The organism is Bifidobacterium cuniculi, from assembly GCF_000741575.1.
GTDB lineage: Bacteria > Actinomycetota > Actinomycetes > Actinomycetales > Bifidobacteriaceae > Bifidobacterium > Bifidobacterium cuniculi.
The window spans coordinates 1-57,671 of sequence record NZ_JGYV01000017.1; the positions used below are offsets into that span (position 1 = coordinate 1).

Annotated in this window: 48 protein-coding genes and 3 riboswitches (1 of these 51 running past the window's edge); of the genes, 24 read left to right on the forward strand and 24 right to left on the reverse strand. The window is 65.2% G+C overall.

Features of this window, described 5'->3' with window-relative positions; genetic code table 11:
• The first annotated feature begins 83 nt into the window (after positions 1-83).
• Both BCUN_RS08145 and pnuC read left to right on the forward strand, forming a co-directional pair.
• On the forward strand, positions 84-821 hold the full coding sequence (locus BCUN_RS08145; RefSeq protein WP_033518454.1) for a deoxynucleoside kinase: 738 nt from the start codon (positions 84-86) through the stop codon (positions 819-821).
• 38 nt (positions 822-859) lie between these two features.
• Positions 860-1,651: a nicotinamide riboside transporter PnuC gene (gene pnuC / locus BCUN_RS08150; RefSeq protein ID WP_033518456.1), complete on the forward strand. Its 792-nt coding sequence runs from the start codon at positions 860-862 to the stop codon at positions 1,649-1,651.
• A 51-nt stretch (positions 1,652-1,702) separates the two neighbouring features.
• On the opposite strand, the gene tenA is transcribed toward pnuC, so the two are convergent.
• The 3 genes from tenA to BCUN_RS08165 all read right to left on the reverse strand — a co-directional run bounded on the left by tenA (position 1,703) and on the right by BCUN_RS08165 (position 5,635).
• Positions 1,703-2,425 (reverse strand): thiaminase II, encoded by a 723-nt coding sequence (gene tenA / locus BCUN_RS08155; RefSeq protein WP_033518457.1) that lies wholly within the window; start codon positions 2,423-2,425, stop codon positions 1,703-1,705.
• A riboswitch (TPP riboswitch) is annotated at positions 2,418-2,520 on the reverse strand. (Overlaps the previous gene by 8 nt.)
• A 287-nt stretch (positions 2,521-2,807) precedes the next feature.
• The gene (locus tag BCUN_RS08160; RefSeq protein ID WP_034258586.1) at positions 2,808-5,048 is read right to left on the reverse strand and encodes an energy-coupling factor transporter ATPase; all 2,241 of its coding nucleotides are present in this window, start codon (positions 5,046-5,048) and stop codon (positions 2,808-2,810) included.
• Positions 5,045-5,635, reverse strand: a complete 591-nt coding sequence (locus BCUN_RS08165; RefSeq protein ID WP_033516711.1) for an ECF transporter S component — start codon at positions 5,633-5,635, stop codon at positions 5,045-5,047. Before BCUN_RS08165 ends, BCUN_RS08160 begins: the two co-directional genes overlap by 4 nt.
• A 6-nt stretch (positions 5,636-5,641) precedes the next feature.
• Positions 5,642-5,773, reverse strand: a riboswitch (FMN riboswitch).
• A 261-nt stretch (positions 5,774-6,034) separates the two neighbouring features.
• Between BCUN_RS08165 and ppgK the strand changes: the two genes are divergently transcribed.
• Positions 6,035-6,805, forward strand: coding sequence for a polyphosphate--glucose phosphotransferase (gene ppgK / locus BCUN_RS08170; protein WP_033516710.1), 771 nt, complete (start codon positions 6,035-6,037; stop codon positions 6,803-6,805).
• A 46-nt stretch (positions 6,806-6,851) separates the two neighbouring features.
• The gene (locus BCUN_RS08175) at positions 6,852-8,015 is read left to right on the forward strand and encodes a pyridoxal phosphate-dependent aminotransferase (RefSeq protein ID WP_033516709.1); all 1,164 of its coding nucleotides are present in this window, start codon (positions 6,852-6,854) and stop codon (positions 8,013-8,015) included.
• Here BCUN_RS08175 and BCUN_RS11940 read toward each other — a convergent pair.
• Together BCUN_RS11940 and BCUN_RS12575 are read right to left on the reverse strand one after the other, a co-directional pair.
• Complete coding sequence (locus tag BCUN_RS11940) at positions 7,916-8,800, reverse strand: ATP-binding cassette domain-containing protein (protein ID WP_052122925.1); 885 nt, start codon at positions 8,798-8,800, stop codon at positions 7,916-7,918. The genes BCUN_RS08175 and BCUN_RS11940 overlap by 100 nt on opposite strands.
• 35 nt (positions 8,801-8,835) lie before the next feature.
• On the reverse strand, positions 8,836-10,917 hold the full coding sequence (locus tag BCUN_RS12575; RefSeq protein ID WP_051920954.1) for an uS11 family ribosomal protein: 2,082 nt from the start codon (positions 10,915-10,917) through the stop codon (positions 8,836-8,838).
• A gap of 75 nt (positions 10,918-10,992) precedes the next feature.
• Between BCUN_RS12575 and BCUN_RS08190 the strand changes: the two genes are divergently transcribed.
• Positions 10,993-14,070, forward strand: coding sequence for a tetratricopeptide repeat protein (locus tag BCUN_RS08190; RefSeq protein WP_152598136.1), 3,078 nt, complete (start codon positions 10,993-10,995; stop codon positions 14,068-14,070).
• Positions 14,071-14,092: 22 nt separating this feature from the next.
• Positions 14,093-16,684, forward strand: a complete 2,592-nt coding sequence (gene ligA / locus BCUN_RS08195) for an NAD-dependent DNA ligase LigA (RefSeq protein WP_033516708.1) — start codon at positions 14,093-14,095, stop codon at positions 16,682-16,684.
• A 285-nt stretch (positions 16,685-16,969) separates the two neighbouring features.
• Here ligA and BCUN_RS08200 read toward each other — a convergent pair whose 3' ends face one another.
• Positions 16,970-18,043 carry an Mrp/NBP35 family ATP-binding protein gene (locus BCUN_RS08200; RefSeq protein WP_420796473.1) on the reverse strand — a complete coding sequence of 358 codons (1,074 nt, stop codon included), beginning with the start codon at positions 18,041-18,043 and terminating at the stop codon, positions 16,970-16,972.
• Between the two features lie 153 nt (positions 18,044-18,196).
• Between BCUN_RS08200 and BCUN_RS12400 the strand changes: the two genes are divergently transcribed.
• Complete coding sequence (locus BCUN_RS12400) at positions 18,197-18,397, forward strand: hypothetical protein (RefSeq protein WP_152598135.1); 201 nt, start codon at positions 18,197-18,199, stop codon at positions 18,395-18,397.
• Positions 18,398-18,476: 79 nt separating this feature from the next.
• The gene (locus BCUN_RS08205) at positions 18,477-19,781 is read left to right on the forward strand and encodes a tyrosine-type recombinase/integrase (protein WP_033516706.1); all 1,305 of its coding nucleotides are present in this window, start codon (positions 18,477-18,479) and stop codon (positions 19,779-19,781) included.
• On the opposite strand, the gene BCUN_RS12405 is transcribed toward BCUN_RS08205, so the two are convergent.
• Together BCUN_RS12405 and BCUN_RS08215 are read right to left on the reverse strand one after the other, a co-directional pair.
• Entirely contained in the window at positions 19,778-20,032 is a 255-nt protein-coding gene (locus BCUN_RS12405) for a helix-turn-helix domain-containing protein (RefSeq protein ID WP_202961095.1), read from the reverse strand. The two genes, BCUN_RS08205 and BCUN_RS12405, sit on opposite strands and share 4 nt — an antisense overlap.
• A gap of 41 nt (positions 20,033-20,073) precedes the next feature.
• Positions 20,074-20,571: a helix-turn-helix domain-containing protein gene (locus tag BCUN_RS08215; RefSeq protein ID WP_051920957.1), complete on the reverse strand. Its 498-nt coding sequence runs from the start codon at positions 20,569-20,571 to the stop codon at positions 20,074-20,076.
• A gap of 68 nt (positions 20,572-20,639) precedes the next feature.
• Here BCUN_RS08215 and BCUN_RS08220 point away from each other — a divergent pair, with 68 nt between their 5' ends.
• Both BCUN_RS08220 and BCUN_RS08225 read left to right on the forward strand, forming a co-directional pair.
• Positions 20,640-20,825 carry a helix-turn-helix domain-containing protein gene (locus BCUN_RS08220; protein WP_033516703.1) on the forward strand — a complete coding sequence of 62 codons (186 nt, stop codon included), beginning with the start codon at positions 20,640-20,642 and terminating at the stop codon, positions 20,823-20,825.
• A 24-nt stretch (positions 20,826-20,849) separates the two neighbouring features.
• Positions 20,850-22,136 carry a tyrosine-type recombinase/integrase gene (locus tag BCUN_RS08225; RefSeq protein ID WP_033516702.1) on the forward strand — a complete coding sequence of 429 codons (1,287 nt, stop codon included), beginning with the start codon at positions 20,850-20,852 and terminating at the stop codon, positions 22,134-22,136.
• A gap of 606 nt (positions 22,137-22,742) precedes the next feature.
• Here BCUN_RS08225 and BCUN_RS08230 read toward each other — a convergent pair.
• The 3 genes from BCUN_RS08230 to BCUN_RS08240 form a co-directional block, all read right to left on the reverse strand.
• Positions 22,743-25,268, reverse strand: coding sequence for a DUF5906 domain-containing protein (locus tag BCUN_RS08230; protein WP_152598133.1), 2,526 nt, complete (start codon positions 25,266-25,268; stop codon positions 22,743-22,745).
• A 52-nt stretch (positions 25,269-25,320) separates the two neighbouring features.
• Positions 25,321-25,545 carry a hypothetical protein gene (locus BCUN_RS08235; protein WP_129866187.1) on the reverse strand — a complete coding sequence of 75 codons (225 nt, stop codon included), beginning with the start codon at positions 25,543-25,545 and terminating at the stop codon, positions 25,321-25,323.
• A 795-nt stretch (positions 25,546-26,340) separates the two neighbouring features.
• Positions 26,341-27,522 (reverse strand): protein kinase family protein, encoded by a 1,182-nt coding sequence (locus tag BCUN_RS08240; RefSeq protein WP_051920958.1) that lies wholly within the window; start codon positions 27,520-27,522, stop codon positions 26,341-26,343.
• Positions 27,523-27,674: 152 nt separating this feature from the next.
• On the opposite strand from BCUN_RS08240, the gene BCUN_RS08245 reads away from it, so the two are divergent.
• From BCUN_RS08245 to BCUN_RS12810, 4 genes are all read left to right on the forward strand, one after another.
• Entirely contained in the window at positions 27,675-30,071 is a 2,397-nt protein-coding gene (locus BCUN_RS08245) for a site-specific DNA-methyltransferase (protein ID WP_202961096.1), read from the forward strand.
• Positions 30,072-30,084: 13 nt separating this feature from the next.
• Entirely contained in the window at positions 30,085-32,919 is a 2,835-nt protein-coding gene (locus BCUN_RS11550) for a DEAD/DEAH box helicase family protein (RefSeq protein WP_051920960.1), read from the forward strand.
• 104 nt (positions 32,920-33,023) lie between these two features.
• Positions 33,024-33,413, forward strand: a complete 390-nt coding sequence (locus BCUN_RS13055) for a YPYG domain-containing protein (protein ID WP_476559207.1) — start codon at positions 33,024-33,026, stop codon at positions 33,411-33,413.
• A 60-nt stretch (positions 33,414-33,473) separates the two neighbouring features.
• Complete coding sequence (locus BCUN_RS12810; protein ID WP_238552359.1) at positions 33,474-33,731, forward strand: helix-turn-helix domain-containing protein; 258 nt, start codon at positions 33,474-33,476, stop codon at positions 33,729-33,731.
• A gap of 144 nt (positions 33,732-33,875) precedes the next feature.
• Here BCUN_RS12810 and glnA read toward each other — a convergent pair whose 3' ends face one another.
• From glnA to BCUN_RS08275, 4 genes are all read right to left on the reverse strand, one after another.
• A complete protein-coding gene (glnA, locus tag BCUN_RS08260; RefSeq protein ID WP_033516717.1) occupies positions 33,876-35,312 on the reverse strand; it encodes a type I glutamate--ammonia ligase in 1,437 nt (478 codons plus the stop codon).
• A 268-nt stretch (positions 35,313-35,580) separates the two neighbouring features.
• A complete protein-coding gene (locus tag BCUN_RS08265; protein WP_033516735.1) occupies positions 35,581-36,369 on the reverse strand; it encodes a DUF4191 domain-containing protein in 789 nt (262 codons plus the stop codon).
• An 81-nt stretch (positions 36,370-36,450) separates the two neighbouring features.
• Positions 36,451-37,926 carry a dihydrolipoyl dehydrogenase family protein gene (locus tag BCUN_RS08270; protein ID WP_033516737.1) on the reverse strand — a complete coding sequence of 492 codons (1,476 nt, stop codon included), beginning with the start codon at positions 37,924-37,926 and terminating at the stop codon, positions 36,451-36,453.
• A gap of 98 nt (positions 37,927-38,024) precedes the next feature.
• The gene (locus tag BCUN_RS08275; RefSeq protein WP_033516718.1) at positions 38,025-38,630 is read right to left on the reverse strand and encodes a DUF3043 domain-containing protein; all 606 of its coding nucleotides are present in this window, start codon (positions 38,628-38,630) and stop codon (positions 38,025-38,027) included.
• 91 nt (positions 38,631-38,721) lie between these two features.
• On the opposite strand from BCUN_RS08275, the gene BCUN_RS08280 reads away from it, so the two are divergent.
• A complete protein-coding gene (locus tag BCUN_RS08280; protein ID WP_033516719.1) occupies positions 38,722-40,089 on the forward strand; it encodes a dipeptidase in 1,368 nt (455 codons plus the stop codon).
• A 330-nt stretch (positions 40,090-40,419) separates the two neighbouring features.
• Entirely contained in the window at positions 40,420-41,580 is a 1,161-nt protein-coding gene (locus BCUN_RS08285; RefSeq protein WP_033516720.1) for a sensor histidine kinase, read from the forward strand.
• On the opposite strand, the gene BCUN_RS08290 is transcribed toward BCUN_RS08285, so the two are convergent.
• The 3 genes from BCUN_RS08290 to BCUN_RS08300 all read right to left on the reverse strand — a co-directional run bounded on the left by BCUN_RS08290 (position 41,581) and on the right by BCUN_RS08300 (position 43,531).
• A complete protein-coding gene (locus BCUN_RS08290; protein WP_033516722.1) occupies positions 41,581-42,228 on the reverse strand; it encodes a response regulator transcription factor in 648 nt (215 codons plus the stop codon).
• 103 nt (positions 42,229-42,331) lie between these two features.
• Complete coding sequence (locus tag BCUN_RS08295) at positions 42,332-42,898, reverse strand: hypothetical protein (RefSeq protein ID WP_033516723.1); 567 nt, start codon at positions 42,896-42,898, stop codon at positions 42,332-42,334.
• Positions 42,899-43,192: 294 nt separating this feature from the next.
• A complete protein-coding gene (locus tag BCUN_RS08300) occupies positions 43,193-43,531 on the reverse strand; it encodes a hypothetical protein (RefSeq protein ID WP_033516725.1) in 339 nt (112 codons plus the stop codon).
• Between the two features lie 236 nt (positions 43,532-43,767).
• Between BCUN_RS08300 and BCUN_RS08305 the strand changes: the two genes are divergently transcribed.
• From BCUN_RS08305 to BCUN_RS08325, 5 genes are all read left to right on the forward strand, one after another.
• Positions 43,768-44,859 (forward strand): peptidoglycan-binding domain-containing protein, encoded by a 1,092-nt coding sequence (locus BCUN_RS08305; protein ID WP_152598138.1) that lies wholly within the window; start codon positions 43,768-43,770, stop codon positions 44,857-44,859.
• A gap of 10 nt (positions 44,860-44,869) precedes the next feature.
• Positions 44,870-45,544: an ATP-binding cassette domain-containing protein gene (locus BCUN_RS08310; protein ID WP_081895636.1), complete on the forward strand. Its 675-nt coding sequence runs from the start codon at positions 44,870-44,872 to the stop codon at positions 45,542-45,544.
• Entirely contained in the window at positions 45,541-46,626 is a 1,086-nt protein-coding gene (locus BCUN_RS08315; protein WP_033516728.1) for a hypothetical protein, read from the forward strand. Before BCUN_RS08310 ends, BCUN_RS08315 begins: the two co-directional genes overlap by 4 nt.
• A gap of 32 nt (positions 46,627-46,658) precedes the next feature.
• Positions 46,659-46,770: riboswitch (TPP riboswitch) on the forward strand.
• Positions 46,771-46,819: 49 nt separating this feature from the next.
• On the forward strand, positions 46,820-47,440 hold the full coding sequence (locus BCUN_RS08320; protein WP_034258593.1) for an ECF transporter S component: 621 nt from the start codon (positions 46,820-46,822) through the stop codon (positions 47,438-47,440).
• On the forward strand, positions 47,440-49,980 hold the full coding sequence (locus BCUN_RS08325) for an ATP-binding cassette domain-containing protein (RefSeq protein ID WP_033516220.1): 2,541 nt from the start codon (positions 47,440-47,442) through the stop codon (positions 49,978-49,980). The genes BCUN_RS08320 and BCUN_RS08325 overlap by 1 nt, the downstream gene beginning before the upstream one ends.
• 136 nt (positions 49,981-50,116) lie before the next feature.
• Here BCUN_RS08325 and BCUN_RS08330 read toward each other — a convergent pair whose 3' ends face one another.
• The 6 genes from BCUN_RS08330 to BCUN_RS08355 form a co-directional block, all read right to left on the reverse strand.
• Positions 50,117-50,308, reverse strand: coding sequence for a hypothetical protein (locus BCUN_RS08330; protein ID WP_033516221.1), 192 nt, complete (start codon positions 50,306-50,308; stop codon positions 50,117-50,119).
• Between the two features lie 151 nt (positions 50,309-50,459).
• Complete coding sequence (locus tag BCUN_RS08335) at positions 50,460-51,281, reverse strand: DUF4037 domain-containing protein (RefSeq protein ID WP_033516222.1); 822 nt, start codon at positions 51,279-51,281, stop codon at positions 50,460-50,462.
• Between the two features lie 107 nt (positions 51,282-51,388).
• Positions 51,389-52,000: an alpha/beta hydrolase gene (locus BCUN_RS08340; protein ID WP_033516223.1), complete on the reverse strand. Its 612-nt coding sequence runs from the start codon at positions 51,998-52,000 to the stop codon at positions 51,389-51,391.
• 13 nt (positions 52,001-52,013) lie between these two features.
• A complete protein-coding gene (locus tag BCUN_RS08345; RefSeq protein WP_051920961.1) occupies positions 52,014-52,607 on the reverse strand; it encodes a uracil-DNA glycosylase family protein in 594 nt (197 codons plus the stop codon).
• 92 nt (positions 52,608-52,699) lie between these two features.
• Entirely contained in the window at positions 52,700-53,416 is a 717-nt protein-coding gene (locus tag BCUN_RS08350; protein ID WP_081895637.1) for an ABC transporter ATP-binding protein, read from the reverse strand.
• A gap of 27 nt (positions 53,417-53,443) precedes the next feature.
• A complete protein-coding gene (locus BCUN_RS08355; RefSeq protein ID WP_033516224.1) occupies positions 53,444-55,108 on the reverse strand; it encodes an ABC transporter permease in 1,665 nt (554 codons plus the stop codon).
• 216 nt (positions 55,109-55,324) lie between these two features.
• Between BCUN_RS08355 and BCUN_RS08360 the strand changes: the two genes are divergently transcribed.
• From BCUN_RS08360 to pheT, 3 genes are all read left to right on the forward strand, one after another.
• A complete protein-coding gene (locus BCUN_RS08360) occupies positions 55,325-56,194 on the forward strand; it encodes a TrmH family RNA methyltransferase (protein ID WP_033516244.1) in 870 nt (289 codons plus the stop codon).
• 66 nt (positions 56,195-56,260) lie between these two features.
• The gene (gene pheS, locus BCUN_RS08365; RefSeq protein WP_033516225.1) at positions 56,261-57,328 is read left to right on the forward strand and encodes a phenylalanine--tRNA ligase subunit alpha; all 1,068 of its coding nucleotides are present in this window, start codon (positions 56,261-56,263) and stop codon (positions 57,326-57,328) included.
• Between the two features lie 9 nt (positions 57,329-57,337).
• Positions 57,338-57,671, forward strand: the 5' end (the start) of a protein-coding gene (pheT, locus tag BCUN_RS08370; RefSeq protein WP_193345982.1) for a phenylalanine--tRNA ligase subunit beta. It continues 2,273 nt past the right edge of the window; only the first 334 of its 2,607 coding nucleotides appear in the window; it begins with the start codon at positions 57,338-57,340; its stop codon lies off the right edge, out of view.

Sequence of the window (57,671 nt, forward strand, 5' to 3'; positions counted from 1 at the left end):
ATCTCAGCGTCCCCGGCAGCGGGGCGGGGCCCCTTGCCATACGGATGCATGTCCGCGAACCAACCATCCAAGAAAGCAGAGCAGTGATTTACATACAAGCGCCCATCGGCGTGGGCAAGACCGCCTTGACGAACTATCTTTCCGAGGACCTCCAGACCACCGGCTTCTACGAGAAGGTGGACGAGATGCCCATGCTCAAGGAATTCTATTCCGATGGCGCCAAGAGCCGCGACGACAAGAGCTTCGCCCTGCAGATCGCTTTCCTCAACTACCGGTACCGTCAGCTGCGGCAGGCCATCCACCTGCAGGCGACCCAGGGCGAACGCAACACGGTGTTCGACTCCAGCCTGCTTTCGGATAGCCTGATGGCCTTCAACCTGTACAAGCGCGGCGAGTTCCCGGAGGCGATGTACAACCTGTACATCGACCTCAACCGCAACATGGTGGACAACGTGGCCGGACACCCCTTCAACGGTGCGCCGGACCTGATCGTGTACCTCGATGCGCCTTTCGAACTCATGCTGGAGCGCATCGCCATGCGCGGCCGTGCGATGGAGACCTCCGACCCGGGCCTGACGGACTACTACCGCTCCGTGTGGGAGACCTACAAGGCGTGGTACGACTCGTATTCGCGCTCCGTGGTCATGCGCATCGACGCAGGCCGCTACGATTTCGTCCACGACGAGACGGACCGCATGGCCGTGCTGGATGCCATCGAGGACAAGCTGGAGGCCCTGGGCTGCCTGACCGAGTCCGAACGCGAGGACATCCGCCGGCGCCGTGCCGCGAAGGCGGCCGCCACGGTGGACGACAACGACTGACGCCAGGCAAGGAACGAGGGGAGCATACAGGCAAGGCTATGACTGGCACGGACACGACAGGCACACAGGCGGACACAGGGTACCGACGCAACTATTTCCGATGGCTCTGGCAGCAACTGCATGGATGGCCCATCCAGAACTACATGCTCTGGTTCTTCGCCTTCGGCTTCCAGCTGGGCCTGCTGGTATCCCAGCCCTTCACCTGGGTGTCCGTCGTCACCTTCTTCGCGACCATCGTGGGGACGCTGTGCGTGCTGGCGATCAATGCGACCAAGGCCGTCAACGGATGGTTGGGCATCATCTCCTCGGCTGGCTTCATCGCGATTGCCATCGCCGCGAAGAACTACCTTGCCGTGTTCGAGCAGGTCGCCTACATCCTCACCCTGGACCTGCCGATCCTCCTGGCCGTCAAGTCCTGGAACGACGACACGAAGAACCACTTGCGCACCTTCACGCCCAGGCTGTGGGCGGTGGCCATCGCGGGCACCGCCGTCGTGTGGGTGCTGTCGGCCTGGGGCATCGGCGCCTGGACGGACGACCCGCGCCCCTGGATCGACGGCTTCTCCTTCTCCATCAGCCTGACGGCGGGCATCATGTGCTTCCTGCGCTACAACAACCAGTTCTACTGGTGGCTTGCCAGCGCCGTGGCGCAGCTGGTGCTGTGGGCCGTCACCTTCGCCCAGGGCGACGCATCGATCGCCATGGCCATCAACTCGCTCATCTACCTGATCAACGACGTGCTCGCCTTCACCACCAGCGCCTGGTTCGACCGCGGCCGCCGGAAGATGGGTCTCAAGCCCCTGTCCGAACTGGACGAGGCGCGCGGCTGACCTCTCTTCCTGGAAATCTCACGGAAAATGAGAGATTTCCAGGAAGAGAGGTCAGGCATCCCAGCCGGGACGCCATCCCATCTGCAGGTCGTAGGCGCTGGCCCAGAACATGTACTCGTTCTGCACGCCGCGCACGAAGAGCTCCACCAGGTCCTGGCGCTTGCGTTCGTCCGCTTGTGCGGCCATGGTTTCGATGTGGTCGATCAGCCACACGGAGGACTGCCAGAACCCATCGTCCCGGTAGGTGTCGATCCATTCGCGGTAGGGGTTGTCCGGCATGGTGTCGGCGAAGTCGCGTGCCAGACGTTGCCCGTAGTCCGCATACACCCAGGCGCACGGCAGCACCGCCACGAGGATGTCCAGCAGGTCGCCGCCGTACGCGATGGCCAGCATGTTCGACGTGTAGGCCCGTGCGAAGGCGGATTGGCGGGCGTGTGCCAGGGTATCGGGCAGGATGCCGAAGCCGGCGAGGTATTCCTGGTGCAGGTCCTTCTCGACGTTGAAGATCGCGGCCTGCACGTTCACCATGAATCGCATGACCTCCGGGTCGTCGGTCTTCGTCATCGCCAGGGCGTGCACGCGTGCGTAGTCGTCCAGGTACAGCTCGTCCTGGGTCAGGTAGAAGGCGAAGCGTTCCCGGTCCAGGGTGCCGGCGCCCAGTTCACGCAGGAAGGGCTGGTCGTAGCCCTCCTGCCAGACGGGTTCGGCAGCCAGGCGCATGCGCCTGGCGAAGGCGGGCAGCCGGTCGATGGAAGTGGCGTCGTATGGGGCCATGGTATTCGTCTCCCTACGCTGGTGTTGGCCAACAGGTTCAAAGGGTCAGGCACATGCCTTCTCAACCCCGTGGAGGGGTTCCCCTGCGTATGTGTTCAGTGCCAGTATGGTCGGTCCATGCGACGGCCACGCATATGAAATGGGCGAGCGGCCCGAAGTGTGTTCGGAGCGCTCGCCCAATCACGACTGTCCTGGCATGGCCTGCACGGCATGGTCCTTGTGGGAACCGTGGACCCGATGCGAGGAAAGGACGCGGCGGTGCCGTGTCCCGTAGGCCATCACGGCCTACTTGTACGAACGAAAACGGTGATTGTGTCATCGTTTGTTCGCTGGTCGCTGAATGACATCATGCACGAAAACACCGCGCGAAGTGTGACCCTGCTCACATATTGAACATATGAAGCACGGCGACGGCACCCACGCTGGCAGCGACGGCCGCCAGGAACGCCCAGTCCGAAGCTCGCATGTGCAGTGGATGCCAATGCGAGCGCGGCATGCCTTCCTGGTAGCTGCGTGCGTCGAGGGCAAGCGCCAGGCCGCGGGCATGCCTGATGGTGCCGGCGAATACGGGCACGATGATGGCGCAGAAGGCACGCATGCGCCGCATGGGCGAGCCGCTTTCGATGGCGCCGCCGCGCGCTGCCTGCGCGTCGCGGATGCCCATGGCCTCGCCGGCCAGGGTGGGCACGAAGCGCAGTGCCAAGGACAGCACCAGGGCGATCTCCTGGACATGCCACCACCGTTTCAGCGGCGTCATGAGCGACTCGAACCCGTTGGTGATGGCGGTGGGCGTAGTGGTGAGCAGCACCACCGCGCCGCAGATGATCACCAGGGAGAACCGCAGCCAGTACAGCAGTGCCGTGCCGACCGCACCGTCAGTGACCTGCCAATGCCAGATCGTGCACAGCACGCGGCCCTCGTGGACCACGGCCAGGTTGAGCAGTGCGGTGCAGGCGAACAGGGCGACGAAGGCGCGCACGGCATGCCACAGCCGCGACGGCCCCACGCGGCTGGCCGCGACGAGCGCCGCGGTCACCACGGCGCCCACCGCCAGCTGCGGCCACGAGGTCATCGCGAACATGCTGAACATGAAGACCAGCACGCCGCCCATCTTCGCGCGCGGGTCGAGGCGGGCCACGGGGGAGTGCATCGGGTCGGCGGCGGAGACGGTCGACTGTGCACGCTCGGTGCCGGCCGGCGTGAACGTGAAGGTCCGGTCGGCCATCTCGCGTGCCAGTCCCAGGTCGTGCGTGATGACGACGACCGTGACGCCACGTTCACGCAGTTCGCGCATGATCCGCAGGACGCGGCCGGTGCCTTTCTCGTCCAGCGAGGCGGTGGGCTCGTCCATGACGAGCAGCCGCGGGTGGCAGGCGAGGACGCCGGCGATGGCGACCAGCCGCTGCTGGCCGCCGGAGAGTGCGAAGGGGCTGCGGTCCGCATGGTCCTCCATGCCTACGAGCGCGAGCGCCTCCCTGACCCTGTCTGCGACCGCGTCGGGGGAGAGTCCCTGGTTGATGGGGCCGAAGGCCACGTCCTGCGCCACCGTGTCCGCGAAGAGCTGGCGTTCGGGACGCTGCATGATCAGCCCGACGGTGCGCCGCAACGCCTTGCGGTCACGTCGTCCGGCATGGCCGACGTCGATGCCGTCCACCAGCACGCGGCCCGAGACGGGACGCTCCAGGCCGGCCAGCAGACGCGCGAAGGTCGTCTTGCCCGACCCGTTGGCGCCGGTCACGGCGACCGTCTCGCCCTGCCTGACCTCGCAGGACCAATCCTCGAGCACCGGCGCGTCCTGCCGGTGGTAGGCGAAGGTGACCTGTTCGAAACGGACCATCGGCTCGGCCGCGGTATCCGTGCGGGACGCTTCGGAGAGGCCGTCGGGACGGTCGGCCGCCACGGGTCGTGAACCGTCCTCCAAGGGGATGGGCGGCCTGTCCGAGACGATGCGCCCGTGGTCCAGGGTGAGGACGCGATCCGCCTTCAGGCGTTCCTCGGGATGGTGGGTCACGAGCACGATGGCGGTGCCATGCGCCTGGACGGCGTCCAGGGTGCGCATGACCTCGGCGCGGCCCTGCGGGTCGAGCATCGCGGTGGGTTCGTCCAGGATGAGCACCTGCGCGTCCATCGCCAGCATGCCGGCGATGGCGACGCGCTGCTGCTGGCCGCCGGACAGGGACGTGGGGTCGCTGGCCGCCCAGTCGGCCATGCCGACCGCGTCGAGCGCACCATGCACGCGGCCGCCAATCAGGGCGGGTGCCACGTCCAGGTTCTCCGGGCCGAAGGCCACGTCCTCGTCGGTGACCGTGGTGACCAGCTGGTCCTGCCGGTTCTGGAACACCATGCCGATATGGCGCGTGGCCCGTCGGTACGCCTCGGCATCCGCGCCGTGCGCGTCGTCGAAGACGCGCTCGCCCAGGAGGGTGACGGTCCCATGGTCGGGGGCACTCAGGCCGGCCAGGACCCGCGCCAGCGTGGACTTGCCCGACCCGTTCGCGCCGGCCAGGGCGATGCGCTCGCCGGCGCGGACCGTAAGGTCGATGCCGTCGAGCACCCAGTCAGCGCCGTCGTAGCTGTACCGCACGTCCTCGAGGGCGAGGACGGCGTCTCCCGGCGCACTCATCGGTCGAGCAGCTTCGAGACAGGCTTGTAGACCACGAAGGTGATGACGCCGTTGAGTACGAACTTGATGAGGTTGAAAGGCAGCAGGATCGGCAGAATCATGGCCGCGACCTGTGCCATGTCCATCTTGGCGTACATGGGCGTGATGAAGAGATTGGCGACCAGGGCGCACATCAGTGCGCACAGCGACCCCACGACCAATGCGACCGCGGCCTCCTTGCGGGTGCGGTGGCGATGGTAGATGAGCGCGGCGGGCACCGAAAGCGCCAGTGCCACGAGGATGGCCATGAGGGAGCCCCACGGGTTGGTGAAGACGTGCGGCAGGAAGCCCAGTACGGAGACGATGACGGCGGCGGAGGGGCCGAAGGCGAAGCCGGCGAGCAGGCAGACCACGCCCGAGGGGTCGTACTTGAGCCAGGGGGCCAGCGGGAACAGCGGGATCTCGATGAAGCTGACGGCCATGGCCGACGCGACGAAAAGCGCGTACATGGCGATGCGCTGGGTGGACCAGCGGCCGTGGTCGTTGACACCGGTCGAATGGCGATTGTCCGGACGTTCGTCACGCTCGGCGGGTCTGGTTTTGCTCATGGTGGAGCTCCGTTTCTTTCATCCGGACTGTCACCGTTGGCTCCGGACTCGGACCGGATCCACCGCCTGGGCGGGTTGCGGGCTTCGCCTGTGGGCGCCACCGCCAGTAAGGGATTTCACCTTGCCTTGAAACTTGCAGTTCCATGTATACTCGATGGCGCGGATAGGGGAAAGCCGCACCGGTGGGGACGACTGTGGGGATATTGTGTGCGAATGGCGGTATGCATGGCGTGGGGAACGCCCGATGGCGCTACAATGCAGGTGTATATTGCGTATCAATATGTGAACACTCTCCCTGCATGGAATGTTCGTTGATTGAACTAATATACGAAGGACCAGTGAGGCGGTCGCGCACTGCATGCGTGGCCGGACGATTCCCTACGGTGAGGAAGGTTGAAGATGATCGAGACGGCACAGGCGTTCGGCGTGGATATCGGTGGCTCGGGTATCAAGGCGGCCCCGGTGAACCTGGAGAAGGGCGAGTTCGCGCAACCGCGCCTGAAGATCCTGACCCCGGAGCACTCCACCCCCGAGGCGGTCGGTGACATCGTGCGCCAGCAATTGGAGCACTTCGAGGTTCCCGAGGAGGCGCCGGTGGGCATCGCCTTCCCCGCTCCCATCAAGCCCGGCCAGAAGCTGGACTACATGGCCAACCTCGACCAGTCCTGGATCGGCGTGGACGTGACGGAGGTCTTCTCCGAAGCATGCGGCCGTCCCGTGACCGTGGTCAACGACGCCGACGCGGCCGGCCTGGCCGAGCAGCAGTTCGGCGCGGCCAAGGGCCAGGAGGGCCTGGTCATCGCCACCACGCTGGGTACGGGCATCGGCACCGCCCTGATCTACGACGGCGTGCTCATCCCGAACACCGAACTCGGCCACATCCAGCTGCTCAAGGGCAAGGGCGACGCGGAGAAGTACGCCGCCTCCTCGGTGCGCGAGCAGCTCGACATGGGCTACAAGAAGTGGGCGAAGCGCCTCACCAAGTACTACAGCCTCATGGAGCTGTATTTCAGCCCCGAGCTCTTCGTGGTCGGCGGCGGCGTGAGCCGCGTCTCCGAGAAGTTCCTGCCCTACGTGGACATCAAGACCCCGATCGTGGCGGCCAAGCTGCACAACGAGGCGGGCATCATCGGTGCCGCGTACTACGCGAGCACCAAGGTGGGCGCCTGACCCATCCCCTCCACGCGGATTCGACGCACGGCACTACAATGGTGCCGTGCGTTTTTCTCATCGTGTGGGTCCCGTCGACCCCAATCCCATCGCCCGTGCCGAGCGCAAGGCGCGTCAGGACGGCACGGCGCTGCGTTCCCTCAACGACTCCAATCCCACCCACCACGGATTGGCGCCGCATGCACTGCCCGAGCCATACCAGGCCGACCCGCGCGGGCCGCGGGAGGCCCGTGCCTGCCTGGCCGCCTTCCTGGGTGAGGGCGTCGACCCCGACGACCTGGTGCTCCTGGACTCCACCTCGCAGGCGTACGCGTGGCTCATGATGCTGCTGTGCGATTCCGGCGAGGCAGTGCTGGCGCCGAAACCCGGCTATCCGCTCATCGCCTCCATCGCCCGCCTGGTCGGCGTGGACACCGTGGACTACCGGCTGGTGCACGACGGTTCCTGGACCATCGACGTGGCGCAGGTCGCGGCACTGCTCGACGCGGACACGGACGGACGCATCCGCGCCATGGTGGTCATCAACCCCAACAATCCCACCGGCTCCTATGTCAAGCCGGATGAACGCGAGGCCCTGGTGGCCTTGTGCCGGCACCACGGCATCGCACTCATCGCGGACGAGGTGTTCTTCGGCTACGACCTCGAAGCCTTCGACGGCAACCGCCGGTTCGCGGGGGAGGATGGCGTGCTCACCTTCGCCCTGGACGGCCTGTCGAAGATGCTGGCCGCCCCGCACGCCAAGGTGGGCTGGATCCGCCTGTCCGGACCTCGACAGGACGTCGAGCAGGCCAAGGTGCGGCTCGACATGATCGCCGACGACTTCCTGCCGGTGGGCGCACCGACCGTGCGGATGCTGCCGGCGATGCTCGACGAGGCTGCAGGGCGGCAGGGCCTCGTCCGCGAGCGGGTGCGCGCCAACCTGGACACCCTGCATGCCATGCTCGCCGCCGACGCCCTGGGCGTCGTGGACGTGCTGCGTGCCGAGGGAGGCTGGAACGTGCTCCTGCGTTTCCCCGCGACCATCGACGAGAACGACCTGGTCACCATGCTGGTCGAGCGGCATGGCGCCACGGGACAGCCCGGCTACTTCTTCGACATGGATTCCAACGGCTACCTGGCACTGTCGCTGCTGCCCGAAGCGGATGAGTTCAGGGGCAACGTGCGCATCGTGCTCGACGGCGTGGCGGAGGCATTGGACCCCATCCGCTGAATCTTGCTGCGGATGAGCCGGGTGTAGAAGCGCCGCGCATCCCCGCAGGCGCCGTCGAACACGACGTGTGCATCGTCCAGGACGATGGTGCGGCGTACCCGGTAGTCCTCCTGGACGGTCAGGTCCACGTTGTGCGTGGTGAAGACCACCGGCACCTGCTGGGAGAACAGCCGTGACGCCACATGCGCCGTGCCGCGTTCGTCCATGCCGCGCATGGGCTCGTCGGCAACCAGCACCACCGGGTCATGGCTCATTGCGATGGCGACGGCCAGCAGATGGCGCCGCTCCATGTCCAGGGAACCGACGGTCGTGTGGCGCACCTCGAGCAGGTCGAAGGCGTTGAGTGCGGCGCCGGTGCGCGCCGTGCGCTCGCTGAGGTTCAGGTGCCGGTCCTTGAGGTAGGCGAGGAAGCCTTCCTCGAGCGGCACGTCATCGCGGAACTCGCGGGGCAGATCCATCGCGTCGACCACCCCCACGAGCCGCTGGATGCGCCGCGCGTCGCCGCGACGGTCGGGGGAGAGCGCCGTACCGTCGGCCTGAAGCAGCACCTTGCCCTCGGTCGGCAGGAAACGTCCGCCCAGCAGCGCCACCAGCGTGCTCTTGCCGGCGCCGTTGAGCCCGATGATGGCAGTGTGTCCGTCATCGCGGTAGGCGAGGTCCAACGAGGTGGGTTCCAGGCCGTAGGTTCCGTCGCCGTACCGGTAGGCGGCACGTTCCAGGTTGATGTCCACGCGGGAGGCGCCCGCGGGGCTGCCGCGGCGCAGGAGGGAATCGAGAAGGCTCATGCCTGGCATTCTAGGCAGGGCGGTGCCCGCGCCGTTCACTCCAGGATCGTGAACCAAGAACGGATCTCGTAGTACAGGCCGGAATTCGCCTCGAAGAGGGAACTGCCGGCACCGAGCACGAAGACGGTGAGGACGGACAGGAGCAACGCCCATGCCACCGTCAGCACCACGATGCCGCGCGTCCAGTGCCAGCGTTCCATGGCAAGTGCGCACGCCACCGTCGCGCCGAGCATGAGCAGCCAGCCGAAGTCCGCCATGTAGCGCCAGCTGTAGCCGCCGACCGCAGTATCGAACACGACCAGGACCGCCGCCACCGCCAGGGCGGTCATGAGCATCGGCCACAGCTTGCCGCATCGCGCACGCAGGAACGGCACCGCCAGCACGGCCACCATGAGCGGCATGAGCCACAGCAGCCCGTACGCCGAAGGCTCCGTGAAGGACCACGACGCCAGCGGCGTCGGGCTGGCCAACAGGAAGGGGAAGGACGGCTGCCAGGTCGGCGGCAGGAAGAAGTAATAGCCCAGGGTCGGCAGCAGGTTCGCCAGCGGCGTGTGGAAACGGGTCATGTCCGTCACGGTGATCTGGTAGGCATTGCCGAAGTCGGTGATCGAGCCGAAGCGGGCATGGTTGTACCACAGGAACGGCAGCACCGTCACGACGGCAGGCGCGAGCACCGCCGCGGCACAGCGCACTGCGCCGCGGCGGTCATGGGCGCGCCACCGGCGCAGCGCATAGGGGCCGAACAGGGGAAGCACCAGGGCCGACGCCAAGGCGAAGGTCGGGCGGCATCCCAAGGTCGCCGCCATGGCGACGGAACCGCCGGCCACGTAACGCAGCCGCAGCGTGCCATCAGGCGCCCAGGCCCCCAGCCACAGCCACAGGCCGGCGGTCACCAAGGCCATCGCCGCCGCGATGGGAATCGTGTAGAAATTCGTATGGAACCACAGGTAGACGAAATCGGCGCCAATCACGTATGCCATGCACAGCACGGCCGTCGTACCCACGCTGACGCGCGGCGCGATGCGTGACAGGATGCGCGTGACCAGCAGCAGGGAGAACACCGTGGCCACGCCCATGAACAGGAATTCGGCGGCGGCACCCGGCAACGCCAGGCCGCCGGGAACGAACAGGGACGTGACCGCACGGTAGGGCACGAACAGCAGGAGCGCGGGCAGCACGCCGAAGTACGAGTACCATTTGCCGTCACGGTAGGCGTAGTCCCAGTAGATCGGTGTCACGCCGTCCTGCAGCAGCCGGTGCCGGGCGGCGGCGTCATAGGGATTGCCCAGCGCGGCCAGTTCGTCGGGCACCCGCAGGTCCAGCCACACATGGCCATGCAGGAGCGCCTGCGCAATATGGTCGTACTGGTCGAAGTCGAAGGTGTATTCGCCTTCCTTGTGGAATTCCATGCGGAACGCCCAGCAGATCGCGCCGACCACCGCTGCCAGGGTCGCCACGCCGACAGTCGCGCACACCGTCGCCATCGCCCGCCGTTGGCGGCGGTCATGCATGTCCAGGGGCGTGCGCCACAGCTGCGAGCCGGGACGGAAGGCGCAGGCGAGCGCCACCAGCACCATGCCGATGCCCACACGCACCCAGTTGAAGCGGAACGGCACCCGCACGTTCGCGCGCACATTGAGCAACGGCGTGACGCTGCCCGCCTCCTCCTCGAGCCACACGCGCGCCGTGCCGCTGCAAGAGGATTCGAAATACTGCGAACCGGGCGCGTACACCGAACCGACCTGCTGTGCGCCGGCGCCGCCGTCGCACTGGACGCGCACATGCACGTCCTCGAGCAGGGTGGGCAGCCGGTCCTTGGCCTCCTCGAAACGCGGCCGGTCCACCATCTGCATGCGCCAATAGGGGGAGGTGCCGTCCGCCTTGAGCGTCACGTATGCCTCAGTGGGATCGCTCACGGACAGCAGCCCGTCCACGGTACGCCGCACGCCGGGACCCAGTTCGTTCATCGCCGCGGTCGAATCCGTGCTCGCCGGGATCGAACGGAAGAACGGCATGTTGAAGACGAAGCACTCGACGATCAGCACCAGCACGGCGCCGACCGCCAGGAACGGCGCGGCGGCACGCAGGCGGCGGCGCAGACGATGGGGAAATCTCACGCCCACCCATTCTAGCGTGACCATGGTTCAGCCGGCAGTTGACGGACAACCCCCGTGACGTTGTACATTGGAACCATGGTTCGACACTTCCCCTTCCCTTCCCGTTCCCATGGGAACGCGCCACACCGTGCCACGGATGCCACGGCACGGGACGAATCCGCCATCCGGACCGTCCGGCCCACGCCGTTGACGCGCCGCCGCAAGCTGGAGGGAATGGCGCTGGTGCCCGAACCGTTCACGCCCGGATGGGTCCAAATCGCCGGCACGCGCACCTTCGCCCTGGGATTCTTCCTGCCGGACGGACGCTTCACCCAGGTGGCACTCGCCGACGACCGCGGCCGGGTGACCATGACGGACGATCCCAAGGCGCCATTGGACCGCCTCGAACCCTCCTTCGTCCTGGAAAGCGAGGGGCACTGGCACTGGGATGACGGCAAGTGCCTCGGCAAGCCGCACCGCCACGGCCTCGAGGTGCGCCACGGCGCGGCATACGGCATGGTCGACGGGGAACGACGATGGCTCGGCTCCTGGGTCGAGCATGCGGGGACCTACTCGGTGGACCGGATGCGCACCCCCACGCCCGACTCCCTGCGGAACCACGTGGGCTATCGGGACGCGGTGGCCGTCGCCTTCTTCGGCATGTACCTCATCCCCAGCATGCACGGACTGCCCCTCGGATACGGCGTCCGCAGCCTGGAACGGCGGCTGGACGCCCAGGCGCCGATGAGCGCCATCGCGGCGAACGCTTCGGACGTGGCGGGATTGCAGGCCGACGGGTTCGAGGTCTCCGGGCTGGAATCCTACGCGGTGCGCCTCATGGACGAAGCCGGCGCCCTGGGAGGCATCGTGGGGCTGCAGGCCGAGCACGGGGCCGAACCGATGCGCACGATCGTGATGCCCAATACGGGGAACCGCTACTTCGCCTGGGAGCGTTCGCTGCCCTTCGACGCCGCCCTGTCCTCGATGGTCATCGAGGGCAACATCAACCGCATCGGGCAGGTGGCGACCTGGTTGGCCACGAATGATTCGTATGGCCTGGAACCGCGCGAGTCGAACGCCACCGAATCGATGGTGGCCGGCATCGACGCCGCCCTGCTGTCGAACCCGGCGATCGGAGCCTTCGCGGGCACGCTGCCGCCCTTCGACCTGGACGACTGGCAGGCAGTGAACACGATGGTCGAACTGGCCGAGGACGCTGCCCGCCGCCTGGCACAGGGATCGGCCGGTGAATGGTCCGTGCGGCAGGCGCTGTCCCTGCTGGTACGCACCATGCGCCTGCCATACCGGTTCGACGTCGACCTGCGCGTCAACCTCGCAGCCGGCCGGGCCGCCTTGGCCTTCACCACGGCCAGCCCCGCACTCATGCCCAGGAGCGAGGTGTCCGGCGAGGACCGGAGGTGGCATGCCCTGGATGACGCGGCGCGCACCCTCAGGAGCACCCGGTACAACCTGCGGGTCGGCATCATGATGGCGGCCCTGGCCTTCGGCACGGACCATCGGATCGACGAAGTGACGATCCGCCTGGATTCCATGGGCCTGGAGGAAGCCATCGACCAGCAGGACCAGGCCATCCACAACGCCATGGACGAGACCCTGGGCATGCTCGAGCGCATGCAGCCGCCGCTGGAGTTCAAGGCCTCGGACAAGGCCGATCCCACGGAGGACGAGCTGCCTGACGCGCTGCGGACGGCGCCGGAACGGGACGGCGACCCCGGGAACCTGGACGAGGAATTCGACCGGTTGGTCAACGGCCTCGAGCTCGACCTGCCGCATGACATGGCAGCCGGTGAGCCGCATCCGCAGGAGGAGGGGGACGACCCGCTCGCGCCCCTGCGCGCCACGCCGACCCTGACCGCCATGGCGACCGTGACCTTCACCCGCAAGGAGTTCCTCAACCGCCTGCGCGAGGACGGCCTGGAGCACCCCGAACGCACGTACCGGCTCTTCGGCGCCTGCATGGACTTCGACCCTGACGGCGGCCTGAAGGCCATCGAACCACCGCGCTCCATCCATGACGAGGACTTCGCGCCCTTCGGGGCGCAACAGGAACCCGAGGCGCGGCTCGAGCCGCTCGCCGCGCCGCTGGCCTCCCTGCTGGGGGCCGATGACACCTTCGGGCTGGCCATCCAACGCGAGGGACTGCTGGCCAACGCCGTGCGCACCTTCCACGAGCTGGCCGCCGACACGACCCTGCCCTCCGTCGACAAGGCACAGCAGGCGATGCGGCTCATCGAACGCATCGGCGACCCCGAGCTGGCCGCGGCGGCCTCCCAGGTCACCACGGCCCTCATCGACGGCAACGACACCCCGGAATTGCGGTTCACCCTCGCCTCGGACATCGACGATGCCCGTGCCAAGGCGCGCGACCTGCTGTTCGGCGGTCAGGTCGACCAGGCCATCGAAGGCATCGAGTCGGTCCTGCGGGACATGGACGAACGGTACCGGTCGGGCAACGGCGTGCCACGGTACTTCAATTCGTACGCCGACCGCGTGGTCTACAACAGGCTGTTCGCGCTGCCCGACGAAACGACCGTGCTGGTCCCGGACAACCTGGTGTACGCGCATCTCGAACTGGCCGACGTGCTTTCCCAGGTCAAGGGCGTCGACGCCGCCATCGACCACCTCAACATCCTGGTCTCCTACGCGCCGTCCTACCCCTTGGTGCACCTCAAGCTGGCGGCACAGCTTGCGCGCAAGGAGGACTGGGATTCCGTGAGGGCAGTGAGCCTCAACGCATTGCGCGTCTCGCTCGACCGTGCCGACGCGGCGTGGGCGTACCATCGGCTCGGGCAGGCCGCCTGGATGCGCGACGAGTTCGATGTGTCCGTGGGCTGCTACCTCATGGCGCAGGCCCTCGCACCCCAGATGATCCCCACCTTGCGCGAGGAATCCGAGGAGGTGCGCATCCGCGCCCGCTCCCAGGACATCGCGGTGCCCGGCGACCTCGCGCAGGCAATGCGGACCCTCATGGCCCACGACATCCCCGTATGGCCCGACACCGAGCTGATGCCCATCGTGGACCGTGCCGCGCATGCCACGGTCGACGAGGGTATGTTCGTCACCGCACGCACCCTGGCAGTCGCCTCGGCGCGGATGCGGTCCGACGGCATCGACGCCGTGCAGATGCAGTTCCTCCGTTCCCTCAACCCATGACATGTTCCCGAAAGGATCCCCGATGACACAGACGTTGGCGCAGGAGGCCCAGGAAGACGGCACCCGCAGGTTCCCGATCGGCACGGACGCGTGGATCGACGCGTTGCGTGACACGGATGCCGATGCCCTCCAGCTCGACGAACTGGACGTCGCGGCCCTGACGTCCGAGCAGGCGGCCCGCCTGTGGGCCAGGGTCGCCGCCTGGGTGGAGACCGACCAGATGGCCTACTACGTGGACGACGCTCCCGTCTCCTCCGACGCCGCCTACGACGCGCGACTGCGCTGCCTGCAACGCCTCGAGTCGGAATTCCCCCAGCTGGACACGCCGCAGTCGCCGACGCACCGGGTGGGCGGCACCTTCTCCAACGATTTCACCTCCGTACGCCATCCCTCGCGCATGATGAGCCTGGACGACGTCTTCTCCTACGAGGAACTGCGCGCCTGGTACGACGGGGTGCGCCGGGACCTGCAGTGGCCCGAGGGCAAGGGGCTGCCGATGACCTGCGAGATCAAGATCGACGGCCTGGCGCTCAACCTGGTGTACCGCAACGGCGTGCTGGTACAGGGCCTGACCCGTGGCGACGGCGTGATCGGCGAGGACATCACCATGAACGTGCGCACCTTCCAAAGCATCCCCACGACCCTGGGAGGTCCCGAAGGCGACATCCCCGAACTGGTGGAGATCCGCGGCGAGGTGTTCATGCGCTGGGACGACTTCGACGCGCTCAACCGGCGCAACGAGGACGAGGGGCGGCCGCCTTTCGCGAATCCGCGCAATGCCGCCGCCGGCTCGCTGCGCCAGAAGGACCCGCGCATCACCGCCACCCGCAAGCTCAGCTTCTACGCGCACGGCATGGGCCGCCTCGACTGGGGGACGGGCAAGCCGGTGGACGCGGCCGACGAGGTGCAGGACCAATCCCAGGCGTATGCGCTCTACCGGTCGTGGGGCATCCCCACCTCGCCGCACACGCGCGAAGTGACGGACTTCGACGAGGTCCTCGAGATGATCGAGTACTACGGCGAGCACCGCTACGACATCGAGCATGCGCTCGATGGCATCGTGGTCAAGGTCGATGACCTCGCACTGCAGCGCCAGCTGGGCGCCACGTCGCGCGCCCCGCGCTGGGCCATCGCCTACAAGTACCCGCCCGAGGAAGTGAACACGCGGCTGCTCGACATCGTGGTGCAGGTGGGACGCACCGGCAGGGTCACTCCGGTCGCGATCCTCAATCCGGTGTACGTCGCCGGGTCCACCGTGTCGCGCACCACCCTGCACAACGCCTACGAGGTCAAACGCAAGGGCATCCTGGTCGGCGACACCGTCGTGGTGCGCAAGGCCGGCGACGTGATCCCCGAACTGGTGGGACCGGTCCTCGCCAAGCGCGCCGGCCGCGAAGACAGCCTGCGCGAATTCGAGATGCCGACCCACTGCCCGGCCTGCGGCACCCTGCTCAGGCCCGACAAGGAGGGCGACAAGGACCTGCGCTGCCCCAACGCGGAATCCTGCCCCGCACAGCTGACCGAACGAATCATCAACCTGGCCTCGCGCAAGGCCTTCGACATCGAACACCTGGGGGATGCCGGCGCCACCGCACTGACCAACCCCGAATTCAATCGGCCGGATTCCGTCCAGGCGTACGCGCCGGGCATCCACGAGCTGCAGGTGGCGCCCGGACAGGAACCCGACCCCTATGTGCCGCCGGAGGGACTGGAGATCCCCGGACCGCAGGTCCCCGTGCTGGACAGCGAGGCGGACGTGTTCACCCTGACCGCGGACCAACTGCGCGACGTGAAGGTATGGCGTGAGGCACCGATCGTGGAAATCAGCGAGAAAACCCTCGAGGGCGGCAAGACCCGCAAGGTGCGCAAGCGTCTGGGAGGCTCAGGCCTGTGGCACCAGGTACCGGCCTTCTGGTCCTCCGTCACGGAACGCAAGGCCAGCCGCGACGGCACCCTGCAGGAACTGCCCGCCGATGCCGCCATCGTGGGCACCAACCCGAGGAACGGGCGGGAACTGTACGTGGCTCCCACGGAGAACACCCGCAAGATGCTCGCGGAACTGGACAAGGCACGCCATGCCGACCTCGACCGCGTCCTCGTGGCATTGTCCATCCGGCACGTCGGCAAGCCCACCGCGCGTCTGATCGTACGGCACTTCGGCAGCCTCGAACGGATCGGCGAAGCCTCGGTGGAGGAACTGACTTCCATCGACGGCATCGGCGAGGAAATCGCCAAGGCCATGCACCAATGGTTCGCCGCCGCCCGGGAACCGGGCAGTTGGCAGGGACGCATCCTCGACGCCTGGAAGGCCGCAGGCATCGGCACGCAGGAAGCGGCATCGGCAGCGCTTCCGCAGACCCTGCAAGGACAGACCGTGGTGGTCACCGGCTCACTGGACGGCTACTCGCGCGATTCGGTCAAGGAAGCCATCGTCGCCCGCGGCGGCAAGGCCACCAGCGGCGTGAGCAAACGCACCGACTGGGTGGTCGTCGGTGCCAATGCCGGCTCCAAGGCGCAGAAAGCCGAGGAACTGGGCGTGCCGATGATCGACGAGCAACAGTTCGAGACGCTGCTCGAGACGGGCACCGTGCCCGGCTTCGGCGAGGACCGGTGAGATTGCCGCCGCCTGTCCACAGTTTCCGGGAGGCATGTGGATAGGTGGCGTGTCATCCACATATCCACAGGTTCCGTCAGCCAGGGTTGCGCAATCCGCGGCTGCCGTGCCATGCTGGTGCCCCACGGATCCGACCAACCCTGGCGGACCAGGAACGAAGGAGCATCATGGCCACCATCACCGAACCCCTGTTCAGCATCGGCGACTTCCCCTACGCCATCGTGCCGCAGCAACAGGTCGAGGCATGCCTCGACACCATCGAAAGCGCACGGTGAGTCACGGCGGCTACGACGCCATGGCCCGCGGCGGCACCATGAGGGCAGTCGCCAGGTCCCTGAACGCGTCCGCAAAGCCGTCGTCGCGCAGCCAGCCATCCGCGTCCAGCACTGCGGGCCGCCCTGCCTCGCCGTCCTCGCGGATACGCGGGTCGAGCGGCAACTGGGCCAGCAACGGCACCTCGTATCCCAGGGCGCGCGTCAGGTGGGTCGACACGCGGCCGCCGCCGCCCTCGCCGAAGATGCGTAGGCGCTCGCCGGCATGGTCGTACCAGCTCATGTTCTCGATCACGCCACGCACGTGCATCGGCACCTGCAGGCTCACCAGGCCGGAACGCACGGCGACGTCGGACGCCGATGGCTGCGGGGTCGTCACCACCACCAGTTCCGCGTTCGGCAGGGCCTGCGCCACGGAAATGGTCATGTCGCCGGTGCCCGGCGCCAAGTCGAGGATGAGCACGTCCGGTTCCCCCCACCACACGTCCGCCAGGAACTGGTCGAGGGAACGCTGCAGGCGAGGCCCGCGCCACAGGATGGCACGGTCGGCCCCGGCGAACATGCCGATCGACATGAGCTTGACACCCCAGCGGGTCACCGGCATGAGCATGCCGTTGAGGTTGGTCGGCTGCGCGTGTGCGCCGAACAGGCGGGGCAGGGAAAACCCGTAGATGTCGGCGTCGATGGCGGCGGTGTCGTATCCGAGTGCGGCGAAGGTCGCCGCCAGGTTCGCGCTCACCGACGACTTGCCGACGCCGCCCTTGCCCGAGGCGATCGCGAAGATGCGCGTCTTGATGCCCGGCTTGTTGAAGGGGTTCTCGCGGCGCTGCGCCTTGAGGTCGGCCACCAGGTCCTTGAGTTTGCCCTCGTCCATGCTGCCCACCTCCAGGTGGGGGATGAGCACGGCGGTGGGGTAGGAGGACACCGCCGCGTGGATCTGCGCGCTGATCTGGTCGGAGAGGGGGCAGCCGGGAACCGTGAGTTCGACGGTCACGGCCACGTCCCAGGTGCCGTCCTGGTTGTCGGTGGCGTCGATGCCCACGATCATGCCCAGATCGACCACGGAACGGCCCAGTTCGGGGTCCATGATGTGTGCGCAACGCTCCCAGAGCGCCGATTCGATGGTCGTCTTCTCATCCTTCTCATCGGTCTGGGTGGCGGCGGGCATGGGACCTCCTTCTGGTTGGATGCTTCCCCCATACCATAGCGCGAGACGGCGGGAACCGCCAGACGGACGCTGGTGGACGGCAATGAAAAACGTCGCGCACAACGCGAGGGGATGCGTTGTGCGCGACGTTTTCCTTATCTCTTGAATTTGAGAATATATCCCTTAGATGTGGAAGTAGCTCCGGCGCTTTGCCTCACTGTTTTGGAGAACGGCGTAATATCACCGATTATCGGCGGTATTACGCCGTTCTTCGTTGGTAAACGGCTGTTTTGACCAACCGCGATTTCCGTCAATCAGGCTCAATCAGGCGTAATCATAAGTGACCTATAAGTGACCTGCATAGGCGGAACGCATGAATGCAGGGAAAAACGGCATGTCCGACTACACGCTGGTGCTCACAGGCACCGATGGCACGAACGTGGTGCTCACGGGCACCAATCCAAAACGGCTCGTCGACCGACTACGGGCCAAGATCGCCCCGGCCGACCGGCGACGGACGAAAGGCGCGGGCGGCATCCGCCGACTGCCCAACGGCAGGGTGAAGGCATACCGCACCGTCGTCGACCCGAACACCGGCGAGGAACACCGCGTGAGCCGCACCGCCGACACACAGGCCGTCGCCGAGTCACGGCTCAGGGAGGCACTGTCCGAGTTCGACCGCACCCACCGCGTCGGCTACGTCAGACCTCCCACCGTGGCCGAATGGGTGGACCACTGGCTGACCGACGTGTGCAAGCCGCGCCTCAAGCCCCGCACCTGGGGCACGTATGCGTCCGTCGGCGCGAACAACATCGTCCCCGCCATCGGCAAGGTGCGGCTCGATGAGCTGAAACCCGCCCACTTCCGCCGCATGGAACGCTACATCACCGTCGAGCAGGGCAGGAGCTCCGGCACCGCGGGCAGCGCATGGCGAACCCTGCACAAGGCGCTGGAGGACGCCGTACTGGAGGGCGTCATCGAAAGGAACCCCGCCGTCAAGGGCACCGCGCCCCGCGTGGCGTTGAAGGAACGCGCCGTATTGACGCCCGAACAGGCCGCCGACCTCATCGCCGCCGAGACGGACGACACGTGGAGGCTCATGTGGATGCTCGCGTTCATGACCGGCATGCGCCAGGGCGAACGACTCGGCCTAACCCGGGACGAACTGCGCCGCGACGGCGACCGGCTGGTCGTCCTGGTCGAATGGCAGGCGCAGCACCTGACGAAACGCGAGGTCGAGGACCTGCCCAAGGGCGTCGAATGCACGCCGCTGGGCAACGGCATGTACCGCACGCGCCCCAAGACCGAAAAGGGCCGGCGCGCCATACCATTGCCCGACGCGCTCGCCCGCGTGCTCCTCGCCCACATCGAACGGCATGGCGTGAACGGCGACGGGCTGGTGTTCCACGACGAAAAAGGACTGCCTCTGACCGGCAACGTGGAACGCAGGCGCTGGTACCGGGCGTTGGACCGCATCGGACTTGACCACGACTACGTGCCCCATTCGGCCCGGCACACCACCGCGACCATCCTGAACCGGCTCGGCCTGGATGATGTGACCCGCACCGCGATCATGGGTCACAGCCGCGTGTCCACGACGAACGAGATCTACACGCATGTCGAGCTCGACCGGCTGGTCGCCGCGACCGACGGCGTGGAAAGGGCAATCGAGGGCTAGGCGGGCATGACCGTCCCCCGTTCGACGAATGCGGCCACGTCGGCGGCCCTGTAGCGGATGTGCCGCCCCACGCGCACGTATGGCAGGCATTTGCGTTTCGCCCGCCACTTGCGCAACGTCTCCGTGGATACGCCCAGCAGGCGGCCGACCTGCTGGGCCGTCATCAGTTCCGGTACCTCCATGCCGACGCCCATGCGTCCCGAAGCGGTATTGAGCGGTAACGACCATACCGAGGGTGCGTTTCCGGGCATGGCGGGAGTCAAGGTGGAAACCACGGCGGGAGGGAGGAGCCTCAATGCCCTATATCGACATCCACAGCGAACGCGTCCGGATACCATGCCATCCGCTCCGCTCCATGGAAAAGGCCCGTGCGGCAGTGGTGAACGCTGGGGCTTCTATGGGCCGACCGCGACGATGGGGCGCGACCGTGATTGGCTGCGCGCGGGGCGGGGAATCCTCCCTCGCCGCGAAGCCGGGCAAGCACCAGCTCCGCGGCGAGCAGCCTGCGCGCATTGTCCTCGTTCTGGGTCCGCGCGTACCGGCGGCGTGCGCGGGCGACCCTGCCTTTTGCCGCGATCTCATCGTCATGGTACGGGATCTCACCGGTGAGCAGCATTCGCGGATTGACATCAAGAATCTCCGCCAGTCGCAGGAATTGGGCGGCGGGCATGGTCTCGAGCCTGCGCGCGCCGTTCTCATATTCGCTGACGTGCGACTGCGTGGAGCCGATGGCCGCGGCCAATTCGGCCTGCGTCAGTCCGGCGACTTTCCGGTATCCCTTTAATCCCATGCGAATCATCCTACGCGGCGACGCATGTACGTGCATAGCAATGCTCGTACATGCGAAAGGACGCCGACATGGACATTGAACTGTCCGACCAGCAGCTGCTGGTCGACCGTACCACCGCCATGAGGATGCTGGGGCTCAAGGACCCGCGCACCATCGTCAGGCTCGCCCGTTCCGGGCATATCACCGGCTTCGTCGCGTGCGGCCGGTGGTACTTCAACCGCGCTTCCATCGAGGCGTTCGCACGCGGCGAATAGACGACGTATATATAGGAGACGGATATGGCGAAGGCGTGGATACGCGACAGGTGGCTCAAATCGAAGGCCGTGGTGGACGGCGTGGAGACGGTGCCGACCGCGCGCATGCGCCGCCGGGTGGCCGCGAATCCGTCGACGGCCGACCTGCCGGACGCATTCAAGACGGCCGACTATGGGCGCGGCATGCGCTGGCAGGTCTGCTGGCGGGCCGACGGACGGCAGCATCGGGAGAGCTTCGCCGTGCGCGAGGCCGCCGAGGAGCGGGCCGCGGAGCTCAACGACGACCTGCGTTCGGGGCGGTATGTCGACCCACGTGGCGGCCGGCGTGTGCTGGACGATCTGTTGGAGCCTTGGCTGGCCGACCATACGGGCGTGCGCCCTTCCACCATCGACAACTATCGCCGCCACTACGAAAGCATGGTGCGTCCGCGCTTCGGCTCCACTTGCATCGGGGATATCGACGAGCGGGCGGTCAAGGCCTGGGTGTGCGACCTGGATTCCGGGGCCATTCGCACGCAGCGTGGAGAGCTGTTCACGAAGGGTGCGATACGGACGGCCGTAAGCAAGATCCTCGGCTCCATGCTCCGGTTCGCGGTGCGCCGCAAATGGATTCCGGCCGACCCGACCAGGGGTGTTCGGCTCCCTCGGGTCCCCGCGCAGAGGGTGGACCCGTTCACGTTGGAGGAGGTGCGCGCCATCGCGGACGCGGCGGGACGGCTGAAGACTCCGACGGGCAGGCCATGCGGCCGCCCCATGGATCGTCTGCTGGTCCTGTTCCTCGCGTCGACGGGCATGCGGCCGGGCGAGATGGCCGCATTGGATGTGCGCGACCTGGACTTCACGCACGATATGATGAGCGTGTCGAAGACGATGACGAAGGCCGAGGCGGGCCATTACCGGTATGTGCAGGGCGATACGAAGACCGTCAGGGGGCGTCGGCGTCTGCCGATTCCGTCTTTCCTGCGCGGCGGATTGGAGGCCCTGTGCGAGGGGCGCGACGGCGGTGAGCCGCTGTTCACGTCGCCGCGCGGGGAACGCATCATCTACCAGCAGTGGCGGCTGCGCGTGTTCAAACGCGCCGTGGCCGCCGCGGGCGTCAGACCCGATGGGCGCAGGCTGACCCTGTATTCGCTGCGGCACACGTTCGCGTCGGTCGCCATCATGAACGGCGCTGATGTGAAGACGCTTCAGGATCTGATGGGCCATGAGGACGCGACGGTCACGCTGAACACGTATGCGGCCGTTTTCGCCGACCGGCGGGATGCGGTGTCGGATGCGGTGTCGGACGCGTTCTCCCGTGGATTGTCCTGACCCGGGCGTGTCACGGCGGTTCCGGTGTCCGGGAATGTTACCCCAGTGTTACCCCGCGCCCGCGGGGCTGTTCTTCCAAGTGTCGGGAACGGCGGTATTCCAACGTTTTCGTACGTCTCGAAAACAACGTCCCCGTTTCATCTGGACGGAGGTTGCGATGCATGGTTATGCATGGCGATGCCGAACCGTGCATGGGGCGCGGAAACGGCGATTTTTCATCCCGATTACGGCTCCAATACCCCATAACCATGCGTTTCCATACATAATCGTGCGCATTATGGCCGACCACGGGACAAGAAGCCCTAAAAGGCGCAAAAACCGGGGTAACTCTGGGGTAACATCGCAGAAGACCAAGCGGCAGTAGGGCTGAGGATGGGGTGGATTGCCGTGGGCGTCATCGGCGGCGTATGGCCGACCTGCAATCCGCGAGCGAATGTCGACGACTGCTGATATTAAGCGGGCCGCCATGGCGGCCCGCCGATATCATGGCGATTATACCATCACAGGGAACCAGCTTCCGATCGACGGAATCCCCGCCAAGGGGCATGGGGGTACCCCAAACCTGGCCGGTCGGTATCGCGGCGGTGCGAACGCGCCGTCAACCGGTCAGTCATTCGGATTGTCCGTACGTGGTCGACGGTATTGGAAGCCGTAGTTGCGGGCGGCATCCTCCAACACGTGCTCCGTATCCTTCCTGTCGTGATCGCCGGCCAGGGAGCGAAGCTCGTCGAACGCGGAATCGATGTCGGACTGGGGGAGATTCATGGCTGTCGCCGCGGCCACCACGTACACGGCACGGCGCAGCAGCTCGTTATGGCGCGCCCCGCGCGGCATCGGGGATGTATCCAGGTGCAAACGGCCATCCGATGACCTGAACCGTTTGAACGAGCTCGGGGCGACGGTCGGACGCGAGTCGCCGTGCCCCACATGCGCCTTGCCGTCCGGGCCGGTGTATGCCTCCGGCATACGTACGAAACCGTATTTGGAGAACAGCTCCAGCATCGGCTGGGTCAGCATCGGTACCCTGCCGTCGATGGGTGCGGCGACCGGTTCGTACACGCCCTGATCCGTCCGGGAGCCTGCGCAGATGACGTAGCCGCCGCCCGCGGCCTTCAAGTCGACTAGCAGCGTGGGATCGCCGCTCGTGGCCTTGCCGACGGCGCTTTTCTTGAAATATCGCATCAGGTCCGGTGGCACGCGGTACGTGCCATGGTAGCCGCCGCGCGCCGAACGCTCCAGATATGGCATGGGGAAGTCTTCGGAACCGATGGGCGCGCCCAGGTCGCGCTCCATGCGGTTCAGGCCATGCTCGCAGCCGTTGCCGTCATGGTCGGCGTCCCAGTCGATGATGACGGTGTTATCGCCCGCGATCTCCGCGGCAGACGGGGACACGGTGAAATCGGGCAGCGTGGCGGCCTGTCCCGATTCGGCCTTCCGATGCCAGTTCCTCGCCACCTTGTTCTCGGCAGGTACGTACACGCCGGTATCGCCGCCGTCGCGCTTCGCCCGCGCCCATTCAACCGGATCGGCGTCGTTTGGCGTCAGGGTGGCGAGGTCGGTGACGGCTCGCGTCGCCTTCTTCTCCTTCAGGGCTTCAGCCTGCCGCACATCGGCGGTCAGCATGGACTCCATCGCCTCCCGATACGGTTTGAACATGGACTCGCTCTTGACCGTCAGGCCGAAGTCGCCCTGACGTCGGCCCGTCTTCAGGCCGGTGCGGTTGATGAACGAGCGCGAATAGCGGTGGCCCTTGCCCAGATACGGGTTGTCGGCGCTTACCGTGAAGCCCTTCTCCACAATCTCCTTGACGGCGAACAGCTCGGACTCGTCGAGGCTCTCAAGCGTGCCGATGGACTCGGTCATGTCGGGACGATAACCGTGCGTCCATAGGGCCGCGGAGAACAGCAGCATCTCGACGGCGCCGTATCGGTTATCGAGCCAGTTGGCCAGTTTGGCGAACTCGTCGTGCGTGTGGCCCTCGCTGGCGTTCACTTCGACCAGGCGGCGCTCAAACGCCCGCGTCGCCTCCTTGTATGGCGCCCTGTTCGTCAGCGAGATGAAACCGCAGTGCGGGCGCACCTCGTAGGCGACGCCGCCGCCGTAGCGCACGGTGAACGGGTCGCATGTGGCGATCTTCTTCATCGCGCGGGCGCATGCCTCGCTCGACATGTCGGATTCAGGGTCGGAGACCCATAGGGCGTCGACCAGTTTGCCAGCCTCGTTGCCGCCGTCGAAGCCGCCCTGTGACAGGCGTTCGATGTCAATCTCGCTGCACCAGCGGTCGAACGTCCTGCGGAACCCGCCGAACAGCAGCCCCTTGCCGTTGCCTCCTTGACCGTAGAAGCACCACAGATTCTCCAGCCGTGGCGCCATGATCGGATACGCCCAGTACAGCGCCAGGTTCAAGGCGGATGCCTCGGTGCCGGTGACAAAGCTCATCCATTTATGGACGCGCACGTTCATAGCCTGATAGTCGTCCTTGTTTCCGGGGAGCGCTTCCTCGGGCACTGCGATGTCGACGATGTACGGGATGCGGTCCGGCTCGTCCTTCTTCGTCAGGGTCGGCTTGCCGTCCTTGACGTACATGGTCGCCTGACGGCCGGAGGGCGTGTGTATGCGCGCACCCCGGCGTACCGGTGCGTACAGGTCGGGACGGAGCGTGGCCATCAGGCGGATCATCGCCTTCAGCGCACGTTCGATCTCCCTGGAGCGGCTTGCCGATTTTACATCCAGTTCGGACTCGAAGTTGAGTACATGGTAGCTTTCCAGCGCCTCCATGCCGTCATCGGGGCGGTCGAGCGCGTAGAACACGTTAGGGTCGTTGTCGCAGACACGATAGCGCCCTTCCGCGATGGCGGTGACCGCCTTCTGATATCCGATGGGCCAGATGGGTCCCCCGCCGGGCATCATGGCCGCCTCGGCGACCGGGCCGGAATCGGTCAGCCATTTGTTGCACGTGTCCAGCGTCGGCGGATCGCTGAACCGGATGCCTCCGAGTACCAGGTGCGTGTTGATGTCCCCGCCGCGTAGATGGTAGTTCGCGTTGAGCAGACGGAGGAGTTCGCCCAGTTGTGCCGCCGTATAGTCGCCGCCGGGACGCATTCCGTCCATTGGATTCACATGATCTTCCATGTGTGTCCTTTCCGCCCCGCCGGTCGTGTCGGATCGGCGGGGCATTCTTCCTTTATCGGTTGTTCCTGCGGCCTGTGTCATGCAGGCAGGCGGCGATGGCGGCCTCTACGCGGCTTTTCGGATAGCGCACGCATTTCGGCCCGAACTCGTATCGAGGTACGCCGAGACGCGCCATGATACGGGCCACGCTCGGGCGTGCGATGCCCATGCGTTCTGCGATCCAGCCGCCGTCGACCAGCTCCTCGTGTTCGTCCATCGACTCGTTTCCTTTCGACATCAGACCTCCATGCGTGCAGTGCCCGCATGGTTTGCGAGTGCGTCTATGCGCTCACGCCCGCAGGGCATCGAAAACGGCGGATTATCAAGGAAAGGGCGGTTGCGAAAAACATCCCGGATTGGGATACCCGTTCTTTTCCTCCGCCCATGGGCTTGCGGTCCTGTCCCCGTCAGGCGCGCCGGATGCGGTTAACGGGGCGGTCATGCACTTAGCCTCGCGGGGAATGCAGTTAACGTCGGGTGGTCGGAACGGCGTCGTTCCAACGATTCCTCGCCCTCGATGCAGTTAATGCACTTAAATCACGCCCCTAGGCGGTAAATCGGGGAAAGAAAAAATCGCAAATGGCTACATTAAGTGCATTAACTGCATTTTTCCCTTGAAAACGGCGTCATTCCAACGTTTTGAGGACATGCGGTTAACTACATTTTCAGCGAGGTTAACTACATTCGTGCAGTTAACCTCCAGGAGGGGGTGTCGGGTCGCGCGGGGGGGGGGGCGATCATTGAAAGCAGCATCCTTACAGGCTGTAATGATGTGGCTCGCTGGCGGAACCCAGGGGGCGGTGAACAGGGAACACCACTGCCTCACCTGTTACGAAAGCGAAAGCACCTGATATTGGGATGCGAGAGAAGACATGGGTATCCGACGGATTTTCCTTGTCTGCATGGCACGGGGCATATGTCAAGGAATTCTCATAGCGGCGGGATGGGCCGTTATCCCACAGTGGAAAATAGCTGGGGGAGAGGAGAGAGCTTGTGCCTGATGGCGTTTTGCCGATATCTCTTATCGGAGACCTTATGCGGACTGTAGTGCAGTCCGCGAGTCTCGTAGCTTCTTCATCTCCTCGATGATGCCCTTCACCGTCTGATACCGGTCGGCGGGGTTGGTGGCCGAGCATTTCTGGATGATGGAGCCCAGCCGCGATCCATCGGTGACAAGGTTCTCCTTGCCAGTGAGGGTGTAGTTGAGAATGAAACCAATCGAATATATGTCGTTGACCGGCTTGAAATCCCTGAACGATTTCAGGGCCGGATCTATTATGGAGCCTTTCATCGCGGAGCCCGTGCTCGTGAGATCCGAGGTCTTCTCCTTGGCGAGCCCGAAGTCGGAGACCTTGACCATGAACGCATCGCTGCCTCTATACGTATGGACGAGCACATTTCTGTAGCTGAGGTCGCGGTGGCACACGCCACGCCTGTGCAGGAAGTTCATCGCGTACAGGAACTGCATCGCCATCTTGTGGCGGGTCTGGTAAGACATCTTCTGGATGTTGTGCGAGATGTAGTCCCTCAGCGTGTGCTCGCAGTACTCCATCGTGTAGCTGTTGTCCGATTCGTCGTAGCGGTAGACCTTCAGGATGTAGGGGAAGTCGAACCGCTTCATGATGTCGAACTCCCTGCGGAACCTCTCGACCTCCTTGGGGTCCGCGTCCTTCTTCAGCCTCTTGCGCGCGATCTGGATGCCGTAGTTCGGGTCGGTGAACTTATGGACGAACGCATAGGCCCCTTCTCCGACGAGTTGAAGCCGGACCTGTTCCGTTCCGGCAAGCGTCGTCCCGCTCTCCTCCGTCTCGAACACCGTGTCGTAGTATTCGACCTCTATCGGCGTGAGCCCCTCCGGGATGGGACTCCCGCAAGTCGGTTGGAGCCACCCAGGGGAGCTATCGATCACCCTTTGGTATTCGGGCTTGGTTTCAATCCGTATCCCGGCCTTGGAGGCGATCCTCAGCAACGCGGAGTATGTCTCGTTCACCTCCATCAGCTCACGGCTGGGGTCGGCGTTGAAGTGACCGCCCACGCCCTGCGGGGCCTTGTAATTCATGAACTCGAAGGCGTTGTTGTACTGCTCGTGCAGCCATGCGAAGACGCGCCCGAACCGCCGCTCCCCGTCGTATAGCCCGAGGTATTTTCCGTCGACCTGCTTCTCCGCGAACTGGCTCAGGTAATTGTCCAGTTGCCGCTGTGGGGATAGAGACAATCCGATCCTCCGATCGTAAGTGGAATCGCCCCCATTGTAGCCGCGCCCCGGGTGCGGACGAGCGCGCGCGGACGCCCGTACCGAGACGTCCGACCCGCCGGCGCCGGTCCCGGTGGAACTCCGTTACTCCCGTTCCTCCGCCAAGGCTTTCCATGCCCGATCAGGAATCCACGACCCCATGGGCTCGTGAAACACCGGGACGCATAGCGGTACAATATGGGCGTTTCGCCCGTATTGCCAATAAAATGACGGCGGAGTGTATTGTGACCAAAGGGAGTGCAGTGGTGAGTAGCCAGACCTCGCAAGCCGAAGTGCAGAGCCTTATCAACCGTGCCGTGAAGCTCGGCGATCCGAAGCTGGCCGCCGACATCAGGCAGTTCGCCTCGACCCGACAGTACGGACTTGTGTTCGAGCACAACCGGCCGGAACGCATGAGGCTGTACGGCAAGCCGGTCACGGCACGCGACGTCGTGCAGGTCCTGCCCCGACGCGGCACCGCCGAATCGGCGGAGAACCGCTCGCTGTGGCGCATCTCCGCACTGCATGACGGCAAGGCCGACCTGTACGCCTACGTGGCTCCCGACTACGCGGACAACGACGGGGAGCCGCGCACCGTCGACGTGTCCGACCTGGTCGCCGTGTCGGAATACGACCAGCCCATCTACGCGGGGCTCAGAGAGACCGGCCGTGTGGAGCACGGCGGAGACAAGCCCTACCAAGTCGTCATCAACGGCGAGAACTACCACGCGCTCGAGGCTCTGGCGTTCGCCTGCGCGGGCAAGGTCGACTGCATCTACATCGACCCGCCGTACAACACGGGCGCGAAGGATTGGAAGTACAACAACGACTACGTCGATGGTTCCGACCAGTATCGCCACTCGAAGTGGCTCGCGTTCATGGAACGCCGCCTGAAGCTCGCCAAGCGTCTGCTGAACCCCGCTGACAGCGTGCTCATCGTCACCATCGACGAGAAGGAATACACCCGTCTTGGATTACTCTTGGATAGCGTGTTTCCCGATGCCAATATTCAAATGGTGACCTCGGTTATAAGCAAGAAAGGGTCAAACCGAAGGAATGAATTTTCCCGCTGTGCCGAGTTTATTTATTATGTAATGCTTGGTGCAGCCGCGCCGATTTCCACTCCATCGGATATGAACGGAACGGGGAAAACGGCGACAACCGAGTTACCTGTTTGCTGGCAATATCTTAAACGAAGGGGATCGAGTTTGGGGGCATCCAGAAAAGGGCGTCCCGGACTGTTTTATCCCATCTTCATAAATCGATCGGACGGATCATTGCATTCCATCGGCAGCCCACTCCCGGGTGAAGTGGATCGTCATGATGTTATCTGTCCTTCGGGGACCTGGGCGGCATGGCCTTTGCGTCCCAATGGGGAGGAGGGCTGCTGGCAAGTTCAGCCTTCCAGGTTGCAGGAGCAGCTGGAAGAAGGCACTTGCTATCTTTCAGCAACAGATGAAAGCAAGGAAGCGGCTCAATTTCTATATTTAAAAGATAACGACCGCAAAAAAGTTTTAACAGGGCAGGTGTATATTCTCGGAAAGGAATCTAGCGGTAAATTAATTATTGCGCCGCAGGAGTCCTTGAACGAGGTACGTCCTAAAGATGTGTGGACCATGAATTCACACGATGCGACACATGGGACGAATATGATCAACTCGTTGTTAATCAATAGACGCTTTCCTTATCCCAAGTCCCTTTACGCAGTCGAAGATACCATCCGTTTCTTCGTAGCCGATAAGCCCGACGCACTCGTGGTCGACTTCTTTTCCGGTTCCGGCACTACGGCTCATGCCGTCATGCGTCTGAATCACCAGGACGGCGGCCGTCGCCGTTCCATTAGCGTGACCAACAATGAGGTGGGTGTGGAGGAGGCGAAGACCCTTATCAAGGCCGGTCACCGCCAAGGCGATTCTGAGTGGGAGGCGCGCGGCATCTGCGAGTACATCACCAAGCCCCGTATCACGGCAGCCATCACCGGAAGAACCCCCGATGGCGAGCCTGTCAAAGGTTCCTATTCCATTACGAAGGAGAGCTTCGAGTTGGACGAGGATGCGCAAGCCATTAGCAAGAAAACGGGCAAGCCGATTAAGAGAAACTACTACGTCAAGAAGCAAGTACCAGATCCGTCGGTGCGTGACCAGTTTCCCATGGCCGACGGCTTCGAGGAGAACGCCGTCTTCTACGACCTGACCTACCAGGACCCCACGGCCGTCAGGCTCGGCATGGCGTTCCGCGAGGTGGCGCCGCTGCTATGGCTCAGGGCCGGCGCACGGGGGCGTTGCATCATGGACGAAAAGCCGGACTGGGACATCGCCGACACGTATGCGGTCCTGTTCGACCCGTCCCGCGCCAACGCGTTCGTCTCCGAACTGGCGAAGGCGCCCCATGTCGGGCTGGTGTACGTCGTGACCGACGACGAGCGCCGTTTCGCGTCGGTGTCGGCCATGCTCGGCGGCCTGCCCGCCGTGCGCCTGTACGCCGACTACCTGCGTTCGTTCCGCATCAGCGCCGAAGGCGCCAACAACTGAAGGAGGAATGCCCATGAGGGCCGTTCTGAAGGACTTCCAGTCCGCCGCCGTGGAGAAGCTGTCGAGGTCGCTGCGCCGCATGACGCGCGACTACTGGGAAGACGGCCGCCTGTCGGCCACATGCCTGGCCGCGCCGACTGGCGCCGGCAAGACGGTCATGAGCGCCGCCGCCATCGAGACGCTGTTCTTCGGCGACGACGCGATGGCGTTGGACCCCGACCCGCACGCCGTGGTGCTGTGGCTGTCCGAGTCGCCCGCGTTGAACGAGCAGACCCGCAACCGCATCATGCAGGTGTCGGACAAGCTGTCGGCCGATTTCACCGATTACAGCATGCTGCACGTCATCGGCTCCGACTTCGCGGAGGAACGCCTGCGGCCGCGCAACGTGTACTTCCTGTCGAAGAACATGCTGTCGAGGAACGGCATCCTCACCCGTGGCACCGAGGCCACCTCGGGGCGCACGTTCTGGGACGTGCTGGACACCACCATCCGCGACCCGGAGCGCAACCTGTACCTGTTCATCGACGAGGCGCACCGCGGCCTGGGGCCGGAGGCCTCCGCCCCGTCCGACACGGCCACCATCTACGCGAACCTCATCGACGGATTCGAGGGGCGCGCCGCCATGCCCGTCGTGGTGGGCGTGTCGGCCACGCCGCAACGCTTCGTCGCGGCCATGCAGGAGAGAAACGACCGCGACTGCATGTCCCCCGTCAGGGTCGCCCCGTCGGACGTGCAGGAGTCGGGACTGCTGAAGGACACCATCGAGCTATACGTCCCCGACACCGACACGGCCGTGGAGCACCAGTACCTGACTCTCGCCTGCCGTCGCTACAACGAGGCCTGCGAACGCTGGGCCGCGTACTGCGTCGACAACGGCGAGCCGCCGGTGTCGCCCCTACTGCTCGTCCAGACGGCCGACCACATTTCCGACGGGGCACTGGCTGGCCTGTGCGACCAGATCTCATCCCTGGTCCCCGGTCTGAAGTCCCAGCTCGCGTTCGAAACCAGCTTCGCCAACGTGTTCGGCGAGCACGGGAACATCCGCGCCGGGCGCTACTACATCCCCTACATCCGGCCCGAGAACGTCCAGGGCGCGCGCCTCACCCGCGTGCTGTTCGCCAAGGAGGCCGTGTCGAACGGCTGGGACTGCCCGCGCGCCGAGGTGCTGTTCTCACAACGCACGCGCAAGGACCCGACGTATATCACCCAGCTCATCGGGCGCATGGTCCGCACGCCGCTCGCTCACCGGACCGACGACGGCATCCTCGACTCGGTGGCCTGCTACCTGCCGAACTTCAACCCGCAGACCACGCATGAGATCGTCGACTACCTGACCGGAAATGGCAAGGAGCCTGAAGCCGCCGTCGCCGGCAAGGACGGCGTCCTCGAGAACCCGCAGGACGTCTCTCCCGCCGTGCCCCGCGGCCGCGACGACTACGAGAGGCAGATGGCCGAATGGAGCGAGGCGGCGCGTGCCGCTTCGCCGGCGCCGTTGCCCGGCCTCGATGACCTGCCGGAAACCGAAGACGCCCCGGCGGCCACCACGGAACCCGAACCGGTCCCGGCATCCGGATCGGAACCTACGACCACACCGGAACCGAAGCCGGCTCCAAACCCCGAATCGGGACCCGTCAACCCCCTGTACCAGCCCCAGGCCGCGCCAAGGCCCATGCCGAGGCCCGAACCGTTGACCAAACGAGACTCGTCTTTCACGCCGGCAGAATGGGAGGGCATCAAGGCCGCCTACGACTCCATCCCGGTCAGGAGAAACCCGAAGAAGGCCCGCAACGAGTTCAGGTCCCTGCTCGACGCGGCCACGCTGATGGATACCACGGAACTGCTTCAAACCGCCGAGCACGATGTGGACGAACAGTTCTGCCGTGAGGTCGAGGGCGCCATCGCGGCCGAGCGCGAGGCGTACGACGCCAAGCGCGCCGAGATCGAGAACACCCCCATGGTCAAGATCATCCTCGACCGCCGCAGGAACCAGGAGGACCGGGAGAAGGGCGTCGCCCCGATCGACGATGACGGCATCGAGAAGGCCGCAGCGCCCGCCCGCAGGGAGTTCAGCGGCGACGAGCTGCCCAACGCCTACCAGCGGTTCTGCCTCGAACACGGCGTCGACATCGACGAGGCGAACCTGCGGCTCGCCACGATCGTGCGCACATCCGAGATCATGGATCGTCTGCGCAAGTGGGCCGCGGAATACCGCGGCGACCTGTTCGACGTGACGGCCCAGGGCGCCAGGATACAGCTGACCGCCGCGCGGAGGGAGGAGTACGAGCAACTGGAGCGCGAGTCGGCCAGACACCGGCTCACGCATCTGGCATGGCCCACGGCCACGAAGGTGGCCGGCGTCGGCAAGGCATGGCCGAGGCACATCGTGCAGCGCGACGACGGCCTGTATCCGCTGAAGCTGAACGCGGCGGAACGCCACGTCCTCGAGACCGAACTCGACCGTCCGTACACCGTCGCGTTCTACCGCAATCCCAGCAACAACTCGACGTACAGCTTCTCCATCCCGTACAACGCGTCCAACGGCAGGCAGGCCCTGAGGCCAGACTTCATCTTCTTCGTCCGCGACGGCGACGGCGTGATCCGTCCGTCGATCGTCGACCCGCACGGCGACTTCCTCGCCGACACGCTCGGCAAGCTCCGCGGCTACGTGGAGTACCTGAGGGAATATCCGGACGCGTTCAAATCGGCCGTTATGGTCGGCTGCCCGGCCAATGGCGACTACCGCACCCTCGACCTGCTCGATTCAAAGGTTCAAGATACCATCGACGGTTGGTCCGAGGTGGATACGAGGGGCCTGTTCTCCGGACCGTTGAGCCATCCGTACATGTGATCAGACCCTAGCATGTGAAAACGCCCGCACCTATGCTTCCGGCATGGATGCGGGCGTTTGCATATCAGTGCGACACATGGTCTTTTTACGAGATGCGATAGTCTTTGAAGGAAAGGAAGACAAATCTCCAGGCTCCGTTTAAATCGGATGCGCCAACGTCTCCGGTTCCGCCATCGTCCCGTCCACAGGCGTCATCGGATGACGCTGGACCGTTCTTCACGCTGACCATCACCTCATTCACGTTCGCCCGTGCTCTCGCAGCTACTGTCGGGTATGCCTGTTCGCCCACCACAACCGCGAACCGGATTCCGGGACTGTGCCGGACGGCGGGCGAGCAGGCATACCCGTACGGTTTCAAAGTGCCATGGACGTCCGGCAACAGTGGAGTGATGTTCACTGACGACGTCAACTGGACGTACACGTTCGAGGCGAACGTCACGAACATGTTCAACGCGACCGCCAAGAAGACCCCGTCGACTGCGCCGGCACGCTGAACGGACAGGACGTCCAAGTGACCGGCATCCAGTGACCCGAAGCGACGCATAGCCTCTGCTATGACGGAACCGAAGAAGACGCCCGAGTCCGAGAGCACTGCGGCCAGGCCGAAGAAGAAGCCCTACGTGCCCATCGAGCATCGACCGCTATTGGGCGTGCCGGAGGCCGCCGCGCTCACAGGACTGACCGAAGCGAACATCAGACTGGCCGTGGGCCGCGGCGACCTCATAGCCTGCTACGCCTACACGACCATCATGCGCATTCGACGGCGCGACCTGGACGACTGGCTGGAGTCCCTGCCGGAGGACTCGGCGTGAAACGCGCACGACCCCCACGCAAACCATGGCGGTTTGTGTGGGGGTCGTGCGTCCGAAGCCACTGCACAAGTGACTTATAAGTGACCTGAGCTATTCTGTAACTGCTGTTTTCCAACCGGCAGTAGGGCTCAGGAGCTGTGGCTATCAGATGTGGAAGTACAGCTCGTACTCGAGCGGGGTGGGCTGCAGGCGGGCCTGGTCGATCTCGCCGCGCTTGAGGTCGATCCACGTCTCGATGAGGTCGTCGGTGAACACGTCGCCGGCGGTCAGGAAGTCGTGGTCCTCCTCAAGGGCGTCGAGCGCCTCGGCCAGGGAGCTCGGCACCTGCTTGATGCCGGCATGCTCCTCCGGCGGCAGCTCGTAGAGGTCCTTGTCGACCGGCTCCGGCGGCTCGATGTGGTTGAGGATGCCGTCCAGGCCGGCCATGAGCTGGGCGGAGAAGGCCAGGAACGGGTTGCAGGACGGATCCGGCGCACGGAACTCGATGCGCTTGGCAGCCGGCGAGGTGCCCGCGAGCGGGATGCGGATGGCCGCGGAACGGTTGCGGGCGGAGTACACCAGGTTGACCGGTGCCTCGAAGCCCGGCACCAGACGGTGGTAGGAGTTGAGCGACGGGTTGGTGAAGGCCAGCACGGAGGAGGAGTGCTTGATCAGGCCGCCGATGTACCAGCGGGCCATGTCGGACAGGCCGCCATAGTTCTTCTCGTCGTAGAACAGCGGCTTGCCGTCCTTCCACAGGGACTGGTGGCAGTGCATGCCGGTGCCGTTGTCGCCGGCGAGCGGCTTGGGCATGAAGGTCGCGGCCTTGCCGGCAAGGGCTGCCGTCTCGTGGACGACGTACTTGTACTTCATCAGGTCGTCGCCTGCGTGCTGCAGGGAGTTGAAGCGGTAGTTGATCTCCTGCTGGCCGGCGCCGCCGACCTCGTGGTGGGCGCGCTCCAGGATCAGGCCGACCTTCTGCAGGTTGGCGACCATGTCGTCGCGCAGGTCCTGCGTGTGGTCCAGCGGCGGGACGGGGAAGTAGCCGCGCTTGACACGGTTCTTGAAGCCGATGTTCGGGGTGCCGTCCTCCTCGACGTCCAGGCCGGAGTTCCACGGGGCCTCGATGGAATCGACCTCGTAGAAGGAGCCGCGCATGTCGTTGCCGAAGCGCACCTTGTCGAAGATGAAGAACTCGGCCTCGGGGGCGAAGGAGGCGGTGTCGGCGATGCCGGTGGACTTGAGGTAGGCCTCGGCCTTGGCGGCCACCTGGCGCGGGTCACGCGAATAGGGCTCGTCGGTGAGCGGGTCGACGATGGAGAAGGCCACGTTGAGGGTCTTGTGCTTGCGGAACGGGTCCACGTAGGCGGTCGTGATATCCGGCACGAGCTTCATGTCGGACTCGTTGATGGCCTGGAAGCCTTCGATGGAGGAACCGTCGAACGGCATGCCCTCGTCGAAGGCATCCTTGAGGAATTCGCTGGCAGGGACGGTGAAGTGCTGCTGGACGCCAATCAGATCCGTGAAGCGGACGGAGACATATTCAATGCCTTCCTTGTTGATGAGGGCCTCGGCATCTGCCTTGGTTTCGAGTGTGGTCACGGGACCGCTCCTTTCGTAAAGTGCTTACGGTGTAACAGCTTAGGGCGGCGCGTTTCGCTCGCTCGAAGCTTGCGTTACGAATATGTTTCGGCCCCGGCCCATCCTGCCGCCGCGGTACGGCGAAACCCTTGGCATTCCAGCGACTGTGCGGCGGCCGCGGTACTACGGCCGGGCATGCGCACCCCTTGTGCACAATATGGAACGCAATACGCAACAGGCGTCCGCCGATCGCTCGACGGACGCCTGTTGCCTTGGAAAAGAACCCGATTTACTTGCCGCGCATGGCCCGCTTGGACATGTGCTGCATGCGCATCGGGTCGACGCCCTTGGGGATGCCCATGCCGTTCTTGCGCTGCAGGGTGCGCAGACGTTCGTTGAGGGTGATGAGCTGGTCCTTGGTCATCATGAAGCGGCGCTTCTTCTTGATGGCGCGGGAGAGCTTGCCACCGCTGGTGTTGGGGAAGTAGGTGCGCTTCTTGATCACCGTGTTGCGCAGGTCCCTGAGCTTGACCTGCTTGGGTCCGTTGCCCACGCAGATGCGGTACACCGGGATGGACGAGCCTGCGGTGACGCCCTTGATCAGCTTCTCCTGGCGGTCCATGGCACGCATCACGCGTCCGTAGTCGCCCTCGCCGACCAGGTAGATGCCCTGGTACCCGGTGCCGCGCCAGACGGCGTCCTGGGTGCGCGGGTCGACCCATACCGGTTCTTCGGGGAAGTCGTAGCCGGCGCGCTTCATATTGCCCAGTACGCTGATGGCGGCGCCCGGACGGCCTTCGAGCTGGCGGAAGCCGACGGCATCGGCGCGGCGCGTCAGGACGATGGTGGCCAAGAGCAGGCCGATCATGAGTGCGAGGATGACCGAGGTGACCCAACCGAACCAGTTCCAGTGGAAGACGAAGCCCAGGATGATGCAGATGACCACCGGCAGTGCGAGGGCGCCGCCGAAGAGCCACGGCAGGGCCCTGTCCTCGCGAGCCGTGAACTGGTAGACCTGCTTGATCTGGGAGAACATCCCGGGTTTCTTCTGCTTGGGCTGTTCTTGCTTCGATGCCATGGGGCGCCTCACTTCGATGCGTTGGGGACTGGTGGACACAAATAGGGTTTCATTCTAGCAGCATGCGCGGTCTGCCGCCGCTCAGCGGGTGTGCAGGGGACGGCCGTCCGCCTTGAGCAGCGTCTCGCCGATGATCTCGCTGAAGGTGGGGTGCGGATGGATCTGGCTGGCCGCCTGGTGCAGGGGGATGCGGTCGGCCACGATCTGCTGCGCCTCGGCGATGAGGTCGGAGGCGTCGGGTGCGACGACGTGCACGCCGAGCACGAGCTCGTCGCCGCCGTCGGCCGGCCTGCCGCTGACGATGGAGAAGGAGCCGCCGGAAGCCGCCATGACCATGCGTGCGTTCGCCATGACGGGGAACAGCGTCTCGCGCACGTCCGCATACCGGCTGTCCGCCCTGGCTTCGGCGAGGGTGAGGCCGACGGTGGCGAACTCGGGGGTGCAGAACACGACGTTGGGCACGTTGGCGTCGACGACCGGCGCGGCGTCGAGTCCCGCGATGTGCTCGGCCAGTGCGATGCCCTGTGCGAAGGCGCGGTGTGCGAGGGCGCGGCCGCGGGTGATGTCGCCGATGGCCCAGATGTGGTCCCGGCTGGTGCGCCCGAAGTCGTCGACGGTGACGAAGCCGTCGGCATCGAGTTCGATACCCGCCCCGGCGAACCACGGCTGCGAGGTGTTGGGGGAGCGGCCGATGGCGACCAATGCCAGTTCCGCGGCCATGGTGCGTTCGTCCTCCTCGCCCTCGACCCGGTAGTGGACGGTGGCGCCGAGGTTGTCGCCGGTGTCGACGCCGGTGACCTGCGTGCCCTTGACGATGGTGATGCCGCGGCGCTTGAGTTCGCGGTTGAGTGCCACCGCGGCGCGGTGGTCGGCGTTCGACAGCACGTTGTCCTTGCGGATGAGCAGCGTCACGTCGCAGCCTGCGGCATTCCACATGGAGGCGAACTCCAGGGCGATGGCGCCGGAGCCGATGATGATGGCATTGTGCGGGAAGGTGTTGAGGGCGAGCGCCTGCGTCGAATCGATGAGCGCACCGTGGAAGGGAGCGTTGGGCAGCGGCCGGGGGGAGGAGCCGGTGGCCACGATGACGTCGCCGGCCGTGAACGTCACGGTGGCGTCGAGCTCCTCGAAGCCGCCGTCGTGCGCGAAGAGCCGCACCGTGTCCTGGCCGTCGGCGGGGGAGACGGTGACGCTCCGCTCCGCGCTGACTGCGGCGTCGCCCTGCACGACGGCGATGCCGCGGTAGGCGAGCAGTCCGCGCAGTCCTTCGGTCATGCGCGTGACGGTGCCGTCACGGAACTCGCGCAGCTTGCCGAAGTCGATCTCCTCGACGGAAGCCATGATGCCCATGCGTGCGCCGTCCTCGACGTCGGCGATGGTGCGGGTGGCGGTGATGAGCGCCTTCGAGGGGATGCAGCCGCGGTTGAGGCAGGTGCCGCCGAGGGTGCCGTCGCGTTCCACCATGACGACCGACTTGCCGAGTTCCGCCGCCCGCAACGCGGCGGAATACCCTGCGGTGCCCGATCCGACGATGGCGATGTCGTATTGCTGTTCCAACTGATGTTCCAACGGGGCCTCCTTGCTGGATTGGAAACGTGGTGGGGATATGAAAAAGGAACGGCATCATGCCGTTCCCTGCACAGTGCGCCAGCCGCTCACTCGGGCCAGTGGCCGCGCTTCTTGTAGCGCGGCTTGGGCAGGCGCCAACGGCGCATCTGGATGGCGCGGCTCCACGCATAGGAGCCGGTGCGCATGCCCTTGGCGACCGCCTGCTCGCCGTACTTGGCGACGAGCTTCTTCTTGAGCTTGCTCCACATGACGACGACGTCGATGATGATGGCGAAGAGGTAGACGTAGAGGATGACCATGAGGATGAGCGTGACCATCGGGTTGGGCCACACCGCGGTGAGGATGACCGAGGCGATGAGGATCACCAGGGCGACGGGGATGAAGAACTCGCCGATGTTGAAGCGCGCATCCACGTAGTCGCGCACGTAGATACGCCACGGCAGGCGCTCCGCCTTGGGCATCTTGTTGATGTCGCCGGTACGCATCGCCTCGTATTCGATGTTCTCGCGCTCGCGCATGCGCTGCTTGGCGCGCTTGCGGGCCGCCGCGCTGTCCGCTGGAACCAGGGGGCGCAGGTTCTTTGCCTGGGCATCCTTGCGCTTGGGGGTGGGCCGTCCCTTGCCATCCTGCGCGGCCTGCGCGTCGGCGGACTGCGCAGCCGTGGAATCCTTGTCTTGCTTCTGCTCTGCCATGGCGCTCCAGTCTACGGTGACATCTCGACGCGCACCCTACTACAATGGGCGACTGGACAACGCAACCGACACATCGTGGAAACGAGGGCACATGGAACTGACCGAAGCACAGCTGCGCGCACGCGTGGACGCTGACTGGGACGACATCCTCGCCGTGCTGGGCAGGCGCATCGAACTCAAGCCTATCTCCGCACAGGGCATCACCGGCGAGCACATGCGCGCCTCCGCCGAATACGTGGCCAAGCTGCTGCAGGGCGTCGGCGTCGACGCGCGCGTCGCGCAGTCGCACAACCCCGACGGCACCCCCGGCGCTTGGGAGGTCGTCGGCTCGAACGTGGTCGACCCCGACGCGCCGACCGTGCTACTGTACGCCCACCACGACGTGCAGCCCGTGCCGGACGCGTTCGCCTGGGACACCGACCCCTTCAAGGGCACCGTGGTCGGCGACCGCCTCTACGGACGCGGCGCCTGCGACGACGGCGGCGGCATCGCCATCCACTACGGGGCGCTCAAGGCCCTCGGCGACGACCTGGGCGTGAACATCAAGGTCTTCATCGAAGGCGAGGAGGAAATGGGATCGCCCAGCTTCATCCCCTTCATCGAGGAACACCGCGACGAATTCGAAGCGGATGTGATCATCGTGTGCGACTCGGGCAACTGGGCGCCCGACGTGCCGTCCCTGACCACCAGCCTGCGCGGCAACGCCACCTGCGACGTGCACCTGCGCGTCCTGGAGCACCCCGTGCACTCCGGCCAGTACGGCGGCCCCATCCTCGACGCCAACACCCTCGCCGCCATGCTCATCGCCTCCATGTACGACGAACAGGGCGAACTGGCCATCCCCGGCCTCGAAGGCGGTGAACCCATCGGCGGCCTGCAGCGCGACCTCGACGAAGTCAACCTGCGCGCCGACGCCGGCGTGGCCGACCCCTACCGGCTGGCAGGCACCGGCTCACTCGCCTCACGCCTGTGGACCAAGCCCAGCGCCACCGTCATCGGCTTCGACGCCCACCCGGTCGACGGCTCCTTCAACGTGATCAGCCCCGAAACCACCTTCCGCATCTCGCTGCGCGTGGCCCCCACCCAGGAACCGCACGCCGCCATGCAGGCGCTCGCCGACTTCCTCGAATCCCATGCGCCCTTCGGTGCCGAGGTCAAGGTCACGCCGCTCGAAGCCGGCATGGGCTGGGCCATGGACCCCGACTGCACGGCCACCAAGGACGCCATGGCCGCCCTCGAGGAAGCCTTCGGCGTGGCACCGGTGAACAAGGGCGAAGGCGGCTCCATCCCCTTCATCCCCGAGCTGCAGCGCATCTTCCCCCACGCCCAAGTGCTCGTCACCGGCCCCGAGGACCCGAAGTCCAACGCGCACAGCCCCAACGAGTCCGTGAGCGTCTCCGGCCTGCGCAACGACGTGGTGGCCGAGGCGCTGCTGCTGGACAAGCTGGCACGGGCCTGAGATGGTCATGGGGTGTCCACGAACGGCGTCGTGGACACCCCACCGGTTGGGATTTCCGTTATGGTGGGGATGGTTGCCTGTTGCCCCAACCTGAAACGGGCCAAGAGAAGGAAGGGAATGACATCATGGCTTTCATGGCTTCGATTCTGGTGCACCTCTTGGCGTGCTCTGCCGTCATGGCGCCCGTAGCCCCTGTGACACAGGTGTCTGCACAGTCCCAGGTGAGCCGGCAGACGAGTGTTGCTGTCTCCGCACGTGGATGCGCATCTTGGATGCACGCATTGGGTCTCTGCTGATCAAACGGGCGGTGCAACAAGGAACGAATGAGCAATGGGGATGAGAACAGTGTGGGCAGCTACCAAGATCGGTTTGACACATCCATACAGATTGGCCGTTATCGCAGCCACATTGTTCATCGCGACAAGCAACCTGTATATGTCGCCTAAGCCGGGCATTCCGGCCATTGTGGCATTGGTGGCCGCCTATGTGCTGTCCGTGATGGCGTATTGGTTCCCGACGCCATGCTGCGTGATCCTTCTGGCATTCACGTGCGTCGGCGAATACGCCGTACCGATGTTCGGACTCTACGATCCTTTCTTCATGTACTTGGGCGTCGGGTTGCTTGCCTACGAAACCACGAACGCGTCGGCAGCCGTCATCTGCCTGCTGATGTGCCTGTACACGGTGGCTGAAGGATTCCTGAGGCCGGAGGCATTGACGTGGTACGGGGTCTTGGCATATACCACGCTCTTCCTGTTGCTCACTCTCATGGGCTGCGGGTTGCGCTGGAACCGGGAGCGCGCCGAGGAACTGCGCACAGCACTTCACGCACAGGCCGAACTGTATGTGCTGAAAAGCCGCCAACAGCTGGCGCTCCAGTTGCATGACGGGCTCTCCCGGCATCTGGGAGTCATCTCGATGGCAGCCGAGAGCGAAGTCAACAGGGGCGGCGCGGATGCGGGGGCGTGGTCGTTGGTGGCCGACTCCAGCCACGCGGCATTGCTCTCCCTGCGCGACATCATCGACCTGCTTGAACAGGACCAACCCCAGGACGGCATGGAAGCCATGGGCGTATTTGAACGCAAGATACGCCATGAACTGCAGGAAGGTGACACGTTGCTTCATGGGCATGGCTTCAAGGGCAAGTCCAGGATGGAGGTGCGCAAGGGAATCGCGGCCATGCCATCCCGCTCGGGCAGCCTGCTGCTCACGACGGTGCATGAAGCCTACACGAACATCGCCAAGCACGGCGAGCCCGGCATCCCCTATGCCATGCTGGTGACCATCGGACCGGAAAGCGCCGAGATCTCCTACCATAACGGCATTGCCGAGCACGAGGACCATGAGGCTGTGCCGGGAGGCCATGGGCTGACCTTGACGGCTAAGGTCATCGAGGACATCGGCGGCAGCGTCACGCACGAAGTACGGGAAGGCATGTGGCAAGGCACCGTCGCCCTTCCGGTGGCTCCCCAACCCCAGTCCGCGGCATGATTACTTTCGAGGCTGCCGGCTGCCGTCACGGAACTCCAGGACGCCCGTGGCCTCGACATGGTGGTGCTTCCGCCGTATGTTCTGGATGTGCTTGTGCACGGTGGCGACGGCAATGTGCAAGGTGCGTGCCACCTTCTTGGCATTGCCGTCCGACGCCACGTATTCGTCCAGGACCTGCTGTTCGCGTTTCGTCAGGGGAAGGACATCCTCATCTTGGCGCAGCAGCGTCTGCTGGGCCTCGCTGGGCGTGGGGAATCCCGGCATCGGCTGTCCGTTCATCACCGAGGCAAGGGTCTGGACGACATCGTCGAGTTCCTCCTTGTGAAGGAGCCCCTGGGCGCCGGCGGCGATCAGCTTCCTGCGGTAATGGTTGGCGGAGAAACTGGTGACGCCGAGTACGGGGACGGTACTGTCCTCCCTCCGAATCCGTGCGCACAGGTCCACGCCGCTATGGTCTCCAAGGGACATGTCAAGTACCACCACATCCGCGCCGACACAGCGGTCCACTGCATCGTCTTCCTGTCCGTCCAGTACATGGATTGCAGCAGTAGGAAACCATTCGCGAATGCTCTTGCACAGGTATTTCGCGCTCCATGCGTCGTCTTCCACCACGACGATGGATATCCGCCTGCCTCTTGGATTGGTCATTGGCCGTTGTCCCCTTCTTGTTTGCGCATGGGTCTGGGTGGCACCCCACGTTGCCACCCAGACCCATTATATGCCATCATGTCTTGGTTGTGTATCGCCGCAATCACCCGAACGGTTTCCAGGACTGTTCGGGCGTCGAGAACAGCGTGCTGCCGTTGGCGACCATGCAGGTCACGACGGCCGGATCGTCCAGCGAAATGGTATAGAACTTGTCCGGGTCCTTGGTCACATCCGTACCGGACTCATACTGCTGGGACAGGTCCTGGTCGTAGGCCGCCTTCTCCTTGCGGTACTGGGCCACGGTGTAGGAGGTAGGCGCCGCTTTCGAGCGCTGCAGACAGTCCACGGTGGCTTCATCCGGGTCGGTGAGCATGTCCGGATTGGCAGTCGCGTACCGGTACATTTCGTCGACGGATATCGTGTATTCCATGAAACAGGTGCTGGTGTCCTCGCTGACCTTGAGGTCCTGCTCCTGCGTCAGGCCATTGGTGTCGGTGGTGAACACGGGACTGTACAGGCCGTTGCCGTACCGGACTGCTGGCGGCGCGTTGTATCCCTTGTCCACGACGCACTGGCGGTAGTTGCTCCATGCCTGCTCGTAGTCCGCGGCACTGACCACCCCGTCATGCTCCAAAGCCCTGCGCAGCATGTCCACTTGCGTTTGCGCCATGGGGGACGCAGAGGGCTGGTTGTCGATCAGGTCCTGTATCCGGTCCGAGAAGGAACTGGCGACCCGTGTGCCGGTTGCAGCGGCTGAGGAGGTAGCGGCCGGTGTACTGCCGGCGCCGCCATCCTGTTGCCCGCAGGCGCTGAACACACAAAGCAAGGAAAGTGAAATAACCAGTGCTGTACAATGTCTGGGTATTGAAGTCGCCATATGTCCTCCAGATGTGTCTTTCACAAACGATGGCATGGCGCGTTTTCCGCAATTGTCAAAATTCGGAAACGCGCCATGTGGAATGGTTTACAAGGTGGTGTAGTAGGCGTAGTCGCCAACCGTGGACTGGCCGCCAGTGATTGAGACAGCACAAGTAGTGCCGTGGTTGGTCGTCATCTCGCTTTTCTGACCGTTCTGAGCTGCAATGCATCCCATGGAATTGCTGAATGAGTAAACCGAAATGGAAGACTTCGTTGCTGTGACGCTGTAAGAGCCCGAGTAGAAACCTCCGTTGATGGATCCACTAGAGACCGGATAGTATGTCGCACTGGCAGCATGGGCCACATTGGTCACGCTGAATGCCAGACCGAGTGCCAGCAGGGTGGCGCCGGTGGCACGTGCGGCTTTGGCGAGGGTGTTGCGCATGGCCTTTTCCTTTCTGTGTCGGGGGCGGTCATCGTTGACCGGACCGTGGTTTGCATTATGTGGCCCACCATGCCGCAAGCGCAAGCGCTCTACCGATTTTTGGTAGAAGCCGGCGTGTCGTCTACACAAAACGTGTAGACGGCTTGCCGGGGAGGGTGAAAACGTGCCACAATGACCCGAAAAGACCGTGCGCATGGATGCGCCGGAACAGGGACACCAAGGGAAACGGGGATGTCATGCGGAACCGCACCAGGGGAGGAGAATCGCGTCGTCGTGCGCACACGACGCCATGGACATGGGTGCTGCTCGCGGCCATCGTGGCGGCGGCGCTGGCGACTGGCGCCTGTGCACTGTGGCTGCCGGACCGCGCGCCGTCGGTGCTGGGGGAGGCGAGGGTCGTGCAGAGCGCGCCGGCGAGCGCCCAGCAATACGCCGGCCAACAGCAGGTGAACCTCGTGCCGACGGTGTCGGGCGACCGTGAACTGCTCGGCAATGCGGGCGGCGTGGTCACGGACAACTGGGCGAACGGTTCGCTCAGGTCGGGGTCGCGCACTTACCAGGTCAACGACCGTGCCGTCGTCGCCCTGCATACGGCCACGCCGCTCTACCGGGACCTGAAGACCGGCGACCGAGGCGAGGACGTGCTCGCCCTGAACAACGAGCTCAACCGCCTGGGCTACAGTTCTGCGGCCGAATCGGACACCTTCAACTGGGCGACCGGCCAAGGATGGCGCCAGCTCATGATCGACAACGGCAACGCCCCCGGTGACGGCGAGGAAGTGACCATGGCCCTGGCGGACACCCTTTGGATTCCGCAGGACGTGGTGGACGTGGCGAACTGGACGGCCCAGCAAGGCACGAACGTGACGGCCGGCGCGGCCGTGGGCGTGGTGCCCGGCGGCCTGACGAAGCTCACGATCCGCGGCGGCCAGCCGTCGGACAAGGACCGCACCATCACCGTCTACGGCGTGACGTCCACCCTGCCGGCCGGCAGCGTGGACGTCACCGACGCCGAGACGCTGCGCCAGATCGCCGCCACCGAAAGCTACCAGTCGAAGAGCGCCGAGGAGCGTGCCGCCGGCATCGACGCGACCGTCACGCTCAGCGACCCCATCGACACGCTGCGCGTACCGGCGGCCGCCGTGTTCGCCGTGGACGGCTCGTCGGGTTGCATCGCCGTCGACGAGGCAGGCAAGGCCACGTCCATTCCGGTCGAGATCATCAGCGGCGAGCTTGGCGCCAGCCTGGTGCGCCCGGACAGTGGTGGCACGGACGGCATCACACAGGTGATCGTCGGCCCGCGCCTCAACGCGCTGGGCTGCAAGTAGGGGGGTGGCCATGGAACTCGTGGTCAAGGACCTCGCCCACCGCTTCCCCGGCACCGACCTGCTGTTCGAACACCTGAGCTTCACGGTGGAGCCGGGCTCGACGGTGGCGATCTGCGGGCCGTCCGGCTGCGGCAAGTCGACCCTGCTGTCGCTCATCGCCGGCTGGGAGAAGCCGGTGGCGGGCAGCGTGGAACGCCGGGGCATCGCACGCACCGGCTGGGTGTTCCAGAACCCGTACGGGGTGCCGGCACGCAGTGCGCTCGACCATGTGGTCTTCCCGCTGCTGGCCAAGGGCATGACGCGCGCGCAGGCCGCGCCACGCGCGCTGGAGGCGATGGCGCTGTTCGACCTGGGGTATGCGGCGGAGCGTTCCTTCGCGGACCTGTCCGGCGGCGAGGCGCAGCGGCTCATGCTGGCGCGCGCCGTGTGCTCACGGCCGGACCTGCTGCTCGTGGACGAGCCGACCGCGCAGCTGGACACGCGCACCGCGCACTCCGTCAGCCACGTGCTGGGAAACCTGGCGGGGCAGGGCATGATCGTGCTCGTCGCCACCCATGACGCGGATACGCGTGACGCCTGCGGACGCGTGATCGACCTGGCACAGTACGCGCCCGCCGACGACGAGGACACGACCACGCTCGACGACCTGCCGACGGTCGACGCCGCACGGGAGGTGACGCGATGAGACTGCGTTCGATCCTGTCCGAAGCGATGCGCAACATCGGCACCGGAACGGCGCACGCATTGCTGCTGTTCGTGCTGGTCGCACTGTCCGGCACGCTGTTGGGCGGCTACGAGGCGGCCACGGTGACGGCACAGGAGCGTGAGGCTCTGACCCGTGTGCAGGCCTATGCGGACGTGGACACCGTGGTCGGCGGCACCGTGGACGGTGCCGCCTGCGATGCGCTCGCCCAGGATGATGCCGCCTTCGGCCAGTCGGGTGCCCTGCGCGCCGGCGACGAGGTGGCGTTGGCGTCCACGCCGGGCAAGGTGCTGCAGACCTACGAGGTGACGCCCGGCATGCTTGCCTTGGTGGCCGCCGGCACGTCGTCCGGGGCGGAACAGGTGGACGCCTCCGGCGTGTGGGTGCCACAGGACGTGGCGAACGATTTCGGCCTGGTGCCGGGCGCAAGCGTGATGACCGACCACGGCGCCATGGACGTGGCGGGCGTGTACGAATGGCCCAACGACGGACGCGACACGCGGTTCGCCTACACCTTCCTGGTGCCGCAGTCCACGACCGACGGCACCTACCATGAATGCTGGGCCAAGCAATGGCCGCATGCGGAAGCCAACAGCCAACTGCTGTACGCCACACTCGTCGCCGGACAGGGGCAGACCCAAGCAGGCATCATGGCCATCAACAAGGGATTCGACTCGCATTACGACGCAGCCGCTTCCTACGTGCAACGCGTCACCCGGTGGATGCCATGGCTGGGGCTGGTCCTCGGCGTGGCCATCGGCGTGCTCGCCGTACGCCGCCGCCGGCTCGAATACGCCGGCGCCCTGCATTCGGGCCAGTCCAAAGGTGCACAGCTGTGCGCCATCGCCATCGAAGCCTTCGTCTGGGCGGGACTCGGCGCGCTGTGCGCCTGCGCGCTCATCGTGTCCCTGACGCAGCGCACCGCACCGGTGGACGCGTGGGCCGTCTGCGCCACGGCCCTGCGCACCCCATTGGCAGTGGCGGCAGGTAGCGTGGCGACGGCTGTACTGACCGGCCTGACGATCCGCCAGTCGCAACTCTTCAAGCTGTTCAAACGCCGATGACTGCGCCTGGGTCATCCGCTTGCCCTACAATCGACAATCGACACGGGGGCTGGTGCATCGCACCGGCTGAGAGGGGCTCATGCCCCGACCGATTGAACGTGAATCCGGACAATGCCGGCGCACGGACGTCGTCGATTCCCGTGCCTTCATCCATGTGGGAAAACCACTGCAGAGAACAGAGAAAGGCACACTCATGTCAGCTTCAACCATCGAAGCGAAACCGATCCTCAAGTGGCGTGTGGTGGACATCGCCGTCGCATCCGTCATCGGCGTCGCCTCCGCCCTCATCTACTGGGCGGTCGCATTGCTCACCTCCGCACCATGGAGCGTGCTTGAGGCAGCCATCCCCGGCCTGGCAGGCATCTTCAACGGCCTGTGGCTCTTCGCTGCCCCCCTCGCCGCCGTCATCGTACGCAAGCCTGGCGCAGCCCTCTACGCGGAAGTCGTCGCCGGCGTGCTCGAAGCGCTCATGGGCAACATGTGGGGCGGCGTCGAGACCTTCCTCATAGCCGTCGTCCCGGGGCTGGCCGCCGAGATCGCCTTCGCCGTCTTCGCCTACCGCAAGTGGAACCTGCCCGTCACCGTCCTCTCCGGCGCACTCGCCGGCGTCGCCTGCTGGGGCTACTCCTTCTTCACGCACCTGCAGGCCATCGACCTGGCGGGTTCCTACGGCATCGTCTATCTGCTCACCACCGTCGCGTCCGGCGCGCTCATCGCCGGCGTCGCCATGTGGTACCTCTACCGCGCCATCGCACGCACCGGCGCACTCGACCAGTTCGCCTCCGGACGTGAAATGCGGCGCAAGGCCAACTGATGAACCATGAGGCACGTGCGGCCGGCGCCGCAGTCACATTCGACCGTTGGGGCTACCGGCACGCCTCACGCAATCACTTCGCCGTGCGCGGACTCGACCTCGAGATCCGCGCCGGCGAACGCGTTCTGCTGCTCGGCGCTTCCGGCATCGGCAAATCCACCATCCTCGAAGGCGCCGCAGGACTCCTCGGCGAAGTCGTCGCCGAAACGCGCGTCGATGCCGACGGCACCGCCATCAGCGAGGACGCCGACGGCGGCATCACCGAGGGCCGCATCCTCATCGACGGCACGGACACACACCGGGCACGAGGCAAGGTCGGCCTCGTCCTGCAGGACCCTGACGCGCAGGCCGTCTTCCAACGCATCGGCGACAACGTCGCCTTCGGCCCCGAAAACCTCGACGTGCCACGCGAACGAATCTGGCAGCGCGTGCAGGCGTCCCTCGACGCGGTCGGCCTGGGCGGCCTCAAGCTCGACCGCTCCGTCACCCACCTGTCCGGTGGCCAGCTGCAACGCCTCGCGCTTGCCGGCGCCCTCGCCATGGAACCGGACGTGCTCCTGCTCGACGAACCCACCGCCAACCTCGACCCGGACGGTGTGGCGCAGATCGTGGGCGCCGTCGGCGACGTACTGCTCCGTACCGGTTCCACCATGATCCTCGTGGAGCATCGTGCCGACCGGTGGATCTCCATGATCGATCGCGTCGTCGTGCTCGGACTTGCCACGGACGGGGCGCGCGCCGCCACCACCCAGCATGGCTACGAGGAGGAAATCGACCGCACCGGCTTTTGCAACACCGTGGTCGTGGCCGACGGCACGCCCGACGAGGTCTTCAATGACCCCACGCTCGACTTCGCCGAGCTGGGCATCTGGGTGCCCGAGGCCTACCGGCGTCCCGGCGACCGCATCGAACGCATCCACACCGACGGGGAACCCGGATACGAGCCGAACCTCGGGTCCGGCGACGTCGTGCTGTCCACGCAGGAACTCTCGATCGGCCGTGCCGGACACGCCATCGCCGAGCACCTCGACCTTGATTTCCGTCCCGGACAGATCACCGCACTCGTCGGAGCCAACGGCGCCGGCAAATCCACGCTTTCGCTCACCCTCGCCGGATTGCTCGCACCGCTCGGCGGACAGGTCGTCGCCGGCGCCGCACTGGCGGACGGCGCCCGGGGGAGCGACCCCATCGAATGGACCTCCCGGCAGCTCGCCTCCCGCATCTCCTACGTCTTCCAGAACCCCGAACATCAATTCGCCACGTCCAGCGTCCTCGATGAAGTCATGCTCGGTCCCCGGCGCACCGGACTCAATGAAGACACCGCACGGAACCGTGCCATGGAGCTGCTGCGCCGCTTCCACCTGGCCCAGTACGCGAACCAGAACCCGTACACGCTCTCCGGCGGCGAGAAACGGCGCCTCACCGTCGCGGCAGCCTTGGCTGCCGCACCACGCGTCCTCATCCTCGACGAACCCACCTTCGGACAGGACCGGCGCACCTGGATGCAGATTGCACGACTCATCCACTCCCTGCGTTCCGACGGGGTGAGCATCATCGTCGTCACCCACGACCGCGACCTCGTCACCGCGCTCGGCGCACGCGTCGTCGAACTCGTGCCCGGCGAGGGCGAAGGCGAGTGGACGGCGGGGTGTGCCGACGCTACGGTCCCACCAAGCGATTCGCCGGACGGACTCTGGACAGTCCAGGAACCGTTGCCGGACGCCACCGTCGTGCCGGTCAAGGCCATGGGGGAACGGGCGGACGACATCAAACCGTCCAGCCGTTCGCCATTCTTGGCGTCCCTCAACCCCGTCTTTCGGCTTTTCGGTGCCTTCCTCGCCTCGTTGCCGCTGCTGCTCAGCCTCGACTGGGTCTCCGCTACGGTCGCACTCGGGCTCGAAGTGGTGTTCCTCATGGCCATCGGCTTCACCCCCTGGCGCATCGTGCGCTCCACCTGGCCCATCTTCATCGGCGCACCCGGCTCCGCACTCGCCGTGCTTCTCTACGGCAAGTCCGGCGGCGACACCTGGTGGCAGTGGGGCTGGATTCATGTCACCGACCGGTCGGCCGAATTGGCACTCGCCACGGGCATTCGTATTCTGGCGATTGGCATTCCCGCCATCATCGCCGTGCTCGGCATCGACGCGACCGACCTGGCGGACGGATTCAGCCAGATCCTTCACCTGCCTGACAGGTTCGTGTACGGCGGCCTGGCAGGCATGCGGCTGTTCTCCGTGCTGCAGGACGACTGGGCGGCACTGACCGCGTCGCGCCGTTCGCGCGGTTTGGGGGACGACAGCAAGATCAGGTCCTTCTTCCCGCAGGCCTTCGCGTTGCTGGTTCTTTCGATCCGCCGTTCGACCACCTTGGCGGTGGCGATGCAGTCACGCGGTTTCGGCGGCGCGGGACCGCGCAGCCATGCGCGCGTCAGCCACGTGCATGCGCGCGACTGGTGGTTCCTGACGGGGTGCCTGGCCATCCCGGCGGTGGCGCTGGTGAGCGCCGTATGGGCCGGGACCTTCAGCTTCATGGGCAATTGACGGTCGTTTTGCTTATGAGGGGTAGGTTAAGGGAAATGCCCGGCAGTATGGCTACGGCATTCCGCCGTTTTGCGGGCCTCATACCGAGGGCAATTCCCTTAACCCACCCCTCATAAGGAATTCTTGGCCGTTGCCGTCATTCCCACGGGTGCCGGGAATCGTCACGATGCCTGGTCAGGCGGTCGATAGCCTCAATCTGCTCCTCGAAGAGCTCCTGGCGTTCCTGATAATCCTGGCACGTTCGTTCCGACGCATTGAGCCTCCGGTCGTCGTAGTCCCCGTGGTGCCGCCCCAATGCATATCCGGCGATGAATGCTCCCAGTGCCATGCAGCGCTCCTTTATGACGAGAGGCCTATTCCAAAGACTCCATTGTAGTTGTTGTCGTTGTGGCCGTGTGCTGCCGGCCTCCTAGAAATCTCTCGTTTTTCCGTGATATTTCTAGGAGGCCGGCAGCACACGGCCACAACGACAATCGGATTCATCCATTGTTTGTTGCAGGAATTGGCCCACTCTGGTCCATTTGCACCGCGCGTTCCATTTTCTGCACGATGGCGGCGATGTCGGCGTCCAGACGGTCGGGGCCGGTGAACATGTCCGCGAAGAGGCGATCGAGATTGGTCTTGAAATCGTCCGGCAGAAGTTCGCACTGTTCGAGGGCGATGGCCATCTGGCGCTTCTCGCCGGGATGGGTCATGCGGTTGAGTGCGAAGAGCACGTCGAAATAGGATTCCAGGAAGGCGGCCACGCGGTGGTTCACGCTCACCAGGTCGCCGCGGGACGCAGCCTTGTGAATCTGTGCGTCATAGGACGGCAGCACGCCGTGCATGAGCTTCATGTTGCGTTCGATGATGGCCTGGCGCAACGGTTCCGGATAGGGCACGTCGAAGCGTTCCTTGGCTGCTGCCAGCCGGCCGTCGCGGTCGTAGAGGACCGTGCAGGTGCGCAGGTTGTGCCACATGCAGGTCGTGTATCCGTTGGAAGGTTGCGCGTCCTCGACCACGCGCGCCAGGTCGGCGGTGAAGCCGTCGAGGTCGCGGTGCAACAGGTCCAGGTCGATGCCGTCCTTGAAGGTGCAGTTGTCCTCCGCCTCCCAGTAATGGTTGCCGATCTCCATGGCGTCGCAGTACTTGGCAAGCGTCGTGCGACGCTGCTCCAGCGGTACCGGTGCGGTGCAGTACAGGTAGACGTCATAGTCCGAGGCGGCATCGTTGCGGCCCGTGGCGCGCGAACCGCCCAAGGCGATGGCCTCGACCTGCGGCCAGTGCGAGAGTTCCCGGAACAGCTCCTGTGCCAAGTCCATGGTTTCTCCTTCATGCCTCCATATATGGATCATATGTTTTGCAAATATTATCATGGAGCATTCGGAATAAGAACGATTTTATCCGCTAGATGGGATTGCGTAGGTTGTCATGCGACGAGCAGGCGGCGCAGGTCGGTGATTTCACGGTCGCACACCGTGTGCCCCATGCCCGGGTACCGCAGGTAGGTCAGGCGCCCCGTGGCCTCGAGGATATGCTCGCACTCGCGCATGTCGCCAGCTGGAATGTGGCGCTCGTCGGTGCCGTAGCACAGTATGTAGCGGGCGCGTCCTGCCACGGCGGGGCCGTGTTCGTCATGGAAGGAAGGGGAAAGCATCACGGCCGTGTCGAACAGGTCGGGATGGTCCTGCGTCAGCCGGTAGCACAGGTAGGCGCCCTGCGAGAAACCCATGAGCGTGAGCTTGCGTCCCTCGAACAGCGGCGAGGCGACGAGCCGTACGAGGGCGTCGCCGACCTCCCGGCACGCCTCACGGCGTTGCGCGCCGTCATGGCTGTGCGCGTACCAGGTGCAGCCGCCTAGGTAGGGCCGTTCGTGGGGTGCCCGGAAGGACAGGTACGCGGGGTCGATGTTCGTACCTTGGTAGATGGCGTCCAGGATGCGTTCCATCTCGGTCTCGTCATTGCCATAGCCGTGGAACATGAGATAGGTGCGCGGGTCGCGTTCGTCGCGGTTGAGCCGCATGGTGGCATTGAGCTGCATGGGGATGCCTTACTTATAGATGGATGGTGCAGTCGGGATTCGGGGTCATTCCGTCCGGTCCGAGGCGTTCGGCACACATGGCGATGATCTGCCCGGGTGTCCTGGCCGCATAGGCGGGGCTCGTGGAGGGCAACGGTACGAGGCTCACGTGGATGCCGCGCCGTTCGAACTCGGGACGCTGGTACTTCTCGAAGACCTCGAACGATTTCCTGCCGGTGGTGCAGATGATGCCTATGTCGGAGCCCTCGACGATGCCGGCCAGATCGCTGGGCACGACGTTGCGGATGCTTGCGTCGCTGGCGCCGAGGATGTCGCACGATTCAATGGGGTCCCACAGGGCGATGCGGTGGTGCAGCGCGAAGGCGCGGCGGCTGTCCTTGGTCGTTCCCGTCACGTCCGCCGGATCGTCCGGGTCTGCATACAAGGCCTGGAGCATGGGCCAGAAGCGGTTGCGCGGATGCATGTAGAAGAAACCGGCCTGTCGGCTGCGGGGACTGGCCATGGTGCCCAGGAACAGGATGCGCGAGTCCGGTGCCCACAACGGTCCGAACCCGTGCTCGACATGCCGCCATTGCGGTTCGTGGATGGAGGTGCTTGGTCGACCCATGTCACATATCGTAGACCGCCATGCGCATCGGGATGCAACGCCTCGCGCACCGATGAATCTCCTGGGACCCGACCCGTCCATGGAAGAGAATGCTACCTCCTTGCCTTGAGCTCGAACACGGTATCCGACGCCTTCGCGATCTGCGGGCTGTGCGTCACGATGATCACGCACTTGTCCTGCTCGTGCGCCAGCTCCAGGAAGATCGCCATGATGTCCTCCTGGGTCGCCGGATCCAGGTTGCCGGTCGGCTCGTCCGCGATCACCACCTTCGGGTCGTCGCTCAACGCGCGGGCGATGGCCACGCGCTGCTGCTCGCCGCCCGACAGGTGCAGGATCCGCTCGTCGGCATAATGCCGCGGCAGATGTACCTGGTCGAGTAGCTCCAGCGCGATCTCCTTCTTGGGGCGGTCGAACCTCTTGCCCGACGCGTCCATCGTGAGCATGATGTTCTCCAGCACCGTCAGGCCCGGCAACAGGTTGAAGCTCTGGAAGATCACGCCGATGTCCCGGCTGCGGTAATCATAGCGGTCGAGCGTCGCCAGGTCTCGGCCCTCGAAGAGCACACGCCCGCCGGTCGGCACCGTCAGGCCGCTGATCAGCGACAGCAGCGTCGTCTTGCCCGCACCGGACGGCCCCATGATCGAGGTCACCCTGCCCGTGTCGAAGGAGTAGGACAGGTGGTCGATCACCAACGGACCGCCCTTCTTGTAGGCATAGCTCACGTCGCCGAGCCTCAGGATCGGTTCGCCGGCCTCCAGCGCAGCCGCGGGCTGTGCGGCCGGCGCCGCAGTGTTCTTCTTGTCAGTCATATAAGTTCCTTTGTCTCGTACACGTATTCAGGACCGGTCGGCCAGGATCCGCAACGGCTCGTACCTCATCACGAACACCGCCGCCACCAGGGCAGACAGCAGGGTCAGGACCACGCCGACCAACAGCATCCAGCCGATGGTCGCCCAGTTCACGGTCGCATTGAGCTGGTCGATCATGTTCTGCGCATGCTCGCCGAAGCCAGGGGTACCCTGCGGGGCATCGGACAGCTGCGGAGCGGCCTGCTGGACGTCCGTAGCCGACGACCCGCCGTCCGGACGCTGCATCTGCCGGCCGAACTGGCTCATCTGCTGGGACTGCTGCTCGACCTGCGAACTGAGCAGCGCATTCGACACGGGCACGCTGGTTGCCGCACCGACGCCGATGCCGACCGCCAGGCCGACCAGCGTGACCACCAGCAGCTCGACGGCGAACTGCGTCGCCACCTTCGCCTTCTTGACTCCGATGGCGGTGAGCACGCCGATCTCGTACTTGCGCTCACGGATGTTGAACACGGTCAGCACCATGAGCACCACGGCGCCCACGGCCAGCACCACGATGAGCATGGTGGTGGCGAACTTGGAGAGGTTGTCGATCGCGACCATGCTCTGCTCGTAGCGTTCGACGTCCTCGGAAGAGATGGTGTATTCGTGGCCGAGGCCGGCCTTGCGCACATCCTCGACGAAGCGGTCATACTCCTCCTTGCCGGCGAAGACATAGGTGAAGCTCAGCTGCGCGCTCTGCACGGTGCGGGTGTTGCCGCGCGAGTCGGTGATCTCCATGGTCTTGTCCGGCGTCAGGCCGAGCTTGGTCAGCGTCGCCTCGTTCGTGTAGATGGCGTTCGCGGGGTCGGAGGCGGTGGAGGCCATGGGGCCGCCCTGCGGCTGCGCCTCATCCGTGGCGTTCGAGTAGATGCCCACGACGGTGAAGGTGTAGTCGGTGTCGGTGTCGGCGGCGTTGGCCACCGTGATCTTGTCGCCCACCTCGATGCCGTTGGCCTGGGCGAGCGTGTCGGAGACGATCACCTCGTCGGCGTCGTCCTCGCCGTAGCCGAAGGCTTCGCCGGAGCTCATGGTGAAGGAGCCGTTGGGGGCGTTGAGGATGGCTTCGTCGCTGGAGAAGCCGACCAGGGAGAAGTCGCCGGTGGTCACCGTCATGCCGCCCTTGCCGCCGCGCATGTCACCCATGCCGCCACCCATGCCGCCGTCGGGGGCGGAGGGAGCGTCCTGCGTGTCGGTGGTGCCGGAGTCCGATGAATCCTCGGACGAGGAGGTGACGGTGCCGTTGGAGTCGACCGGCTCGATGCCGTCCTCGGCGGCGGCCAGCGAGGCGGTGACGGTGTAGTAGGAGGACCGTACGCCGTAGTCGGCCTTGGCGTATTCCTCGTAGTCGGCGAGGGTGAGCTGCTTGTCCGCCATCGACTGCTGCAGTGCGCTCATGTCCGGCTTCTCGCCGGATGTCGTGCCGTCGCTGCCGGAAGGCTGGGTGCTGCCCATGAGCGCGCGGCGGTCGAGGGAGATTTGCGCGGTGATCGTGGTGTTGTCCAGTGCGCTGGCGCGTGCCTGCTGTGCGGCCTGCACGATGGCGAGCGCTACGGTGGCGGCGGCGGTGATGATCGCGACGATGATGATCATCAGCGCGTTGCGTCCCTTGTTGCGCGTGACGTTGCACAGGGCGTTCCTGACTATGAACATGGTATCCTTCCTGCGGTTCGGGGCCATGGTTGATTGATGCGCTCGAAGCATAATGGCGTCAACGTGAGATAAGGCCATGGTTTGGCTGGGTGGTGCCGAATGATGTACTGGCAAGTGACTTGACGGTTGCTGGATGTTTGCCGAAAAACCGTGCGGATTGGCTGTGCATGCCGCATGGTGCGGACCTGTCGTGGCCCCGTGGGTACTGTGGCTGCCATGCCAATGGATGCACAAGTGATGACCAACGAGAAGGCGGAACGCGTCAGGCGCATCGCCGAGCTGCATGACCGCAAGCGCCGCCGGAAGGCCGGTCGTTTCCTCATCGAAGGGCCACAGGCCGTGCGCGAGGCGCTGACGTGGATGTCAGACGTAGTGCGCGACCTGTACGTGACGGTGGATGGCGAGGAACCCGACGCCGCCTTCCGCAACGCGGCCGCCGGACAGCTCGCAGGACTCGCGATGGGAGAGGGCATCTACGTGCACAAGGCCACGGAGAAGGTCATGGCGCATATGAGCCAGGATGCACAGGGCGTGCTGGCGGTGGGCGATCTTGCTGCGTGCCGGGAGGCACTGCAGACGGTGCCGGAAACTCCGAAGCCGTTCCTGGCCGCCTTCTGGCAGGTGCGTGACCCGGGCAATGCGGGCGCGGTCATCCGGTGTGCCGATGCCGCCGGCTGCGATGCGGTCGTCCTGGTGGGAGACTGCGTCGATCTCTTCAGCCCCAAGGTCATCCGGGCGACCACCGGTTCGCTGTTCCACCTGCCCGTGCTGGCTATGGACGAGGAGGGATTCCTGTCCTACTGTGCGGACCATGACGTCACGCTCGTCGCGGCCGACGTATACGGCCTGGAAGGCAAGGCGCCCGAGAGCCTGCCCGACCTGGTGCGCGACGGTGACGGCCTCGATGGCTCCATGGCGGTGCTCTTCGGCAACGAGGCGCGCGGGCTCGAACCCGGGATGCTCGAGCGCGCCGACCTCGTCTCCTCCATTCCCATCTACGGCAAGGCGGAATCGCTCAACCTCGCGACCAGTGCCGCGGTCATGCTCATGACCCTGGCCATGTCGAGTCGCAATGAAACAATGTGACGTCGGAAAACCATTGGAATCGTTCATGTTTTCAACGGTGTGACGACTGTGAGTGAAAGGTATCTCGTGGCAGAAGGCACACAATTCGATGCCGAGGCGGTGGCCGAGTCGGTCGCCGAGGGCATCGCCGCAATCGAGCAGGCCTCCAGCATGGAGGAACTCAAGGCCATCAAGACCAGGTACGCCGGCGCCCAGTCGGCCATGACCCTGGCGAGCAAGGCCATCGGGTCGCTGGACAAGGACAGCAAGAAGGAAGCCGGCAAGCTCATGGGCAAGCTGCGCGCCGACTTCGGTCGCGCCTACGGCACCAAGGAGGCCGAGGTCAAGGCCGCCGAGGAAGCCGCGGAACTGGCGGCCGAGACGGTCGACATGACGCTGCCCGTCGCCCGCAAGCCACTCGGTGCGCGCCATCCGCTGCCCAAGCTCATGGAAGACGTGCAGGACTTCTTCGTCGGCATGGGCTGGCAGATCTCCGACGGCCCCGAGGTGGAGACCGAATGGTTCGACTTCGATGCCCTGAACTTCGGCCCCGACCATCCGGCCCGCCAGATGCAGGACACCTTCTATGTCAAGGGCAACCAGGCCAAGGACGCCGCAGGCTTCGTCGGTTCCAACATGGTGCTGCGCACCCAGACGTCCTCCGACCAGGTGCGTGGCCTCATCGCGCACGGTGTGCCGCTGTACATCGCCTGCCCGGGCCGTGTCTTCCGTACCGACGAGCTTGACGCCACCCACACGCCCGTCTTCCACCAGGTCGAGGCGCTGGCGGTCGACAAGGGCCTGACCATGGCGGACCTCAAGGGCGTGCTCGACAAGCTGGCCGTGGCCATGTTCGGCCCCGAGGCCAAGAGCCGCCTGCGCCCGAGCTACTTCCCCTTCACCGAGCCGAGCGCCGAGCTCGACCTGTGGTTCCCTGACAAGAAGGGCGGTCCGGGCTGGATCGAATGGGGCGGCTGCGGCATGGTCAACCCGAACGTACTGCGTTCCGCCGGCATCGAGCCGGACGTCTACACCGGCTTCGCCTTCGGCGTGGGTGTGGAGCGTACCCTGCTGCTGCGCCATGACATCAACGACATGCACGACCTGGTCGAGGGCGACGTGCGATTCAGCGAACAATTCGTGATGGGGGAGTGACCCGAGAACATGCCTATGGTAGATATTGATTGGCTCCGCGACCATGTGGACGTGCCGGAGGGCCTGACCTACGAGCAGCTGGCCAAGGACCTCGTGCGCGTCGGCCTCGAGGAGGAGGAGATCCACCAGTCCCAGGTGACCGGTCCCATCGTGGTCGGCTACGTGGTGGACGCCACCCCCGAGCCGCAGAAGAACGGCAAGGTCATCAACTGGTGCCACGTCGACGTCGGCGACGAATACAACGACGTGGACGGGGACGGCAACAAGGTGCCGCGCGGCATCGTCTGCGGCGCCCCGAACATGCGCGCCGGCGAGAAGGTCGTCGTCACCCTGCCCGGTGCCG

Bases quoted from the DNA above. Each gene is read 5' to 3' on its own strand.
- BCUN_RS08285 (WP_033516720.1), top strand. From the start codon at position 40,420: ATGGGGATGAGAACAGTGTGGGCAGCTACCAAGATCGGTTTGACACAT.
- BCUN_RS08360 (WP_033516244.1), top strand. From the start codon at position 55,325: ATGCCAATGGATGCACAAGTGATGACCAACGAGAAGGCGGAACGCGTC.
- BCUN_RS08330 (WP_033516221.1), bottom strand. From the start codon at position 50,308: ATGGCACTGGGAGCATTCATCGCCGGATATGCATTGGGGCGGCACCAC.
- BCUN_RS12810 (WP_238552359.1), top strand. From the start codon at position 33,474: ATGACGGAACCGAAGAAGACGCCCGAGTCCGAGAGCACTGCGGCCAGG.
- tenA (WP_033518457.1), bottom strand. From the start codon at position 2,425: ATGGCCCCATACGACGCCACTTCCATCGACCGGCTGCCCGCCTTCGCC.
- BCUN_RS08225 (WP_033516702.1), top strand. From the start codon at position 20,850: ATGGCGAAGGCGTGGATACGCGACAGGTGGCTCAAATCGAAGGCCGTG.
- BCUN_RS08190 (WP_152598136.1), top strand. From the start codon at position 10,993: ATGGTTCGACACTTCCCCTTCCCTTCCCGTTCCCATGGGAACGCGCCA.
- BCUN_RS08290 (WP_033516722.1), bottom strand. From the start codon at position 42,228: ATGACCAATCCAAGAGGCAGGCGGATATCCATCGTCGTGGTGGAAGAC.
- ligA (WP_033516708.1), top strand. From the start codon at position 14,093: ATGACACAGACGTTGGCGCAGGAGGCCCAGGAAGACGGCACCCGCAGG.
- BCUN_RS11940 (WP_052122925.1), bottom strand. From the start codon at position 8,800: ATGAGCCTTCTCGATTCCCTCCTGCGCCGCGGCAGCCCCGCGGGCGCC.
- BCUN_RS08295 (WP_033516723.1), bottom strand. From the start codon at position 42,898: ATGGCGCAAACGCAAGTGGACATGCTGCGCAGGGCTTTGGAGCATGAC.
- BCUN_RS08320 (WP_034258593.1), top strand. From the start codon at position 46,820: ATGTCAGCTTCAACCATCGAAGCGAAACCGATCCTCAAGTGGCGTGTG.
- BCUN_RS08280 (WP_033516719.1), top strand. From the start codon at position 38,722: ATGGAACTGACCGAAGCACAGCTGCGCGCACGCGTGGACGCTGACTGG.
- BCUN_RS08230 (WP_152598133.1), bottom strand. From the start codon at position 25,268: ATGGAAGATCATGTGAATCCAATGGACGGAATGCGTCCCGGCGGCGAC.
- BCUN_RS08200 (WP_420796473.1), bottom strand. From the start codon at position 18,043: ATGGACCCCGAACTGGGCCGTTCCGTGGTCGATCTGGGCATGATCGTG.
- BCUN_RS08275 (WP_033516718.1), bottom strand. From the start codon at position 38,630: ATGGCAGAGCAGAAGCAAGACAAGGATTCCACGGCTGCGCAGTCCGCC.
- pnuC (WP_033518456.1), top strand. From the start codon at position 860: ATGACTGGCACGGACACGACAGGCACACAGGCGGACACAGGGTACCGA.
- BCUN_RS08235 (WP_129866187.1), bottom strand. From the start codon at position 25,545: ATGTCGAAAGGAAACGAGTCGATGGACGAACACGAGGAGCTGGTCGAC.
- BCUN_RS08345 (WP_051920961.1), bottom strand. From the start codon at position 52,607: ATGGGTCGACCAAGCACCTCCATCCACGAACCGCAATGGCGGCATGTC.
- BCUN_RS08335 (WP_033516222.1), bottom strand. From the start codon at position 51,281: ATGGACTTGGCACAGGAGCTGTTCCGGGAACTCTCGCACTGGCCGCAG.
- BCUN_RS08205 (WP_033516706.1), top strand. From the start codon at position 18,477: ATGAATGCAGGGAAAAACGGCATGTCCGACTACACGCTGGTGCTCACA.
- BCUN_RS08355 (WP_033516224.1), bottom strand. From the start codon at position 55,108: ATGTTCATAGTCAGGAACGCCCTGTGCAACGTCACGCGCAACAAGGGA.
- BCUN_RS08325 (WP_033516220.1), top strand. From the start codon at position 47,440: ATGAACCATGAGGCACGTGCGGCCGGCGCCGCAGTCACATTCGACCGT.
- BCUN_RS08340 (WP_033516223.1), bottom strand. From the start codon at position 52,000: ATGCAGCTCAATGCCACCATGCGGCTCAACCGCGACGAACGCGACCCG.
- ppgK (WP_033516710.1), top strand. From the start codon at position 6,035: ATGATCGAGACGGCACAGGCGTTCGGCGTGGATATCGGTGGCTCGGGT.
- BCUN_RS08265 (WP_033516735.1), bottom strand. From the start codon at position 36,369: ATGGCATCGAAGCAAGAACAGCCCAAGCAGAAGAAACCCGGGATGTTC.
- BCUN_RS12405 (WP_202961095.1), bottom strand. From the start codon at position 20,032: ATGCCCGGAAACGCACCCTCGGTATGGTCGTTACCGCTCAATACCGCT.
- BCUN_RS08350 (WP_081895637.1), bottom strand. From the start codon at position 53,416: ATGACTGACAAGAAGAACACTGCGGCGCCGGCCGCACAGCCCGCGGCT.
- BCUN_RS08165 (WP_033516711.1), bottom strand. From the start codon at position 5,635: ATGAGCAAAACCAGACCCGCCGAGCGTGACGAACGTCCGGACAATCGC.
- BCUN_RS08315 (WP_033516728.1), top strand. From the start codon at position 45,541: ATGAGACTGCGTTCGATCCTGTCCGAAGCGATGCGCAACATCGGCACC.
- BCUN_RS08300 (WP_033516725.1), bottom strand. From the start codon at position 43,531: ATGCGCAACACCCTCGCCAAAGCCGCACGTGCCACCGGCGCCACCCTG.
- BCUN_RS08220 (WP_033516703.1), top strand. From the start codon at position 20,640: ATGGACATTGAACTGTCCGACCAGCAGCTGCTGGTCGACCGTACCACC.
- BCUN_RS08245 (WP_202961096.1), top strand. From the start codon at position 27,675: ATGCCCGATCAGGAATCCACGACCCCATGGGCTCGTGAAACACCGGGA.
- BCUN_RS08215 (WP_051920957.1), bottom strand. From the start codon at position 20,571: ATGGGATTAAAGGGATACCGGAAAGTCGCCGGACTGACGCAGGCCGAA.
- BCUN_RS08160 (WP_034258586.1), bottom strand. From the start codon at position 5,048: ATGAGTGCGCCGGGAGACGCCGTCCTCGCCCTCGAGGACGTGCGGTAC.
- BCUN_RS11550 (WP_051920960.1), top strand. From the start codon at position 30,085: ATGAGGGCCGTTCTGAAGGACTTCCAGTCCGCCGCCGTGGAGAAGCTG.
- BCUN_RS08305 (WP_152598138.1), top strand. From the start codon at position 43,768: ATGCGGAACCGCACCAGGGGAGGAGAATCGCGTCGTCGTGCGCACACG.
- BCUN_RS08310 (WP_081895636.1), top strand. From the start codon at position 44,870: ATGGAACTCGTGGTCAAGGACCTCGCCCACCGCTTCCCCGGCACCGAC.